Here is a 57,671-nt window from a genome sequence, read left to right as displayed (position 1 = left end):
TTTAGCAACTTTAGCTGGTTTTAAACCTGTTGCAGTGTTATGTGAATTAACCAATGACGATGGCACAATGGCAAGAGCACCAGAAGTGATTACTTTTGCTAAAAAGCACAATATGCCAGTGTTAACTATTGAAGATTTAGTGGCTTATCGTCTTCGTAAGGAGAAAAAAGCTGGCTGAAATTAACATGTTATAACCGACACTGAAAACACACACACACACTTATTTAAGCCACTTAAGGAAACTTAGGTGGCTTTTTTCATATTTTTTGAATAACTATTTCATACTTCTTTGACTATATTTCAAGTAATAAGGCAGTATGCTTATACGATAAGAACACTTGCCATAGAGGTGGTTATGGAAACAAAAATGATGCCAGCACTGTTTATTGGGCATGGTAGTCCAATGAATGTATTAGAAGATAATACATATACTCGCCTCTGGTCAGAATTAGGGGAAACGCTTCCTCAACCTAAAGCGATTTTAGTGATTTCAGCCCATTGGTATACTGATGGAACGTATGTAACGGCAATGTCGCAACCAAAGACAATTCATGATTTTTATGGATTTCCACCAGAATTGTATGCAATAGAGTATCCAGCGCGAGGCTCGATAGGTTTAGCCGCACTAATTGAAGATCTGATTGATCCGATTAAATTAAAACTCGATATGGATCAATGGGGATTAGATCATGGAAGTTGGGGAATACTTGAAAAAATGTATCCCAACGCAAATATTCCAGTTGTTCAATTAAGCATTGATGCACGTCAATCGGCACAATGGCATTATGAATTAGGGCAAAAGCTGGTTGAATTGCGTAAAGAAGGTGTCTTAATTATTGGTAGCGGTAATATCGTTCATAATTTAAGAATGATGGATTGGCAAAACAGCGACGCAACGCCTTATCCTTGGGCATTGGCTTTTAATGAGGCAGTCGAAAATAGTTTACAAAGCGATAAGGTACCAGAAGCGTTATTTACGATTTTATCAACAGAAGAAGGGCGATTGTCACATCCTACTCCCGATCATTTTTTGCCTGCTTTGTATCTATTAGGTTTAAAACAAGCGGGTGAAAAGGTAACAGTGTTGAATAATGATATTGTGAATAAATCATTAAGTATGATGACGTTTCAAATTGGATAAAACCATCCAATAAAACCTATTGATATAAGTAAAAGGCTAAATTCATTTTATGGGATTTAGCCTTTTTTACTAATAACGAAACCTATTTTGAATAAAAAACACCTTACTGCTTATCAGCAATAAGGTGCTCAATATAATTTTAAGATTTCTATTAATCTAAAATAATATGTGGATAGAAGCGTGAAAGATCTTGCGTGATAAGCTCTCTATCTTCTCTGATGCAAATACCTGCAGATTGGTCGTTAACCAGCCAGCTACCAATTAATGTATAGCTATCGCCAAATTTTGGCAGTGGGTGGAAATCCTGAACAATAAAGCCTTCTTCACCGTAAGGACCATCTGCGACAGCAATATCTTTGCCGTTTTCAACAATGCGAATATTTGCACCTTCACGTGAAAACAGTGGCTTGATAACATAACGTGATAATGAATCAGGCGCTTTACCCTCATAAAAATAAGCAGGTAGCAGATTGGGATGATTAGGGAACATTTCCCAAAGCATTGGTAATAATGCTTTATTTGAGATAATGCTCTTCCAAGAAGGCTCTAACCAACGAATACCCGCATCAGCCAGTTTAGTTGAGAAGTCTTCGCGGAACATAAATTCCCAAGGGTAAAGCTTAAACATGTTGCTGATTATCTGATCTTGCAGATCAGTTAATTCACCACGTTCACCTAAACCGAGATCTTCAATAAAGACAAAGTCAGTTGTGACTTCTGCTTCTTCAGCACAATCTTGTAAGTATTGAACGGTACCACGATCTTCTTGCGTATCTTGGCAACAAGACATATGCAGATAACGCATTCCGTATTGATCACGAAGCTCTGCAAAACGATCAATCAACTTTTCTTGTATGCTATTAAATTGATCGGCATTTTGCGGTAAACGACCTGCATTGACTTGATCTTCAAGCCAGATCCATTGAAAAAAAGCAGATTCATACAATGAAGTTGGTGTGTCTGCATTATTTTCTAACAGTTTTGCCGGACTTTTACCGTCATACGCTAAATCAAGACGTGAATAGAGCGAAGGTTGAGACGATTTCCATGAATCACGTACAAAATCCCAACAGTGACGAGGGATTTGAAAACGAGTCAGCAACTCTTCGCTATTAGCCACTTTATCAGCGACTTGTAAACACATCTGATGCAGCTCTTCTGTTGTTTCTTCTAACGTTTCAACCTCTTCCATTGAGAATTGATAATAAGCATCTTCAGACCAATAAGGCTCGCCATACATTGTATGAAAGTTAAAGCCAAATTCAGTTGCTTTTTCACGCCAATCCGGGCGTTCAATGATATTTTCGCGTTTCATGGTTTTAATTAACCACCTGAACGATAAGAAGATGAACCGGTTGAACTACGGTTATTATTCGTAGCATTGGCACGTTGAGCTGCAGCTTGTCTTGAAACCGTATTACCAAAGCCACCACGTGTTATTGTTGAGGTTGTTGATGGTTTTGGTGTCATGGCTGTTTTTGGTACGTTCATTTGACGCCCACCAACCGCAGGACCATAGTTACGGCCTGTCGCATCCACAAATTTCCCGTTTGCAGGGCTTGTTGGATTACGCGAACTAAACAGTGGTTGTGCTGGTGCGCCACCCCCCATTAAGCGACCCATCATATAACCCGCCATTAATGGCATAAAGAAGCTACCACCGGAGTTAGCTTGGGCCATTTGTGAGCTGTCTGGGTTTAAATTATTGGCATTTTCAGTACTCACAGCTTGCCCATCAATCGACGCTGTTTGTGTACATTGAGCATCACCGAATTCAGCTACACAGTCTTCTAATGTTGCGTATTTAGGTGCTGTACGTTGTGCCTCTTGTAATGCAGTACGATAAGAGTCTTCACACTGTGCTGCTTGTGAAGGATTCGCTTGAGCACATTCTTGTGCATTCATATACAGTGAAACTGTCTCATCGCTCTCTTCACATCCTGAAAGCGCGAATACAGCAGTGATGGCGATTGCAACAGGCGCCAGACGATAAGGACGGAATGCTTTACGGAAAGCATCTCGATTAATCGATTTGGTACGTTTCATTGGCATATTGGTAAGATCCATAAAAGGTAACACGTTCAAAATAAAAGCTAGGATAGGTTAAATAGTCTAGAAAATAAATAAGAAACGCCTAATCATCAGGGATAACCAGAAATTTGTGATCTTTATAAGGTTAAGAATAATGAAATTAGGTGAATCTTCTCTTTTTAACCTAATTGTGATTAAGCTATTTGTTAATACAAGAATATAGATATTGTTGAGATCTTAATTTAGGCCATAACATGATATTTTAATGTTAAGAATAAACATAAAAAAACCGCTTATCAGTTTATTGCTGAAAGCGGTTTTTTATAAGTGGCTAAATTCTTAATTCATGATCACGGTGCAACGTTAAGAGCAGGGCTTGTTAACGAGCGAATAATGCTATCTGGTGAAGTAGAAACTTCTGCACCCAGTGTATTATTTAACTGAATTAAGTCATTTTCATTTAATGTGCCACGTGCATATTCAATATTTAGTTGGTTAATTAAATAGTCATAACGTGCGTTGGATAATTTTTGTTTTGCATCATAAAGTGTTGTTGTGGCATTTAACACATCAACAATAGTACGAGTACCCACTTGATAACCCGCTTCAGTTGCATCTAATGAACTTTGTGCAGAAACAACAACTTGTTGATACGCTTTGATGCTACTGATTGATGCAGAAATATTGTTATAAGAAGAACGTGCGATTTGGACAATAGAACGATAAACCGATTCTAATTGTTCGCTTGCACTCGTAAAACCATATTGTGCTTGTTCAACTTGTGAGCTTGTTCTGCCACCTGTATACAGAGGAATACTAACAGACAGACCAATACTATTTTGACCACTGTAACTATTGCGACTAGTGTTAGGCGTTACAGGAGGTAATGCGCTACCGTGACTATGGCTATTGGATACGCCAGTTGATGCATTTAAATCTACGGTTGGTAAGTGACCAGATTGCGCTAAACGAATATTTTCGCGCGCTAAATCTTGGCCTAAACGTGCACTTAATAAACTTAAGTTACGTTCTTCAGCATCTTTTAACAGTTTCTCAATAGAGTCTGGTGATGTTGTTGAAAAACGGCTGATATTGAGTGATGCCAGATTAATGTAATAAATACCACTGACTTGGCGTAGTTTCTCTAATGCGTTATCTAATTGGTTACGGCCAACCACTTCTTGTGCCAGTACGCTATCATAATTTGCACGCGCATTTTGTACGTCAGTAATAGCCACTAAACCTACGTTAAAACGTTGAGTTGTTTGATCTAACTGACGGTAAACTTGTTCTTTTTGCGCTTCAATAAATGATAATGAATCAATAGCACGTAAAACATCAAAGTAAGCGGTCGCGGTGTCTAAAATCAGCTTTTGCTGACTTGTTTGATAAGTCACATCGCTCATACCCGCTGTTTTTTCTTGTAGGTTTAACTGGCGCCATAATGACATGTTAAACACACTTTGAGTTAGCGTTAAACTTGCACCAATAGAATTGGATTCGGTGTTGTTATTATCGCGGTAGCCGCTTTTATAATCGGCAGAGGCACCTAATCCTAATTGGGGTAATAATGAGCCACGAGCTTCATTAATTTTTTCAAAAGCTTGATTTCGTTCAGCTAATGACTTGCGTAACTCAGGGTTACTGTCCTTTGCTTTTTGATAAACTTGAAGCAGATCCTCAGCCTGACTTGCAGTGCTGAATCCTGCCAAACTCATCGTGACCAAAAGAGAGAGCAGTTTTTTCATTTTAATTCCTTGTTGCAACAGTTTCGCTGAGTTGCCTCTGTTAATCTTGATTGGGGATAATTCTAGCAGATTGTTTCCCTAAGTAGGGGTAGCCATTTGTGCCATATCCTTTTATTTTAGATTAACTTTACATGAATTGTTGGCAAATTTCTTTAAATCTGTATTAAACATAAGCAATAAAAAGACTCTTAAATATAACTTAAGGAACATTGTATGAAGAAAAGGGAAAATACACCATTTTTATACGGCCGTGAAGACGTGAAATTGCTCAATCAAAAAGATTTATATAAAGGCTTTTTCCGTATGACTGAGTACCGCTTCAAACATCGCCTTTTTGAAGGCGGATGGAGTGAAGAAGTCAAACGTGAAGTCTTTGAGCGAGGCAATGCGGGTGTTTTGTTAGCTTATGATGCTAAACGTGATGAAGTGGTATTAATTGAGCAAATTCGTATTCCTGCGTATGAAACCAGTGAGACACCTTGGTTGCTAGAAGTGATTGCGGGTATGGTTGAACAAGGCGAAAGCCCAGAAGACGTTGTTAGACGCGAAGCCCAAGAAGAAGCGGGCGTTATTGTTGGGCGATGTGAGTCAATTATTAGTTATCTTTCTAGTCCTGGTGGCACTAGCGAAAGAATGCATGTTTATGTCGGTGAAGTTGATGCAACAACAGCAAAAGGTATTCATGGATTAGTGTGTGAAAATGAAGATATTCGTGTTCATGTTGTTAGCAGAGAACAAGCTTATCGTTGGGTTGAAGAGGGCGTGATTGACAATGCTGCATCCGTCATTGCACTTCAATGGTTACAACTTCATCATGTTGAGTTAAGAAAGCGTTGGTCGGTAATTTAATATATTAATCAATCTTTAAAGGGTGTTTTTAGTAATATTATCAAGTAGAGTAACTATCTCTAAGTGTACGATATCAAATGAATTAAATTGTAAAAAGAAGTGAAAAAAACGTGATTGAAAGCGAGAATATTTCTCACTAATCTTTTGAAATGTGTATTGGTTGGCAGATCTTTACTACGAAAATACGTTAACATAACGGCTAATGAGAGTGAAACAAGGAAACCTTTTGGAAAGCCAGCTTGAATTATCGGTGAAACACAAAAACACCGTAAGAATATTACAAATCACAGACACCCACCTCTTTGCTAATGTGGAAGACACTTTGCTGGGCATAAATACTTATCGTAGCTACCATGCGGTATTAAATGCGATTAGAGAGCAGGGTCTTGATGTTGACTTGATTGTAGCAACAGGTGATTTAGTTCAAGATCAAACCTTTGAAGCTTATCAGCATTTTGCGGATGGCATTGCAACGTTAACACCACCTTGTGTTTGGTTGCCAGGTAATCATGACTATCAACCTGCGATGATTGATGCTTTAAATCAGGCAGGCGTTTTGTCAGCTAAACAAGTGTTGATTGGTGATAATTGGCAAATGCTGTTATTAGATAGCCAAATTCAAGGCGTTCCTCATGGTGAATTATCAGATTGTCAATTAGATTGGCTAACACGCTGTCTCGAAAGTCAAAAGCACAGAGATACGATTATCTTGTTGCATCATCATCCTATGCCGTCAGGGTGTACATGGTTAGATCAACACAGCTTAAGAAATTCTCAAGAATTGGCTGAGCGTTTAAGAGAGCACTCTCAAGTAAAAATGATGCTTTGTGGTCACATTCATCAAGAAATGGATGAAATGTGGAATGGTATTCGTTTGTTGGCGACACCTTCTACGTGCATTCAATTTCGCCCTCATTGTACTAATTTTACATTAGATACTGTTTCTCCAGGCTGGCGCTATTTGGAAATGTCACTTTTATCTGATGAGAAGGGCAGAATTGAAACACAAGTTTACCGTTTAGAGGGGACTGAATTTTGTCCTGATCTTGATGCGGATGGCTATTAAGTCATGCCTCGTATTCTCTATTTACATGGCTTTAATAGCTCACCAAAATCAGCAAAGGCACAGGCTTTTCGTCAATGGCTTGAAGTAACACATCCTGAAATTGAATTGTTAGTACCTCAATTGCCACCTTACCCTCAAGAAGCTGCTCAGCTAATTGAATCGTTAGCTAAAGAGAGCGTAGATGACAAGCTTGGATTAATTGGCTCATCATTAGGTGGCTACTTATCGATCTGGCTATCTCAACGTTTTAATTTACCTGCTGTTGTTGTTAATCCTGCGATCCGTCCTTTTGATCTCTTACAAAATTTCTTGGGTGAAAACGAAAATCCCTATACACATCAAAAGTATAGATTAGAACCTCATCATATGGATGAGTTACTTGCCTTGCGTATTCCCGTAATTACATCACCCGAACTTATTTGGTTGCTTCAACAAACTGGAGATGAAATACTTGATTATCGTCAAGCTGTCTCATATCTTGGCGCGTGTAGGCAAACCGTAGAATCGGATGGAAATCACGCATTTGTGGGTTTTGAACGTTTTTTTCCGAAAATTATTCAATTTTTAAAGATAATTTAGTCTTTCGGTTAATTAACCTGTAAAACATAGGTTGATATATCTATCCGAAAATTAATATCATATTGCCGCAAACACCTGTTATTATAAACAGTATTTTCTAACAGCGAACCGCAGATTAAAACAATGACTCAATCAAGTTATAACGCAAAGGATATTGAGGTTCTTAATGGTCTAGAGCCTGTACGTCGCCGTCCAGGGATGTATACAGATACAACAAGACCGAACCATTTGGCACAGGAAGTGATAGATAATAGCGTGGACGAGGCGCTTGCGGGACACGCATCGAAGGTCGATGTCATTTTATATGCAGATCAATCTATCGAAGTTATCGATAATGGGCGAGGAATGCCTGTCGATATTCACCCAGAACTTAAGGTCTCTGCTATCGAGTTAATCCTTGCTCACCTTCACGCCGGAGGAAAATTCTCTAATAAAAACTATCAATTTTCTGGCGGGTTGCATGGTGTGGGGATCTCGGTAGTTAACGCCCTCTCAAAGCGTATTGAAGTAACTGTTCGTCGTGATGGTAAAATTTACCAAATTGCCTTTGAAAATGGCGATAAAGTTGAAGAGTTGCATGAGATTGGCACCTGTGCAAAACGAGATACAGGAACGAGTGTGCATTTTTGGCCTGATGGCGCCTATTTTGATGTTCCTCGTTTTTCTTCTAAAAGCTTATCTCATGTATTAAAAGCTAAAGCGGTATTATGCCCGGGCGTGAATGTTTCTTTTGTCGATAAAGTAAACAATACTCAAGAAAATTGGTGTTACGCTGATGGTTTAACCGATTATTTAAGTGAAGCTGTTGCTGAATTTGTTCGCCTTCCTGAAGAGCCGTTTACAGGCAAATTTGAAGGGGATAATGAAGCCGTTGAATGGTCTATGTTATGGCTACCTGAAGGTGGTGATCTACTCACTGAAAGCTATGTTAACTTAATTCCGACGGTTCAAGGTGGTACACACGTAAATGGTTTACGCCAAGGTGTGTTAGATGCAATGCGTGAATTTTGTGAATTCCGTAATTTGCTACCAAGAGGTCTTAAGTTAACCGCGGATGATACATGGGAGCGTTGCGCTTATGTATTATCAGTGAAAATGCAAGATCCTCAATTTGCAGGGCAAACCAAAGAGCGACTCTCTTCAAGACAAACCAGTGCATTTGTTGCAAATGCGGTAAAAAACGCTTTTAGCTTATGGCTAAATCAAAACGTTCAAGTCGGTGAATTACTTGCTGAAATGGCGATTAGTAGCGCGCAACGTCGTATGCGAGCAGCTAAAAAAGTGGTGAGAAAGAAACTCACTTCAGGGCCAGCATTGCCGGGTAAATTGGCTGATTGTACTTCTCAAGATTTACGTTACACCGAGCTATTTTTGGTCGAAGGGGACTCTGCAGGAGGTTCTGCTAAACAAGCTCGAGATCGTGAATATCAAGCGATTATGCCTTTGCGCGGTAAGATCCTAAATACATGGGAAGTCTCTTCAGATGAAGTGTTAGCGTCACAAGAAGTCCATGATATTTCGGTTGCAATTGGTATGGATCCTGATAGCGATGATTTAAGCCAACTGCGTTACGGTAAAATTTGTATTCTTGCGGATGCGGACTCGGATGGTTTACATATCGCAACTTTATTGTGTGCTTTATTTGTGCGCCATTTCCCAGCTCTTGTTAAGGAAGGGCACGTTTATATGGCGATGCCACCACTTTACCGTATCGACTTAGGTAAAGAAGTTCATTATGCCCTTGATGAATCAGAAAAAAATGCCATTTTACAACGTTTAAGTCGTAAAAAAGGAAAGCCTAACGTACAGCGCTTTAAAGGTTTGGGTGAGATGAACCCGCTTCAACTGCGTGAAACAACGCTTGATCCTAATACGCGTCGTTTAGTGCAATTGGTGATTGATGATGAAAATTATCAAGAAACCCTAGGCATGATGGATATGTTGTTAGCGAAGAAACGCTCTGAAGATCGCCGAAATTGGTTACAAGAGAAGGGCGATGAAGTTGACATCGAAGTGTAATGGATACCACAAGAGTCTGAGGAAAAATTGAATGAGTGAATTGACTCATGATGGTGTAGAGCGCCAACCGCTCCACTTATTTACAGAGAATGCCTATCTCAACTATTCCATGTACGTCATTATGGATCGTGCATTGCCTTTTATTGGAGATGGGCTAAAACCTGTGCAACGTCGTATTGTTTATGCGATGTCAGAGCTAGGTTTAAGTAATACCGCTAAATTTAAAAAATCAGCCCGTACTGTTGGTGACGTGCTAGGTAAATATCACCCGCATGGTGATAGTGCATGTTATGAAGCAATGGTACTGATGGCTCAGCCGTTCTCTTATCGTTATCCGTTAATTGATGGACAAGGTAACTGGGGGGCGCCGGATGATCCAAAATCTTTCGCCGCTATGCGTTATACCGAATCACGCCTTTCCAAATATTCACAAACATTATTGAGTGAATTAGGACATGGTACGGTAGATTGGATCCCTAACTTTGACGGCACGATGCAAGAGCCGAAAATGTTGCCAGCACGCTTACCTAATATCGTGCTTAATGGCACAACGGGGATTGCTGTTGGGATGGCAACGGATATTCCACCGCATAATGCACGTGAAATAGGACAAGCTTTAGTGATGCTTTTAGATAATCCTGATGCGGGATTATCTGACGTGATGCAATATGTTCAAGGCCCTGATTATCCAACTGAAGCTGAAATTATTACGGCTCAAGACGATATCAAAAAAATCTATAAAACGGGTCGTGGTTCGGTCAGAATGCGAGCTGTTTGGCAGAAAGAAGAAGGATGTGCGGTGATCACTGCATTACCTCATCAAGTTTCTGGTGCCAAAGTACTTGAGCAAATTGCAGCCTTGATGCGAGCAAAAAAACTGCCTTTAGTTGAAGATTTGCGTGATGAATCCGATCATGAAAATCCAACCAGACTTGTGATTGTTCCTCGTAGTAATCGTGTTGATTTAGAGCAAGTGATGTACTACTTGTTCGTAAATACCGATTTAGAAAAAAGTTATCGCGTTAACCTAAATATGATTGGGTTAGATAACCGCCCAGCAGTAAAAGGATTACTAACTATTTTAAACGAATGGTTAGTTTATCGTCGCCAAACAGTCACAAATCGTTTAAATCATCGTTTAGAAAAAGTTTTACGTCGCTTAGAGATCCTCAAAGGTTTATTAATTGCTTATCTCAATATTGATGAAGTGATTGAGATCATTCGTCATGAAGATGAGCCAAAAGCAGAATTAATGCGCCGCTTTGAGTTATCTGATATTCAAGCTGAAGCTATTTTAGAGTTACGTTTGCGTCATTTAGCCAAACTTGAAGAGATGAAACTAAAAGGTGAAAGTGATGAGCTTGAAAAAGAACGCGATAGTATTGAGAAATTATTAAGTTCACCACGTCGCTTAAATACTTTACTGAAAAAAGAAATTGAAGCCGACGCAAAAGAATTTGGTGATGACAGACGTTCTCCTATTCGCCCTCAAGAAGAGGCGAAAATGGTTAATGAACAAGATATGTTGCCATCAGAGCCTGTCACCATTGTGCTTTCTGAAATGGGCTGGGTACGTAATGCAAAAGGGCATGATATTGATCCTAGCGGTATGAGTTATCGCGCTGGAGATAGTTATCACAGTGCAGTACGAGGTATGAGTAATCAGCCTGTTCTGTTCCTTGATTCCACTGGCCGAAGCTATACTCTAAGCCCAAATGATATGCCTTCAGGACGTAGCCAAGGCGAACCATTAACCGGTAAGTTAACTTTCCCACCAGAAGCTAGCGTGAAATACATGTTAGCGGGAAGTGCTGGACAAGAATATTTACTGGCAACAACAGAAGGTTATGGCACGGTTCTCTCTTACGATGAGATGGAAACGAAGAATAAGACAGGTAAAGGTCTACTAACTGTTTCTGAAGAGACTGAATTATTAGCACCGCTCTTAGTTGATCCTCAAAAGAAAAATGAGCAACACTGGTTTATTATCATCACTGATAAAACACGTATTTTAGCCATTTCAGCAGAACAACTAAATGAAATGAATAAAAAAGGGCGTGGTACACGTCTTGTTGCTTTAGGGAAAGAGCAAGGTGATGTGATTGAACAAATGTTGTTTGCACCAAAAGATGAAGCATTAATCTTTACTGTTGATGGTCAGCAAGAAGTGCTTAAAGCAGAAGAGATCAACTATTTTAGCGGTAATGCGGGTGATGAACCTATTCCGTTAAAACATCTACATCCTGAAGCAGTTACCGTCATTATGTCTGAAAAAGGGCTTATTCGTTGTCAAAAAGGACATAGTATTGATGCTAAATCGGTTGGTTTTAAATCCGGTGATGATTATTTTGATGCTGTTGAAGGGATGAGTAATCAACCAGTACACTTAATTGATACCACAGGTCAAAGTTATACTGTTGATGTTGATGCATTGCCTTCTGGTCGTAGCAAAGGTGATGCGCTAACTGAACGATTAAAAGTTCAGAAAGGTGCGCAATTGCGTCATGTTGTTATGGGCGAAAATACCGATAAGATCGTCATGGCATCTGATGCTGGTTATGGTTTTATCTGTCAGGTTGATGATTTAACTTCTAAAAATAAAGCAGGAAAATCATTACTGACTTTACCTGAAAATGCATTACCATTACCACCACAGCGCTTGAACAATGAGCTCACTGATCTCATTATGATCATTACTAAAGGCGGTAGAATGCTGATTTTTGAAGCATCGGAATTACCAACTATGGTAAAAGGAAAAGGAAATCAGATGGTTTCTATTCCGGCGTCACAAGCCGCAAGTGGTGAAGATAACGTCGCTTGGTTACGTGTATTACCTGAGAATGCCTCTGTTACATTGCATTTCGGTAAACGTAAGATGACAATGTCGATGAATGAGTTAGTTAGCTTTAAAGCAAAACGTGGACGTCGAGGAACCTCTTTACCTCGTGGTGCTCAAGTTATCGATCATATTGATATTGAAACAAATTAAATCTAATACTTAATTGATATTGAGTGGGTCTGTTGACCCACTTCTATTTAGGACGCTAAAACTTATGTTAGCCATTATTCGAGGCATCATTGTCATTCTTTACACCATTATTGTGGTGACGTTTGGAATGATTTATTGCATGTTTTCACCAAGAAATCCTAAACATGTAATGACTTATGGACGCTTATTCGGCAAGTTATCTACTGTTTTTGGTATCAAACTCGTTGAGCGCTTTCCAAAAGAAGCAAAAAGTTATGGTCCAAGTATTTATATCGGAAACCATCAAAATAATTTCGATATGGTAACGATGTCAAATGCGGTTCAACCTAATACCGTGACAGTAGGTAAAAAAAGCTTAATTTTTATTCCTTTTTTTGGTCAATTGTATTGGATCACAGGGAATATTTTAATTGATAGAGCAAACCGCTCTAAAGCACATGGCACCATTTCACAAGTTGCTGATCAAATTAAATCGAAGAAGATTTCTGTTTGGATGTTCCCAGAAGGAACACGTAGCCGTGGCCGTGGGCTATTACCGTTTAAAACGGGGGCATTCCATGCCGCCATTCAAGCGGGTGTACCGATTATTCCTGTTTGTGTTTCAACAACACAGGGTAAGATTAAGCTAAACCGTTGGAATAATGGGTACGTTATTGTTGAAATGTTACCTCCAATTGACGTTTCAAAATACACCAAAGATCAAGTTCGAGAATTAGCAGAAGATTGTCGTCAAATTATGAAAGCGAAAATCGAAGAGCTAGATAGAGAAGTTGAAGAAATGAATAAACGTGATTTTCCCGGTAAGTTAAATTAATACTTTTTTCGTTGCTTTGTTTGTACGAATATAAGCCTGATCTTCATATACTCGTCATACTTCAAGATGCAACGTTGTTGACTACACTCATTCGCGCTAGTCACATACTTATCTGTGTGACTAGCGACTCATTCATTAGTTGCCCAGTTGCATTTTGAATTATTTAGAGTGCTGGTTATCAACTATTTTTAGGATTTATGTCACATCCGCGCTATTATGCTCCCGTAATTTCATTTAAGTCCTTTTGTTTTTAAATCACAGCAGCTTTTTTCCTGTCACAGCATTTTGATTATGCAATAGGAATATTTGTATTTTGTTGCGGAGAAAGTATGTCATTTAGTCGTCGCCAGTTTATTCAGGCTACAGGCTTAGCGGTATGTCTGGGCTCTATATCTTCTGTTCGTGCTGAATCAGTTAATGATAAAAAATTACCTATACCGCCTTTGTTGGAATCGCGTCGTGGTCAGCCACTGTTCTTAACTTTGCAAAACGTGCATTGGGCGTTTAATGGTACTCAAAAAGCACAGGTTTGGGGGATCAATGGCTCAACTCCGGGACCGACAATCAAAGTCAAAAGTGGCGATGATATAAAACTGATTTATAGTAACCGCCTTAATGAAGCGGTATCAATGACGGTAAGTGGCTTATTAGTTCCGGGCACTCAAGTTGGTGGAGCCGCAAGACTAATGTCACCCGGAGCTTATTGGTCGCCGGTATTGCCTATTCGTCAGAAAGCAACAACATGTTGGTATCACGCCAATACGCCGTTTAAAATGGCACCTCATGTTTATAATGGATTGGTAGGAATGTGGATTGTGGAAGATGAAGAGAGCAAATCCCTACCGCTACCAAAACATTATGGAGTGAATGATTTTCCGATCATCATTCAAGATAAACGGATTGATAACTTTGGTACGCCACAATACGACAAAGAGGCTGCTAGTGATGGCTTCTATGGTGATACATTGTTAGTCAATGGACGTGAAGATCCTTATATTGAAGTCTCTAGAGGTTGGATCCGCTTACGTTTAGTGAATGCATCTAATGCTCGTCGTTATGAATTAACTGCAAATGATGGTCGATCGCTTTACCTTATCGCTTCTGATCAGGGGTTATTAACATCTCCTGTAGAATTGAAATCAATTCCAATGGCTCCAGGGGAGCGACGTGAAATATTGGTTGATATGTCTGAAGGTGGTGACGTCACCATTACCGCAGGGCAAAGTGCCGGCTTTATGGATAGGCTCCGTGGTATTTTTGAATCTTCAGATTTATTACGTAATACCAATATAATAACGATTAAACCAACCGGATTAATGTCATTAATGACAGACGCAGTCCCTGCGCAATTAGCGGTAGATGACACACAAATCACTACCTCTATTCAGCCTAGAACTATTCAACTGCATAACAGTCCTCCGGGAATAAATAATGCTCGTTGGGAACTTTCAAGAATTGATTTAGTCGGTAAGCAAAATGGCTGGGAGCGTTGGCTTGTAACAGTACCGACACCGCAACCATTCCATATTGAAGGTGCTCGTTTTAAAGTGATTAATCATAATGGTCAGAAACCTGCCCCCGCCGATTTTGGTTGGAAAGATACTGTTTGGATTGAGGATCAAAGTGAATTGCTGGTGGAATTAAAACAGCCTTCTTATTCTCATTTCCCTTTCTTATATTACAGCCAAGTATTAGAAAATGCAGATAAAGGTATGGTAGGACAAATGGAAGTCACGCCTTCGGAATAAAAATTCAGTAGTAATACTAAATTAAAATAAAAACAGTATTTTTCAAATAAAAATACTGTTTTTTTTCATGTTAAAAATAATGTGAATTATATTTTTTAGACTAAAGTTTAAATAGAGAAAATATTTCCAAAAAAAAATTGTTAATTAATTTAATATTTTTGTTTGTTTATTTAAGTTCTCTTTATTAAGTTGATTTAAATATTGTCATTAATGAGATTAATATTGAAATAGGTTAATTTTGGTTATTTTTAATATAATAACAAACGATCTAATTTTGTTTAATTGCTCTATTTATTTGTGATTGGGTGGTCATTTTATCTATTTTGGTGGTTTTAAGTCATATTTTTGGGATGTTCTTCAAGTAATTATTTTTCTAGAAACTAGAGAATCTCTGCGTCTTTTATTTTTGATCCTTAATTAATGTTATTAAATTTTAATATAATTGAAGGTACAGAATGAACAAAGAAATAGCTTTAAGTCATCATCATAAAATGAATAAAATAAACAAAAATATATTTCAACTTTCCCTTGTTGCATCTGCATTGCTTTTTCTGGATATTCAGTGGCATATTTAGAAACTGGGCAATTAGGTGATACAAAAAGTTGGGAGAGCCAAGAATATCAAAAAGACTGGGGACTAGCTGCAATGAATGCCTCTAGTGCTTATGCACTTGGTTTTCATGGGCAAGGTGCCAAAATAGGTGTGATGGATTCAGGTGCATTATTATCACATCCTGAATTAAATGATGCGCGTTTCCATGCCGTTAAAGCCAAAGGTCAATACGGTTCAACAGGCATGCGTTACCCCCAAGAAATGGGGGGACATTATGAAAAAGTCAAGACTTTGATGTTGATGGAGGCTGGATCAAAGATGTGAATGATACACACGGAACACACATTACAGGCACGGTAGGCGCAAGCCGTGACGGTAATGGCATGCATGGGGTTGCATGGGGTGCTGATGTTTATTTAGGAAATACGGGGGCAACAGATAGCAATAACTACGGTCCTTACCAAGATTACACCTACTTCTACACTGGCTGGAAAGCCATGGTCGATGCAGGCGCTCAGGTGATTAATAATAGCTGGGGAACCAACCCACGAATTATTAATACAGTTCCGACGAAAGGTCCTGATGGTGGTAAGACAACCGGTTGATACCACAGCACAAACTGAATACGAATATTTTTATTTCAAAAAAGTCTATGGTGATAAACCTTCTTTTGTTGATGCCGCTTATGATGCAGTAAAAGGCACGAATGTTGTGCAAGTCTTTACAACCGGTAACCGCGATTTTGCCCAGCCTTATTATCGCCCCCTTTATCCTTACTTTAATCCAGAAGCAGAAAAACATTGGATTGCAGTTGCAGGTCTTAAACAGAATGCAGACAAGTCGGGTTATGAATTAGAAAAAATCTTTAATGAAGCAGGGAATGCGAAATGGTGGACGGTGGTTGCTCCGGGTCGTTACATTTATTCGTCAGTTGTTGATGAAGAGGGAAATGCAGGTTGGGATACCTTTAGTGGTACATCTATGGCTGCACCTCATGTTACAGGTGCTATGGGCGTCTTAATGTCGCGTTATCAATCAATGAATGCGATGCAAGTACGTGACGTGATGTTCACAACTGCCAATCACCATAATCCAGATGGCTCTTTATATGATAGTTGGACGGCAGCTGAAGGTACGCCTGATGTTCGTTATGGTTGGGGGACTCCTGATTTAGATAAAGGAATGTATGGCCCTGGTCAATTCTTAGGTAAGTTTGAATATAACTTAAGCATGACACCGCTTGATGTTTGGACAAATGATATTTCACAAACTGCGTTAGATCTGCGAGAACAAGAAGATTTAGCATGGCTGAAAGAGTACCAAGAGAAAGGCATTTCGGCGGGTGGTGATTACAATCTAGGAACGGATTTTGTTATCAACGACGGTAACCCAGATCCAACTTCACACATTGTCAGCAAAGAAGATGCTGAAAAATGGCGTAAAGCGTATTACCAAAAACGTGCTGATGCTATTCAAGCGAAAATTGACGCTGGGTTATATGATGGCGCTTTAGTCAAGAAAGGTGAAGGTACGTTGGTGATGACTGGCGATAATACTTATCGTGGTGCTACAACAGTCGAACAAGGTACTTTATATGGCTTTACAGAATCGTTTGGTACAGAAGCGGTTAATGTGAATGGTGGTAAATTAAGTGTTATTGATCGCTATAACGATACTTTCACACAACAAGGTCAATTAGCATCAAATGAGAGTCATAAAGCCAATATTAATATCAATGATAAAGGGACATATTTAGTGACCGTCGGGCACGATGTGAATGTCGGCGATATGTCCTTAAATAAAGGGGCAAATTTAGATATCGGTGCAGATAATGAAGGTCAGTTAAAAAATATTTATCTGAACAATACTGTTGCGGTAGGCACTGTAAATGCAGACAATTTAGTTGATAATCGCACCAAAACAAAAATGTTAGCGAATAACAACGTGGCTTCAAATAGTGATTATGCATTATTTGATAAAAATGTTTCTGTAAAAGATAACACCATTACAGGCACATTAAGTAAGAAAGAAAATACCTCTTTAGCCACTTTTGCAAATAATGAAAATGGCCGTTCTATTGCTAATTCATTAGATATCACTGGCAGTGGCGATTTATTTAATGCTGTACTTCCTATGAATGAAAGAGATCTGAATAAGACCTATGGATCATTAGGGAGTGATATGTATTTAAATGCTAACAGTGCGAGTGTCGTAAATGTTTTAGGGTTAACTCGTACAGTGAAAGATCAAGCTATGGGTATTGGTCAAGGCCGCTATGCTACATTAGATAATAGTAACGCCCGTATTTGGATGACCGGCATTGGTCAATGGGGTAATGCTGATTATGGTCATAGCAATATGGATGTTGATTTCTATGCGGGGTTATTAGGTGCAGAAATTGATGTGACTGAAAATACGAAAGCGGGTCTCTTCTTTGGTGCCGGCTCAACCAAATATAAAGGTAATGAACACGGTAAAATAGACAGCAACGATATCCATATTGGTGCTTATGGTGTGTCTAATTTGTATGATGTGGCTTCATTAAACTATGGTTTAACCCATACTAACCAAGATAGAGATGCAAAAAGAACACTTTGGGTGGGACAAAATGCAGGTTATAACTCAACCAGTTATGATGCAAAAATTACTCAAATTTTCTTAGAAGGTGCTTATACTCAATTTAATACTAATCAATACTCGATTGAGCCATACGCAGGATTTAGCTGGTTACGCGTATCAACAGATGATATCAATGAAAATGTCGGTAATATGAAATTTACCACTAAGACTGATTCACAAGATATTCAAGTCGGTACTATCGGTTTACGTGGTGGTTATCCATTTATGGCTGGCAATATAAATATGGCATTAAAAGGCGATATTTCTGCAAGCCATCTGTTTGGTGACAATCGTCCTGAATCACGTCTGTTCTTATCAAATTCCGGTGATGCAACATTACGAGGTGGCAAACTAGATAATCTATTTGGTGTTGGCTTAGGTGTTGATGCGCAATTAAGTAAATCAACTACCTTCGGGCTGTCTTACCAAGGTCAATATAATAGTGATGTCAGCTCAAGTGGTATCAATGCAACATTGAAAATTAATTTCTAATTATATTTAGTTTTTTTCTATAAAAGGCCCTTAGTAATAAGGGCTTTTTTTTGTATTAAAATTAATGTTGTTATTTTATTTTTAAGTGACAATAAGGAGATGTTATGATTGCTATTAATGATGCTACTTTAAGAGATGTAAAATATATTATTCATTATAAAGGGGGGGGGAGTAATGGTGATTATGGAGTAAAAGATTTAATTGATAAAATTGATAATATAAATAGGGATTTCATTTTATCATATAAGAAGAGTGGTTTTTTTCAAAGGATTTTTGATTTTATAAAAGAAATAGCAAATATCAAAGTAAAATGTGATTTAATTTTAGAACATAATAAATATGAAGAAGTAAATAATTTCTTTTTTTTAAGTTCGTTGGATAAGAAAGTTATTAATTCTGATAGAGTTACGATAAATTATTGTAATCTTAATAATGAAATTTCCTCATTTTTACAACGAAGGATGAAAAGCGATATAGATGAAAATAAATTTATTAATAGCTATTTGAAAAATAATATAAAAACAAAGGGTGATTTCTTATTGTTATATTCAATTTTAAATAACTTTATGTATTCAATAGAAAATAAAAATAATGAAAATATATTAAAGCAAACTGGTAATGAGAGAAATTTTAAATTTATATCAAGAAATGATATCTTTTATAAAGAGAGGATTTTTAAATTACTAGATTCTATTTATGGTGATGGGAGAAGTGAAGAGAATAAAATTAGAAAAATAAAAAATATCGGTGATTTGAAAAAAATTAATAAAATAAATAAAAAAGATTCGATTATCAATTTAATTAAATTTATACATAATTTAAAAGAAAAAGAAATGAGAAGCGAAATTTTTTTATTAAAATTAGAAAATATATTAAGAAATATAAAAACACATCTTAGTAGCTTTGAGAATAACCCAAAGATACAGACGATTGGTAATAATTTGAAAGTGTTGTTACCATCCTATATGCAAGAAGTTATGATGAACGATAATAAATCGATTAATTTTAATTTTGAGGTGTATGAAACCTTTGATAATAGTAATGATATATATAAAGATAAAATAAAATTAATTTTTGACGAATATAAAGAGAAGAATAGAAATAAAGCATCATATATTAAAAATATTATCAGCGAGATTAACGAGTTAGAGCTTAATGAAGCTAATGTTAATAGCTATTTACAGTTTAATCAAAATACATTAAATGATTTATTATCTTATTTGAAATAAAAAACATCATATAGCTTATGGCTATATGATGTTCTATTGCTTAACTCAGTGCGACTTTAATCCCCAAACCGATCAGTACTACACCCAGTACTTTATCAATACTTTTTTGGATTTTATTGAGTACTTTTCTCACAGGTGCACTTTGAATTAATAAGACGAGCAAAGGCCAATAAACGACAGCTAATCCCCAAATAATAAAGGCATACCATAATTTTTCACCGATGCTTGAATTGATACTTAATACCTGAGTGAAAACGGCAAGAAAGAACAAAGTGGCTTTAGGGTTGAGTAAATTACAGAGAAAACCTTGCATAAAAGCTTTCTTAAAGCTGATTTGTGAATGTTGTGTTGCTTTATCATCAATCGAATGATTAGATTTTGAGAGTAAGCTATGAAAACCAATCCAGAGTAAATACGCGGCTCCGGCATATTTTAAAATGGAAAAGAGCCAAGGTGTTGTGGTGATAAGTACAGCAATACCGGCAACACAATATGACATATGCACAAGTAATGCTACCACAATTCCCATTGCAGTCATCATTGCTGCAGATCGTTGATAACGCGCCGCATTTTTTACAACGAGAAAAAAGTCAGGGCCTGGTGAGATCATACCGAGTAAAGCAATTGTAAAAACAACTAAAGAAGTTTCAAGCATAATAGCGCCTTGTATATAACAATATTATAATGATTGAATCTTATATGATTAGGTTAACACTTCGAGTATAAAGCAATTATTTATTATCAAGGAAGCATAATTTGTATCGACTCAAGTTTTAGCTTTACGTATAGTGTGAGCAGTTTTTTTCCCCATCTTTACCCGTAGGTGTGTAAATGAATATTAGTTTAATCGCAGCATTAGCGATGGATCGCATTATTGGTATGGAAAAGGCAATGCCTTGGACATTACCAGGTGACCTCGCATGGTTTAAAAAGAATACGCTAAATAAACCCGTTATTATGGGTCGGGTGACTTATGAATCTATTGGTCGTCCTTTACCGAATCGTCTCAATATTGTGTTAAGTAGTCAACCAGGAACAGATAGTGAAGTTGTTTGGGTGAAGTCTGTAGAAGAAGCTTTGCAAGCTGCTGAAAATCATGAGGAAATCATGGTTATAGGAGGCGGTAAAGTGTATGAGCAATTTCTGCCTATGGCAAATACACTTTATCTAACTCACATCGATGCTGAAGTCATCGGTGATACAACATTCCCAGATTATGAGCCTGATGAGTGGGATTCTACTTTTATGGAATATCATGAAGCAGATGAAAATAACTCTCATAACTACTGCTTCGAAATATTAAAAAGAAGAAAATAACAAGAATTAAATAAAAAGGGAGATTAAATATCTCCCTTTTTATTATTCCTATTTTATTCATATAAAAATAATAAGAAGCAAGATTTATTATTCTACTTAAATATTTTTTATAAACAGAGATTTATTTTAAGCTAATCATTATTTATATTTTAATAAATTCATTTTATAAGAATAATATATGAGATATTAATCAATATAGAGGTTTTTTATTCCTAATATCGTATTTTTTGATACTTATTTTACTGTGAAAAAAAATAACGTATTGATTATTAATGATTAAATTTATGGGTATTTTAAGGTGTTCGTTTTTGTGTATAAAACGTTCTCTTTAGAATAAAAAAGAGTCATTAAGTCATATGTGAGGGTAAAATCGATATAGCGCAAAAGGCAATGTCGCCATTTTGCGCAAGAAGAAGTAAAGGGATAATAAGTGCGTTATTTGGGAGCAGATAGGCTTGATTGAGTGAAATATTGTTTGTCTTCCCAACGTAAACAAGTGAGATTACCACCCCAACAACATCCCGTATCTAACGCATAAACATTATCAGGAGTGCCTTTTCCTTCAAGAGAGGCCCAATGCCCAAATACAATGCTATAACTTTCAGGTAATTGGCTTGGTAAATCGAACCAAGGCTTTAATGGTGCTGGTGCGTCTTGTGGTTTATCTTTACAAATCATATCGAGCTGACCATTGGGAAAGCAGTAACGCATACGAGTGAGTGCATTAGTACTGAAGCGTAATCGTGCTAGCCCCGAAAGTTCTGGTGACCAATTGTTTGGTAAATCGCCATACATTGAGTTAATAAATAAAGGATAGCTATCACTACTTAAAATAGCTTCAACTTCACGCGCACACATTTTAGCTGTTTCTAAATCCCATTGTGGCGTGATCCCAGCATGAGCCATGATGATTTTCTTGTCTTCATCAACTTGCAATACAGGTTGACGTCTTAACCAATTAATTAATTCATCTGCATCAGACGCATTAAGTAAGTCATTCAGCTTATCTCTTGGTTTATTGCGACTAATTTTTGCAAATACACCTAAAAGATGAAGATCATGATTGCCCAAGACGAGCTTTAGTGAATTGCCTAAACTTTTTACAAAGCGCAGTACTTCAAGTGAGTCAGGGCCTCGTGCAACAAGATCTCCTGTTAACCATAATGTATCTTGTGCTGGCTCGAAACTGACTTTATCAAGAAGGTGGCGCAATTCACGGTAACAACCATGAATGTCACCAATTAAATAAGTTGCCATAGTTAGTTTATCAATGTTGGGAGTGCAAGGCGGAAAACAGGGATCTCGATTTGAAATAATCGACCATCAGTGTCAATCATTTCATAATGACCTTCCATTGTTCCCATTGGTGTTTCAAGAACGGCTCCACTGGTATAGCGGTATTGTGTGCCTGGCTCGATAAGGGGCTGTTCGCCGACAACACCTTCACCTCGGACTTCAGTGGTATTACCTTGTGCATTGGTGATTAACCAATAGCGGCGCAGGAGGCGAATTGCACATTTATTCAAATTATGAATTGATATGGTATAAGCAAAAACATATCGTTCATCTTCAGGAGATGATTGGCTTTCAATGTAAACGCTTTGTACCTGTATCGCCACTTTTGATGAGGTGAACATAGTGCCTCCTGTCTCTGGCTTTATCTTATGCTAGTGAGTCTTGCTTTTGCGATAACCAGTTTGCCACTTTGCAATATTGCTCAACAGAGATATTTTCAGCTCTTGCTGTTGGATCGATATCAAGTGCTATCATATCTTCTGCTGTGAGTAACCCACCTAAGCTATTGCGTAGTGTTTTACGGCGTTGATTGAATGCTTGAGCGGTAATACGGCTAAGCATTGCAATATCCGTTACTGGGTATGGTTTTTCTTTGTAAGGGATCAAACGAACAACCGCTGAATCAACTTTAGGTGCAGGTTTAAATGAAGTTGGTGGAACTTCAAGTACAGGGATGATTTGGCAATAATATTGCGCCATCACACTTAAGCGACCATAAGTTTTGCTACCGTGACCCGCAACAAGGCGATTAACCACCTCTTTTTGCAACATAAATGTCATATCAGAAATTGCGTCGGCAAAACTGAATAAGTGGAACATGAGTGGTGTAGAAATGTTATAAGGTAAGTTACCAAAAACACGCAGAGGCTGCTGACGCTCTTTTGCTAATTGTGCAAAATCGATCGTCATTGCATCTTGCTGAATAATGGTCAGCTTGTCTTTTAATGTAGGATGAACTTCTAAACGAGCGGCTAAATCACGGTCAATTTCTACAACCGTCATTTTATCCATTCTTGCGCCTACTGGTTCTGTAATTGCTCCTAAACCAGGGCCAATTTCAACAATGGCTTGACCAGGTTGAGGGTAAATGGATTCAACAATACTTTCAATAATATAGCTGTCTGTTAAAAAGTTCTGCCCGAAGCGTTTGCGGGCAAAGTGCCCCTGATGGACTCTATTATTCATTACAATTTTGTATCATATTAATGGCTAAATTTAATGCGGTGCAAAAACTGCCAGCATCTGCGCTTTTCGTACCTGCAAGCTCAAGGGCGGTGCCATGATCAACAGAAGTACGGATAAAAGGAAGACCGAGAGTGATATTCACGGCACGACCGAAACCTTCATATTTTAGCACAGGTAATCCCTGATCGTGATACATCGCAAGTACCGCATCAGCATGTGTTAAATATTTTGGTTGAAATAAAGTATCAGCAGGATAAGGTCCATGAAGATGAACGCCTTGCTGACGTAATTGTGCTAATGCAGGCTCAATAATATCAATTTCTTCACGTCCCATATGACCGCTTTCTCCCGCATGAGGATTAAGGCCACAAACGTAAATTTGAGGTTCTGCTATGCCAAATTTGGTTTTTAAATCGTGGTTTAAAATAGTGATAATTTCATGCAGAAGCTCGCCTGTAATTGCATCAGCGACATCTCGCAGAGGCAAATGTGTGGTTGCTAATGCAACTCTTAATGTATCTGTTGCTAGCATCATGACAACACGTTCACAGTGGCTACGATCAGCAAAAAACTCGGTGTGTCCAGTAAAATGCACACCTGCATCATTGATTATGCCTTTATGAACCGGCCCCGTCACGAGTGCTGCAAATTCACCGTTTAGGCAACCATCACAAGCACGAGCTAATGTTTCTACAACGTATAATCCATTGCGCGCATCTAATGTACTTGGAATGACATTGGTGTGAAGTGTGATTGGGAGTACACAAATTTGGCTTGGTGTGTGTGTTTGAGGTGGTGTGGCAGGATCGTATTCAACTAATGAAAGAGGCAGGTTTAATAATTCTGCTCTTGTTTTAAGTAACTGAGGATCAGCACAAACAACCCAAGGTAAATCCCAACTCATTTGTGCTAATGAGATAATTAGGTCAGGACCAACCCCGGCTGGTTCGCCGGGGGTGATAACAAGTGGTTTTATTTGCTTAGTTTGCATTATTCTCGTTCATTATTTTCACATAAGCCCCTACTCGTAGCTCTTGCATCCAGTTTTGTACTTCTTCATTAAATTTACGGTTGAAGAGTAAACGGTATGCTTGTTCTTTATTAGCGGCATCTGTTTTATCAACACTACGAGTGTCTTCTAATTCAATTAAATGCCAGCCAAAATTTGAGCGAACAGGTTGGCTTAATTCGTTTTTATTTAAGCGCATTAACGCATCACGGAATGCCGGATCGTAAACATCAGGCATTGACCATCCTAACTCACCGCCACGCAATGCTGAACCTGGATCTTCAGAGTACTCTCTTGCAGCATCAGCAAAAGTTATTTTACCACTGCGAATATCGGCAGAGATTTGCTGTAACTTGGCATAGGCTTGCTCATCACTCATGATTGGTGAGCTTTTTAGCAGAATATGACGGCTTTTAACTTCCGTAACAGAGAGGGTATTAGAGCCACCACGAATATCGTTTACTTTGATAATGTGTAAGCCAACACCAGAGTGAATAGGCCCTACGATTTGGCCTTTTTGCGCATCTATCAACTCTTTCGCAAATAGCGTTGGTAATTCATCAATAGATGCCCAGCCCATATTACCGCCATTTAAAGCTTGTGGATCAGCAGAATAAGTTGCAGCTAATTTACCAAAATCTGTACCATTTTTTAGCTGATTCATAATGCGAGTAATGACTTGCTGGGCTTTTTCTATTTCAGCTGGTGCAGGATTTTCTGATAATGGAATTAAGATGTGGCTCAGGTTGAGATCAACACGTTGGCTTGCTTGGCCTTCAATTTGCTTAGCAAGAGAATCAACTTCTTGAGGTAAAATAGTAATACGGCGACGCACTTCATTGTTACGAACTTCGGCTAGCATCATCTCTTTACGAATATCTTGGCGATAATCGTTGTAAGAAATACCATCCGCTGCGAGACGTTTTTTCAATTGATCTAGTGAAAGTTTATTTTCAGCAGCAATACCCTGAATTGTCGATTCTACTGCGGCATCAGGAATATCAATTTGCATTTGTTGTGCCATTTGCAAAATGATGTTATCCATCACTAAACGCTCTAGAATTTGTTGGCGAAGAACTTGCTCATCTGGCATTTCTTGACCTGCATTTTTTGCGTTCATTTTGACAGTCTGTAGCATTCTATTGACGTCACTTTCTAGAACGACACCGTTATTGACGATAGCCGATACACGGTTTAATTCTTGTGCAGCAAACGTTGTTGAGCTGGTAGCTGCACCGACCGTGATCATTAAGCCGATAAACAGCGTTTTCCAATTTTTCATAAGTTTCCCATTATGTGTTTTCCGCATCTTGTTGCGGGATGACATATTTATTCAGCCAATTCCGTAGTCTGATTAAATCAGAATGCTCTTTGATAAGGTAAGATACCGCGTTCAAGCATTTTCTGGCTACCCAAACTATGATTGTTACTTAGGCCTCTGAGTTCCACATTGACAGACCATTTATTATCAATATCGCTGTGGTCAACTTTCCAGCCAACAATTTTTCGTTCATAACCCACATTCACAGCCCAGCAACAAGTGTTGTATTGTAGACCAACCATTTGGCTAACAGGCTCTGATTCTTTGGTATCAAAGTAATACGATCCCACAAGGCCCCAACGTTCGGCTAATGGCCAACTACCGACCACGCCGACTTGAGAAATACCTTTTTGGTATTCAGGTAGTGGTTGCATTTTTCCATCATAAGGGCGAACGCGTGTTGCTTGAATATAATCGCGATCCACATAGCGATAGCTCAACTGTAAAAGATGATCACTATCGGCACGATATTCCATTATAGCATCACCCATTGAGACGCTACCTAAACGACGGTCATACTGTAAACCTCCGCGCATACCTACGGTATCAGTGATACGCCAATAAGCATCACCCGCCCAGACCATAGAGCCACTTTCATCTTTACTGTTAATTATTTCACCAATAGATGATGGACCGGTTCTTGGACGCTCAAAGAAGTAGATTTGACCTATAGAAACGTTAAAACGTTCAACTAATTCGCTATCATAAAAACGCGAAGTTACCCCTGTGGTGAATTGGTTTGCAGAGGCAACACGGTCTAGACCACCGTACATTCTGTCGCGGAATAATCCGCCATAGTTTGACTGTAATAATGCAGAGTCAAAGTTGTTGATATTAGATTGGTCTTTATAAGGGACATAAAGATATTGCACACGAGGTTCGAGGGTCTGTGTAATATTATTGGTTTGATATTGGCGTTCGAAAACCACTTTCATATCAGATTTAAACTGTGGTAGTACACGGTTTACATTATCTTCTAATTGATTAGGGTTCTTTTGCTTATACGCATCAGGAATATCTTGATCGTAATGAGTTGCCATTACTTTCAATTCATTATTAAAGCTAGCCCAACCAGTTGATAAAGGTAAGGATATTGTTGGCTCAATATGGAAACGATTTGCTTCAGGCGTGTTATCACCCACGCTGGTGAAACGCGCAAATTGAGCATAAGTTCGGAAATCAAATGGCCCGATATCATTCTTATAATAATTCAGATCAAGTTGTGGCTCTGCTCGATAAGCTTTTGCATCTTTATTATCAGAGAAAATTTGGAACTGTTTAGTGGTTAATGTGGCATTCCAGTTCTGTTGTGCATAACCCGTACTAAATTTCTGAGTCGCATAACCATCAGTCGTATTACCGTATTGAGAGGTGAAATCAGTGAAGTATTTATTATCACTTACTTTTGTATAATCGATATTAAATCGCCACACATTGTTCATAACACCACTGTGGCCCCAGTAGAATAACCAACGTGTAGCGGTGTCACGAGGAAGATAGCCTGCTTTATTTTCTTCTTTGTCTTTATTGTATTGGCTATCGTGATTAATCCAATCTACCGCGATGGTACCGCGTCCTGGGGTTGTTAAATAACGGAATTCGTTATCTAATTTTAAACCACGACGACTGATATAGTTGGTTGTAATGGTGGCATCATAATTAGGGGCAATATTCCAATAATAAGGTAATTGGAAATCAAAGCCTGAGCTACGAGAATAGCTTCCGTTAGGAATTAAGAAGCCAGAGCGACGTTTGTCGCCAATCGGTAATTGAAGGTAAGGACTATAAAAGATAGGCACATTAGCGACGCGAAAACGTGCATTCCAGATTTCAGCAACTTGCTCTTCACGGTCTAAAATAACCTCTGAGCCGACAACGCTCCAGCTATCATCTCCCGGTAAACAAGAAGTGAACATACCTTTATCCATAATGGTATAGCGATTTTCGCCACGCATTTGCATTTTATTTGCGTAACCACGGCCTTGGCGGCCAACCATTTGATAATTACCTTGTTCGATATCCGTATCTTTATTATTAAGATTAGACCAAGCGCGAGGCCCTTTTAAGATGATTTGAGGATCATCATAAGAGACATTTCCCGTTGCTGTGACCATTCTTAATGGTGTTTCTCCCTCAGTTTGTGTTAGTTCAACACTGTCTGCACTTAAGGTTTGGTTGCCCTGTTTAATATCAACATCACCTTTATATTTGATCATGCGAGGATATTCACCTTGCATATCATTTGCAGTGATAGTGACTGGCAAGCTGTTGGGATCGCCTTGTACTAACGGTTTATTATAAACAGGAACTCCCAGTAAACATTGGGAGGCAAGATCAGCATAAGCAGGCTGACCATATATTGTGGCCCAAACTAGGGTGGCCAGCAGTGTGGGATAACTTTTTTTCATAAGTATTTATGTGCTTCCGTCATCAGTGGCTTCGTGCTGATAAACAGCTAGAAACTAACGCAGGGAGTTATGCGACACCAGCCCAACGTTCTGAACATTGTTCTAACGGTAACCGAAAAATAGGTCTAATTCCCATTTTTTCGATGTTTCTGTGTTGAAATAGTGTTATAGCCTTATTAGAAACAAAAAAACACCGCGCTGATGCGGTATTTCGTGCTGTATAACAACGCTAAAATTATTTGTTTGGTCACTCATTTTACTTTAACACAATTTAAACGAAAACAGCATTACCTCTGTCCAAAGAGACACAGCAAATCTCTTTATTTTAAGAAAAAGTTTATTTAGAGGTTGCTTGGTGTTAGGTGTGCAAGCAAATGAATAGTATGATAATGCAAAATTGCAGGCAGAGCATCGAAGATTTGAGGAGTCTATGCGCTATTGGGGAAAATTATTAGGCCTTACCATCGGTAGTTTTGCTGGAATAGGCTTTTGGGGCATTGTTATTGGTGTTTTTCTTGGGCATCTCTATGACATGCAACGAAGTAAATTAGGAAGTGGTGGTCGCTATACGCGTGATAGACAAGCTTTTTTCTTTGCTGCAACCTTCCAAGTTTTAGGGCATTTAACAAAATCAAAAGGGCGAGTGACTCAAACTGATATCTCACTTGCTAGTGAATTGATGGATCGCATGAATCTGCATGGTGTCGGTCGCCAAGCTGCACAACAAGCTTTTAGAGAAGGTAAATCACCTGATTTTCCATTAAGAGCCACATTGCAACGTGTTAGACAAATTTGTGTTGGGCGCCGTGACTTACTTCAGATGTTTCTGGAAATCCAATTACAAGCTGCTTTTGCGGATGGCCAACTGCATCCAAATGAAAGAAAAATGCTGTTTATTATCATTGATGAGCTCGGTTTTTCTCGTGCGCATTTTGAGCATATATTAGCAATGATGCAGGCTGGTCAGAATTTTCATTATCAAAATGGACAGGGCTATCAGCCTCACCCTCAAGGCCCTACGCTCTCCGATGCATGTAAGGTACTCGGCGTCGATGAAAATGATGATGTTAAAACTATAAAGAGAGCTTATAGAAAATTAATGGGAGAACATCATCCAGATAAACTTGTAGCGAAAGGTTTGCCACCAGAAATGATGGAAATAGCAAAACAAAAAGCACAGTCTATACAAGTTGCTTACGATTTGATAAAAAAAGAAAAAGGATTTCGTTAACATCTTGTAAAAGAAGATGAGAAAAGAGAGAATTATTTCGTGATAGAGATAACTTAGACTGAGTTGAGTTTATTATTTATCACGGTAAAATATAAGTGAAATTTAATTATTTCATTCTCTCTTCTCTTAAAAAAGGAACTATATCCATGTCAAACGTCCGTGTTCTTGTTGGGGTTATGGGATTAGCGCTTTGCTTGCTCCTTGCTTCATTGAGTTCAGTGACTGTTTTAGTGTCATAAGACATTAAAAATCGGCAAGGCATTCAAAATGTATCGGGGATCGAAAAGCAGGATGCGTAATAAATAATTCCTGAGCATGTAATTGCAGGCGAGGTGCCATCGCTCTTGCCTGCGGATGTGCATAAAAGCGATCCCCTAAAATAGGATGCCCCAACGCTAACATATGTACCCGCAATTGATGTGAACGCCCAGTAATTGGTGAGAGTTTCACTCTTGTTGCATTCTCTTCATATTCCAGCACTTCATAAAAAGTTTGCGCCGCTTTTCCTGTTTCATGACAGACTTTTTGTTTTGGTCGATTAGGCCAATCGCAAATCAAAGGTAAATCAACCAACCCTTCTTCTTTTTCGATATGTCCCCAAACGCGTGCAATATAGGTTTTTTTGGGTTCACGTTCACGAAACTGACGCTTTAGCTCACGCTCTGCTTCTTTATTTAGTGCCACAACGATAACGCCACTGGTTGCCATATCAAGGCGATGTACACATTCAGCATTAGGAAACTCTGCTTTAATGCGCGACATAATACTGTCGTGATGCTCGGGCGCTTTGCCCGGCACTGACAGTAATCCGCTGGGTTTATTGACGGCAATAATATGCTCATCTTGATATAAAACATGTAACCAAGGATCTGTCGGCGGGTTATACACTTCCATCATGGTGGATATCTCATCAAAACAACGGGGAGTAGAATACTCCCCGCTTTAACGGTGATTATTGGTGGGTAACAACAATGAGGCGAATTGAATCTAAACGCCACGTTGCTTCATCTAAATGGTTAAGAATATGAGCTCGTTCATTTTCAATGGCTTCGACTTCATCATCACGAATATTTGGGTTTACCGCACGTAAAGCTTCTAAGCGTGATAATTCATGAGTCAGTACGCGATCAGCTTCTTCTTTCGCTTTTTGAATCAGTCCTTTCGCTTCGATTTCCATTAACGGTTCAGAAGCCTTGAGTACATGGTGTACTTCGCTCTGTACCGCATTGACCAGTTTGCTAGAAGTATGGCGGTTAACTGCATTTAATTGGCGGTTAAAACTTTCAAACTCAACTTGAGAGGCTAGGTTATTACCTTTTAGATCAAGTAATAAGCGAACGGGTGTTGCCGGTAAGAAACGACTTAAGTGAAGATGTTTAGGTGCTTGTGCTTCTACGACATAGATCAGTTCAACTAACAGCGTTCCCACTGGTAAGGCTTTATTTTTTAATAAAGAAACGGCACAACTTCCTGTATCACCCGATAAAATTAAATCTAAGCCATTACGGATAATGGGGTGTTCCCAACTGATAAATTGGGTATCTTCACGAGATAGCGCTTGCTCTCTATCAAATGTGATAGTGCAACCATCTTGTGGTAAGCCAGGGAAATCAGGTACTAACATATGATCGGATGGCGTTAAAATAATTAAGCTATCACTGCGATCTTCTTGATTAATACCGACGATATCAAACAAATTCAGTGCAAAGTTCACTAACTCAGGATCGTTATCTTGAGCTGCTATTTCACCAGCTAATTCAACACCCACTTCACCACCGTTAGAATGCATCTCTAATAGGCGGTCGCGACCTTGTTCAAGTTTGAGTTTCATTTCATCATGTTGTTTACGACAAGCCGCAATAAACTCATCAAAATCAGCTAATTCATTAGGTTGTGCAAGATAAGAGATGAGAGCATCGTATTTACTGTCGTAAATAGTACGACCTGTTGGGCAAGTATGTTCAAAGGCATCTAAGCCTTCGTGATACCAACGCAACAATACAGATTGAGCTGTACCTTCCAGATAAGGAATGCTGATATCAATGTCACGATTTTGGCCAATACGATCAAGACGACCAATACGTTGTTCTAATAAATCAGGGTTAAACGGCAGATCAAACATAACCAGTTGATTAGCAAACTGGAAGTTACGCCCTTCAGAGCCAATTTCTGAACATAGCAGAACTTGTGCGCCTTCTTCTTCGGACGCGAAATAGGCTGCAGCGCGATCGCGTTCAAGTAAAGACATACCTTCATGGAAGACGGCAGCACGAATACCTTCACGCTCGCGTAAAACTTGCTCTAACTGCAATGCAGTTGCTGCTTGCGCACAAATAACTAGAACTTTTTCATTGCGATTTGCCGTTAAGAAACCCAGTAGCCATTCAACACGGGGGTCAAAGTTCCACCATGTTGCGTTTTCACCTTCGAATTCTTGGTAAATACGTTCAGGATAGAGCATCTCTTTCGCACGAACTTCGAGGCTCTTTTTCGCTGCCATAATTTCAGCAACTTTAATCGCTGTTTGATATTGTGTTGGCAGTGGCATTTTAATCGCATGAAGTAAGCGATTAGGGAAACCTTTCACACCAGAGCGTGTATTACGGAATAACAGACGGCCCGTTCCGTGTCTGTCCATTAACATATGGATAAGTTCTTGGCGAGACTTGGTGCGTTCTTCGCCTTGGGTATTTGTCGCTTTCAGTAATGGTTCAACATCTTGCTCGCTGATCATTTCACTGATGATATTTTGTTGGTCGGTATTTAAATCATCTCCTGATAGCAAAATAGTAACAGCATCGGCAACAGGGCGATATTTTTGTTGCTCATTAATAAATTCGTTGTAGTCATGGAAACGGTTTGGATCAAGCAGACGTAAACGAGCGAAGTGGCTTTCTTGGCCTAACTGCTCAGGCGTTGCGGTTAATAACAATACTGAAGGAATAGATTCAGCTAACTCTTCAATTACTTGATATTCACGGCTTGGTGCATCTTCACTCCAAACAAGGTGATGGGCTTCATCGACAACCAGCATATCCCATGTTGCTTCAACCAAGTGTTCAAAACGTTGCTTATTTTTACGCACAAAATCTAAAGAGCAGATGATCATCTGTTCTGTTTCAAATGGGTTATCGCTATCTAATAAAGATTCACTATAACGGCTATCATCAAACAGAGAGAAACGTAGGTTGAAACGGCGTAACATTTCAACTAACCACTGATGTTGTAAGCTTTCAGGCACAATAATCAACACTCGCTCTGCACGACCATCCATTAATTGCTGGTGGATAATCATACCGGCTTCAATTGTTTTACCTAAACCCACTTCATCAGCTAATAATACGCGAGGGTTATGACGTTTACCCACTTCATTGGCGATATAAAGCTGATGAGGAATAAGGCTTGCACGAATGCCACGTAAACCACTTTGAGCTTGCTTAAACTGCTCGCTCATAAATTTACGAGCGCGGTAGCGTAAGGCAAAGCGATCCATACGGTCGATTTGGCCTGCAAAAAGGCGATCTTGAGGTTTATTAAAAGTGAGTTTGTTATCTAAGAACACTTCACGTAATTGAGCAGGCTCTTCGGTGTCTAAACGTACACCTTGATAGATAAGAAGGCCATTATCTTCTACAACGTTATCGATGGCGAGTTTCCAGCCTTCGTGACTGGTGACGGTATCCCCTGCATTGAACATCACCCGCGTTATTGGTGCATCATGACGGGAGTAAAGGCGGTTTTCGCCACAGGCGGGGAAAAGTAAGGTAACCATGCGGGCATCAACTGCCACAACAGTACCCAGTCCAAGCTCGCTTTCAGTATCGCTAATCCAACGTTGACCAAGAGTAAAAGGCATATATATAAACTCAGCTCTCAAATATATAATTTAGGAATTATTAATGAATGCAGTATTGCGGTGTTGTCATTAAAATCTGTGGGATAAAAAGTGCATTCCTAGAACAAAGAAAAGCTAATTATCACCAAAGGGGCGTTATGTTAATAGATGCAAAGCAAACCGTCACCTGCAAAATGACACAACTTAAAATGAGAGTGTCATTTGCCCATTTAACAAGGTTGAAAAATCATCTTGTATAAAAGGCAGGATAGCATCTGCAATCGGCATTAACTGCTTATTGATATAGTGCTCATAATCAGGTGCTGTGGTAATGTGTTCTAACGGTTCTGGCCCCAAGGGGGTAATTATATAACTAATCCAACCGCCTTGCTGATATTGTTGAGGTCTATTTTTGGATAAATTATATTCATCAGCTTTACGTGCCGCTTTGACATGAGGGGGAACGTGATGCTGATATTCTGATAATTTTCGACGTAACCGTTTACGATACACTAATCTATCATCATATTTTCCCGCAAGCGTATCCGCGACATAATCACGAATAAACTGCTGATAAGGTTGCTGATGAAAAATGCGTGTATAAAGCTCTTGTTGAAATTTTTGAGCGAGTGGGGTCCAATCCGTTCTGACAGTTTCTAATCCTTTAAATACCATTTTATCATTGCTTAATCCCGCATAACGCTTTTTACTACCTGTTTCCATCCCTCGAATAGTGGGCATTAAAAAACGGCGATAGTGTGTTTCATACTCCAGCTCTAATTTGCAATCAAGTTGATAGGTTTCAAAAAGGTGTGTTTTCCACCATTGGTTAACCTCTTGCACTAACTGATGCCCTATTTGTTGGGCTTGTTGCTCAGTATGTGGCGATTTAAGCCAAACAAAAGTAGAGTCTGTATCACCATAAATAACTTGATAACCTTTAGCTTCAATTAATTCTCGCGTTTTTTTCATAATTTCATGACCTCGTAGTGTAATGGATGACGCTAAACGAGGATCAAAAAAACGACAGCCCACAGAGCCTAAAACACCATAAAAAGCGTTCATAATAATTTTGAGAGCTTGAGAGAGCGGGGCATTTTTATGTAATTTTGCGTTATCTCTTTCATGCCAAATTTGCGACACAATAGTGGGTAAACAATGCTTCTCCCGCGAAAACCACGCTTGGCGAAAACCTGGAATAGCCAGTTTTTCATCGGGTTGATGTGTTCCTTCAATCATTCCGACAGGGTCGATTAAAAAAGTACGAATAATAGAGGGATAAAGGCTTTTGTAATCAAGCACAACGACTGAATCATATAAACCGGGAGTAGAGTCCATCACAAAGCCACCGGGACTATGCTCTTCAGGTTTTTCACCTTGGTTAGGCGCAACATATCCAATGCGATGCATTGAGGGGAGATAGAGATGCGTAAATGCAGCCACAGATCCTCCGCTTCTATCAACGGAAAGCCCTGTAACACAAGCTCTCTCTAATAAGAATGCCATAAGAGAGGTTGCATCAAAGATGCGGTTTACTAAGACACAATCTTGCCAATTATAATAAGCTAGTGCGGGCTTATCTTCTTTAAAGCGTCGATTAATTTCATCCATTCTGGCGTAAGGGGTATCGATGGCTTTACCTTCGCCTAACAGTGTTTGAGCAACGGATTCAAGACTAAAAGAGGGAAAATTCCATGTGGCCATTTTCAAAGCCTCGATTCCATCGATAATTAAACGACCTTGAGCCGAAGCAAAAAAATGACCTTTTTTAAATCCATGCTCTCGCCATTCTAACGGGCTATTTTGGCGGCCTAATAATAAACTGACACCATACCGTTGGGCATGTGTGTACAAAATACGCAGATCGAATTGAATTAAATTCCAACCGATAATCGCATCAGGATCGTAATGTTGTATCCACTCATTCAGTTTTTCAATTAAACGCAATCGGCTACTGACATAACATAAGCGATAACCTTTGGATTGCTGACTCTCATTCTCTGTAGATAAATTATCTGTCAACATAAACACAACATTATCGCCACAACCTGCAAGCCCAATAGAGTAAAGTTCACCAAATTCACTGGTTTCAATATCTAAAGAGACAGTTCGCAGTGTAGGGCGATAATCAGGTGCGGGTTTTAATGTCGTAATATTATTTTGTTGGTAACGAAACCAGACAGGTGCGGTAATAAAGCGCTCCATCATGTAACGTTCATGTGGGCGAATATCCGCTTCATAAAGACGAATGTGATGCTCTTTGAGTTGCTGTTCTAGTTGGACGAGTTGGCGGTATTGTTTGCAGTAGACGCCAAAAACAGGCTGCCTTTCAAAGTCTTTTAAATCGAGAGGGCGAATTTCTATATCAGGGTTTTTATTAACGAGTGAACGTAAAACCGCTTCATGTTGGCGGGCAACAAAACCGATAGCGCGTTGCATAGGAACTGTAACTTTACGTGGGCCATTATCTGTCGCCAGCCAATAAGAGACGACAATACCTTTTGGCGTGTCGCTCCAGTGGCGGGTAAGAATAAAGCCTTGTTCCGTATGACCAATCATGAGCACCTAATAAACACAAATTATTCACTAAAGATGAGTTTATTATAGTCAATATAGTGGTTATTTATACAGTTAATTTAAGCTAAGATTAATTAAATGGAATACCTAAAATAAGTGATTGATCCACTTCACCATTTATTAGTGATTGTGTATTTCCATCGTAAACAATTATACCGTTATCTATCACAATCGCTCTTGAGGCAATTTTTGCTGCATCTTCTAAGCTATGAGACACCATCAATAAGGTTAACGCTTTTTCACGGCAAAGCTGCTCAAGTAGTGCCAACATCTCAATGCGTAAAGCGGGATCGAGTGCAGAAAAAGGCTCATCGAGCAATAAGATAGGCTGTTCACGTACAAGGCAACGAGCAATGGCAACACGTTGGCGTTGACCGCCTGATAATTGGGAAGGTAAACGTTCAAGATATTCACTGAGCGCTACTTGTTTTGCTCGACTCTCTAATAGTGCTTTTTGCTCTCTAGTCAGTTTTAAACTTGGATTTAACCCCAAGCCAATATTTTGCCTTACAGTTAAATGTGGGAATAGATTATTATCTTGAAATAACATGGAAATAGGGCGTTTGGCCGGTACTGTTTTGGTATGATCTTGGCCATTAAGAAACAGGCTTCCCTTTTCTGATGGTAAAAAACCAGCAATTAAACTGAGCAATGTACTTTTACCTGCACCACTTGGCCCTAATACAGCAATGCGTTCTCCGGCATTGACCGTTAGATTAAATAAGAGGTGTTGGTGTTCATAAGTATAAGTTAGGTGCTCTAATTTAATCATAAGATTTTCCAGCGAATCGTTCTATTAGGCTAAAAAGAGAGAAGCAAAGTAGTAATAAAATCATGGCTGTTACAGCCCCATCTTGTGTGTGATAAGCACCAATTTGCTGATAAAGATAGAAAGGCAATGTTCTAAATGTTTCATTACCAAATAGGGCAACAATACCAAAATCACCAATAGAAATAACACAAGCAAAAGCAAGTGCTTGTGAAATCGGTTTTCTTAATGCTCGTAATTCGATCCAACGAAGTCGGTTGATACCCTGAATGTTAAGCGATTGACATAAAAGACCATAACGTGAAGCAATATCATTCATTGGATTTTCGAGCACTTTTAAAGCATAAGGAATGGCAATTAAAGCGTTGGTCAAAATCACTAAAATATAAGGCGATTCAGGTAATCCAATCGTATTGTTTAATAACAAAAAAAAGCCTGTCGCTAACACAATACCCGGCATCGCTAGAATGATCAAACCACTCATTTCCATAGCCTGTCCCGCTTTTTTAAAGTGGCGTAGGCGAAGTTCCCGGCTACTCCATAGCAACATCATCGTTAATACAACGCAAACAATACCCGCACCAACAGCAATAATCAGTGAGGTTGTAAAAGCTTGCCAAAGTACAGGTTGTTGTATGACACGTAGAAATTGGCTATTAAGACCATCAGTGAGTACGGCCAAAATGGGGGGCACTAAAAAGAGGAGTGCAAGTGTGATAATGAGACCATCTGCTATTTTACTAAAGATAGGATCATCGGGATCGCGCCAATGCTGTTTTTGGCTATCTCCGATAAAGAGTGTACCTTTGAGTTTTTGGCTGATAAGTACTAAGCCTAAACAGCAAAAGAGCTGGATTAGTGCTAAAAGTGCAGCACGATGTAAATCGTAGTCATAACTTAATGCTTGATAAATTGCTAGCTCAACGGTTGTTGCCGCAGGGCCTCCACCTAACGCCAGTACAGTAGCAAAACTGGCAAAACAGAGCATAAAAATCAGTGACGCAGTGGGAAGTATTTGTCGCCATAAATAAGGAAATTCCAGAAAGCGAAAACGCTGCCAACCATTCATGCCTAATTGTGAGGCTAACTGGCGTTGTTCTGGCGAGATACTTTCGAGAGCTTGTAACAGCATTCGGGTTGCTAATGGCATATTGAAAAAAACGTGAGCCAATAAAATGCCTTGTAAGCCATAAGGGGTAAATTGGTAATTAATCCCCAGCCATTCACAGATTTGAGCAATCCAACCGACTCTTCCATAAACCGTTAAAATACCAAAAAGTGCCACTAAAACGGGTAACACAAGGCTCATGGCACATAAACGTAAGAAAAGTGTTCTACCTTTAAATTGGCGTCGATAAAGTGCTTTAGCGAGCCAAATGGCAGGTAATATTGAAAATAAGGCAGATAAAAAGGCTTGCCAGAAAGTAAAACGCACGACATGCCATAAATAGTCATCAGCAAAAATAGAGGATAATTCGCCACTTGGCGCATTAATCCATAATGCACCAAATGACAATAATGCCACAATAAGCAGTAAACCCGAGGCACATAGCCCCGGGATAAGCCATTTTCCCATTAGCGACTCACCGCAGATTGCCAATTACGCGTCCACGTTTGGCGCTCTTTGGCGACAATATCTGCATCGAATTGCAATGATTTTTCGGGTTTAGGCATCACGGAATAGACATCCGGTAATGGCATATCTATAACAGGATACATCCAATTGGTTGTAGGTATCGTTTCTTGGAAAGCAGGGGTGAGCATAAATTGCATAAATTGCTGCGCTAATTCAGGTTGTTTACTTGATTTGAGTTTTGCAGCAACTTCGACTTGCAAGTAATGCCCTTCATCAAAAATCGCAGCAGCATAGTTATCTTTTTTATCCGCTAAAATATGATAACCGGGGGATGATGTGTAGCTAAGCACAAAATCACCTTCACCTTTTAAGAATAAGCCGTAAGACTCACTCCAACCTTTAGTGACTGTCAGCGTTTTCTCTGACAATTTTTTCCATTCAGTAGCCGTGTTTTCAGGATAAAGTGACTGCATCCATAGCATTAAACCTAAACCCGGTGTGCTGGTGCGAGGATCTTGATACAAAATCTTCCACTTTTCTTTGCTATTTAACAGTTCAGCCATGCTTTTGGGCGGATTCTGGACGCGGTTTTTATCATAAATAAAAGCAAAGTAACCGTAGTCATAAGGCACAAAGGTATCGTCAGTCCATTTTTCAGGTAAGGCAAGTTTGGATGTATCGATATTGCTTGGTGCGAAAAGTCCAGTTTCTTTTGCTGCATGGATCAGATTGTTATCTAACCCTAAAATAATATCAGCTTTGCTTTTATCACCTTCCATGCGTAAGCGATTAAGGAGTGATACACCATCAGACAGAGCAACCAGTTTTAGCTCACAATCACATTGTTGTTCAAACGCTTTTTTTATTGCAGGCCCAGGGCCCCAATCTGCGGTAAATGAATCATAAGTGTAAACAGTGAGTGTGGGCTTTTGTGCTAAGGCTTGAGTTGAAAAAGTGCCCATAATGCCCAGTGCGCCCAGAAGGAAAGTAAAGCGAAGTGATTTATTTAACACGTTTAGTTCCTCAGTAAAAGTCAGGTAGGATCTGAGGAGTAAGGATAGCAAACCAATGAATATTGCAACATCCTGACTCAAATCCCTACGCCAGTATTAGCTGGATCAGGTTCCACGAGTTTTTCTCAGCCTAAAAAGGCACCCCGTTGAGACTTTCCCATTGTAGATAAATACACGCGCCATGCAAAGTCTGTTGATAGAGGTTTACCGTTTGTGGGTAGTATGAAACAATGAGTTATCTTTCAAATTTGGTTATTGAGGTAGTCTAGTGATTGATGATGATGGCTACCGCCCGAATGTAGGGATTGTAATTTGTAATCGGCAAGGGCAAGTGCTTTGGGCTCGTCGCTATGGGCAACATTCATGGCAGTTTCCTCAAGGGGGAATTAATCCTGGAGAATCGCCAGAGCAGGCAATGTACCGAGAGTTGTTCGAAGAAGTTGGGTTAAGTCGCAAGGATGTCAAAATTCTTGCCTCCACACGTAACTGGTTACGTTACAAGTTACCTAAGCGTTTGGTGCGTTGGGACACAAAACCTGTTTGTATTGGGCAAAAACAGCGTTGGTTCCTTTTGCAGTTAACAAGTAATGATAAAGACATTAATGTTCAACAAAGCAAAACGCCAGAATTTGATGGCTGGCGTTGGGTGAGTTATTGGTACCCCGTTCGACAAGTCGTCTCTTTTAAACGCGATGTTTATCGACGTGTAATGAAAGAGTTCGCACCAGTAGTCATGCCATTGCAAGAACAAGTGTCTTTACCGCGTCCATCGTATGGATATCGGCGTAAAAGGTATTAGATAACACTATGCTGACACGTTTGCGAGAAATTGTAGAAAAAGTGGCTATGGCAGCTGGGCTTCCAGAAGCGCTTGAACTCTTAGTCAAGGAAACGTGTCAGGCAATGCACACGGATGTGTGTTCTATTTATCTTGCCGATAAACAACGTAGTTGTTTTTATCTTATGGCGACCAAAGGGTTAAAAAAACCTAGAGGGAGAGCGGTTAGTCTTTCATTTAATGAAGGCGTGGTTGGTGAAGTGGGGCGTCTTTCAGAGCTTATCAACCTCGCTGATATTCGCGAACATCCTAGTTTTAAGTACCTTCCTCAAGTTAAAGAAGACGATCTCCGTGCTTTTCTTGGCGTTCCTATTGTCTACCGTCGCCAACTCCTTGGTGTATTAGTTGTTCAGCAAAAAGAGCGTCGCTTATTCAATGAAAGCGAAGAGTCTTTTATGGTGACGCTGGCGACACAGCTCGGGGCTACATTATCGCAAGTACAAACTAAAGGGCTTTTTGGGCAATATCGCCAAAGTCGGATTAAAGCACTTTCAGTTTCGACTGGCGTTGTTATGGCTTATGGTTGGCAAGAAATTTCCCAGCCAGTTCTGGAAAATGTATTTAAAGCCAGCGCACTTGATATAAAAGCAGAATTAAATCGACTTACGGTAGCGTTAGAAGATGCCACTGCAGAATGTCGTCGCTTTAGTAAACGCTTTATGGCGAATGCACAAAAAGAGAGTGCCGCTATTTTTGATCTCTACTCTCATTTACTTAATGATCCCCAGCTTAAACATAAAATGACAGCGATTATTACTCAAGGATATGTCGCAGAATGGGCTGTAAAAGTGGTTGTTGAGAAAGTTTCGTCACAATTTTCTAGCCTGAAAGATGGCTACATGAGAGAAAGAGCCTCTGATCTTAAAGCATTAGGGCGCCGTTTATTATTTCATTTAGATGATGATCTAAGTTCAACTAATATTTGGCCAGAGCGTTTTATTTTGGTTGCTGATGAATTAAGCGCAAGTTTATTGGCGGAGTTACCAGAGCAACAGCTTGCAGGTGTGATTGTGCGAGATGGTGCAACACACTCACATTCTGCGATCCTTGTTAGAGCAATGGGAATTCCCGCGATCATGGGCGCGGATATTCAACCGGAGCTTTTACACAATCGTATGCTTATTCTTGATGGTTATCGTGGTGAGATTTTTATTGAACCAGAGCCTTTTATTACTCAAGAATATAAACAGATTATTGATGAAGAAAGTGTATTAAGCCAAATTGCAGAAGATCAGCTTGAACAGCAAGCTGTTCTCAAAAATGGTGAATCGGTTAGCGTTCAATTGAATGCGGGATTAAATATTAAATACGAGCAACGCATTAGCGTGGGAATAGATGGCGTTGGTTTATATCGGACAGAAATCCCTTTTATGCTACAAAGCGGTTTCCCTTCTGAAGATGAACAGAAAAATCGCTACCGCGAAATACTCTCTTTTTTCCCTGATAAGCCTGTTGTATTGCGTGCTTTAGATATTGGTGCAGATAAACAACTTCCTTATATGCCCATTAATGAGGAAAATCCTTGCTTAGGTTGGAGAGGCATAAGAATATTGCTTGATCAACCTGAAATCTTTCTTATTCAGCTACGAGCAATGCTAAAAGCAAACCTCGAATTTAAAAATTTGAAAATTTTGTTGCCGATGGTGACAAGTATTGATGAAATTGACGAAGCAAGAACATTGCTGCTACGCGCATGTAATGAAGTGAGTCGAGAGCTAAAATGTGAATGTGTTCCACCTCCATTGGGTATTATGCTTGAAGTGCCTTCATTGGTATTTATGTTGTCACAATTAGCGAATCGGGTTGATTTTATCTCTGTTGGAACAAACGATTTAACTCAATACTTGCTTGCAGTCGATCGTAATAATACCCATGTAGCATCACTCTATGATAATTTGCATCCTGCGTTATTGCGTTCACTGAATTTGATTGCAACACAATGCCAATATTATCAGTTGCCAGTTAGTGTTTGTGGCGAAATGGCAGGAACCCCTATCGGGGCATTGCTGTTAATAGGGCTCGGTTTTAGGCAGTTAAGCATGAGTGGTCGTAGTTTACCTAGGGTAAAATACTTATTACGCCATCTTGATCCTGTGGTGTTACAGTCTTTTATGCAACAAGTGTTGCAAGCTGAAACAGCAACAGAAATCAAAAAATTGTCTTCTGAATTTATGGAACGGCAAGGATTAGGTGGATTAATTCGCGGAGGTATTTAGTCTGCCTTCGTATAAGCCTTTTCTATGTTGGTATTAAATAGCCAATACAGAAATTATTGATTAAGTGAAGTAGGGAATAATGAGTATAAGCTACCTTAAATTTCCAGAGATTGATCCTGTAATGTTCTCTATCGGGCCTGTTTCATTACACTGGTACGGTATGATGTATTTAGTTGGATTTGTCTTTGCCTTATGGCTTGCAAATCGTCGAGCTGCAAAACCGAATAGTGGCTGGAATAAAAATGAAGTTGAAACATTACTTTATGTTGGTTTTGTCGGTGTGTTTATCGGTGGTCGTTTAGGTTATGTTTTATTCTATAACTTACCTGTCTTTTTAAATGATCCTCTTTACCTCTTTAAAGTGTGGGATGGCGGTATGTCGTTCCATGGTGGTTTAATTGGGGTCATTTGTGCCATGATTTGGTTTGCTAAACGTACTAAACGTAAATTTTTCCAAGTGGCTGATTTTGTAGCACCTTTAATTCCATTTGGTTTAGGTTTAGGTCGTATTGGTAATTTTATTAATGGTGAATTGTGGGGACGCGTCACATTAGATACGCCTTGGGCTTTCTTATTCCCAAGCTCTCGTTCTGAAGATCTCCAGCTTGTTGCTCAAGATCCAACAACACTACTGCCGATTATTCAAGAATATGGCGTTTTACCTCGTCATCCCTCACAACTTTATGAAATGCTGTTAGAAGGTGTGGTGCTATTTATTATCCTGAATATCTTTGTACGCAAAAGTCGTCCTGTAGGTAGTGTGTCAGGTCTGTTCCTGATTGGTTATGGTGCATTCCGTATTATTGTTGAGTTCTTCCGTCAACCAGACGCACAACTAGGATTATTTGGTGGTGTGAGTATGGGGCAAATACTTTCAATTCCAATGATTTTATTGGGTATTATTTTTATGGTATGGGCTTATCGCCAAGATAAAAAGACACCACAAAACCCAACACCAACTCACAAATAGTGTGAGATAAATTTCTTATTATTAGTTAATTACAAGAGAGACAACATGAAGCAGTATCTGGCATTGTGTCAACGCATTATCGATGAAGGGCAATGGATTGATAATAAACGAACAGGAACCCGTTGTTTAACGGTGATTAATGCCGATCTGGAATATGATGTTGCGAATAACCAATTTCCGCTGATAACGACACGTAAAAGCTTTTATAAAGCAGCAATTGCAGAGCTGTTAGGGTATTTACGTGGTTACGACAATGCAGGTCAATTTCGTGAAATTGGTTGTAATACATGGAATGCAAACGCCAATGAAAATGGAGCATGGTTAAACAACCCTCATCGTAAAGGTGAAGATGATATGGGGCGTGTTTATGGTGTTCAAGGACGTCAATGGCAACGCCCTGATGGCTCCCATTTTGATCAACTACGCAAAGTGATAGATAACCTGACTAAGGGGATAGATGATCGTGGGGAGATCGTAACATTTTATAACCCAGGTGAAACTGAGTTAGGTTGTTTGCGTCCTTGTATGCATACACACACATTTTCATTGGTGGGTGATACGCTTTACTTAACCTCTTATCAACGTAGCTGTGATGTACCATTAGGGTTAAATTTCAACCAAATACAGTGTTTTGTTTTATTAGCGCTGGTGGCTCAAATTACAGGACATAAGCCGGGTAAAGCATTTCATAAGATAATCAATGCACATATCTATGAAAATCAATTACCTCTAATGCGTGATGTACAGCTAAAAAGAGAGCCTTTACCATTACCAACGTTGCATATCAATCCAAAAATTAAAACATTGGAAGATATCGAAACATGGGTAACAACGGATGATTTTACTGTTGAAGGTTATCAATGCCATGAAGCAATAAAATACCCATTTACGGTTTGATTTTTCCTTTATGTTTTAAAGCCTCTGTTTAGTGATAAACAGGGGCTTTTTATTCCTATCATTAAATTTAAATTCAATAATCTAAGATTAGCCCCAGCCTTGTTGATGACTATTTTTTTGTGTTTGTTCTGAAAATATAGTTACTGCGTCATCGTTCGAAAAAAACACTCTCTTTTATTTACCTTACAAAGGTTTAGCTGCATTCTCATCGCAGGCTCTAGAGGAGAACAAAATGAACAGTAATATGGAAATAAGCCTAAATAGTAAACTTGAACAAGAGAGTGAATGGGGGATAAGCCTGCTTGAAATGCTTATTGTCATGATGATTGCCTCGATTTTAAGTTATTTATCAATTACGACCTATCAGCAATTTACTCACCAACGTCAATTGATACATAGTGTACGAGAAACCATTGCATTTCTTTCATATCAACGACAACAAGCGCTACTGTTTAATATAAAAATTAAAATATCACTTCATTTATCACCCAGCAATAAAGTCGTCGCTACACCTTTTTCTCAACGGCATTTAACTGAAAAACAAACAATTTTTCAATTAACCACGGGTATTCAACTTAAACAATCAACGGTCTCAAATTTTACGTTTGGGGATATTCGTCAAACTTTAAGACCAATGAGCTTTGTACTTCAAAGCCCAGAGGGTGAAGTAAAAATTGTTATTTCATCTTTAGGGAGAATAAGAGCATGTAGCCAGAAAATTAAGGTATTTTCGCCATGTTAAAGCGATCAATATTTTCATTTTCATCTGGCATGATGCTGATGGAATGCCTTTTTGCCATGGCAATTAGTGGCGTTCTATTTCTGTGCATTAGTCGGGCATATCCGCAAGTAATGAACACACTGCTCCATTCTTACCAAAAATATCAGTTAGATATTTTTTTAAGGGAAAGGTTATTAGTGCTAGAAACACAATTAAGGCGCACTGGATATTGTCAGGGTGAGTGTGCTTATGTATCGCAGTCAAAGGGGTTACACTTTTCACCATTAAAAATAGGGCAGTATTCTTATCAAGAAAAAAACTCCTGCGTTATTTTCGCTTATGACGTAAATGGCAATGGTCGATGGGATGCGCCTTCCTCAAAAGAGAGTGATTATTTTGGTTATCGGCTTAGAAATGGGCAACTAGAACAATTAAGAGGAGTACAAGATTGTACTTCTTCAGGATGGCAACGATTCTTTGAAAGTCATGAAATAGAAGTGACGGAGTTTATTTTACGTCCTTACTCAAAGCAACATCTTATCAAAAAGAAACCCTTTTTTTATCTCTCTGTTTCCTTAAAATTTCATTTAAAACAATCGCCTACTGTGAAACTGCATTATAAGAATAACATTCGGTTAAGGAATGTGGCCACGTTATGAGTATTGATTTAATTAATAATAAAAATGATCAAGGATTTGCAAGTTTACTTGTCGTAATTGGGTTTATTGTTATGAGCTTATCAGCGCTAGGAAATTTTGCTTATCATTACAGGCAATCTCAACAAATAGTAATGCAAGAGTTGCAAGCACGACAGGCTTTTTTATTTGCTGAATCTGCATTAGCGTGGGGAATAAACCGGAATTGGGAAATTCTATCGTCACAGTTAAATAAATGGCAGTGTCGTCATTTTCATGTAAACCCTAAAATAAAGAGTTGTTTATTTTTGATTTCTTTAGAAAAAGGATTATTACAAGGACAAGCAGAAAGCTTAAATGGTTATAAAATATATCATTATCAATGGGTTGATTTTTTGAAGGACAAAAATAAATCCATGGTGGCGCATCCAAATGGATGGTTAGATTATTGCCCATTAGTGCATAAGGAGTGTGTGTTATAGATAACATTCAAAATAAATCAGAAAGTGGCTCTATTTTACTTAATACAATGTTTATATTACTGTTTTTTAATATTAGTTTTGTCGCTATTATAGGGTATAGTCAATCATTAAAAGCTGACTTTCAGCGGTTAATTCAAATGCAGCAGGCAGGGCAGGAACTTTTTGTTTTATTTGAACAAATGACTGATAAATTACCTGACTATTTCGTAGCCAATTCCAAAATAATGACACGCTCACTATTACAGTCTGAAGGTTGTCAGGAAATAGAAGGTTATGTTGCCAATAATGTATTACCCGAAATAAAGCTGTATTACTGGTCATGCTATTAATAAGATGAGGATCTGATGTTTCATATATATCACTCAAATCAGTTGTCATTACTAAAGTCACTTATGGTGCACTTTATGCAGACCAGACCACTCTCTTCTCCCTTTGAACAAGAAGTGATCCTTGTACAAAGCCCCGGAATGTCTCAGTGGTTGCAAATCCAGCTTGCCGAAAGCTTGGGTATTGCTGCTAATATCCGTTACCCATTACCAGCAACCTTTATTTGGGAAATGTTTACGCGGGTGCTATCAGGTATACCTAAAGAAAGTGCTTTTTCTAAAGATGCCATGACATGGAAATTAATGGCATTATTACCTGAATATTTATCTCATGAAGAATTTAAACCGCTACTTCATTATCTTGATGATGATGAGGATAAACGTAAATTACACCAATTAGCAGGGCGTGTTGCTGACTTATTTGACCAATATTTGGTATATCGTTCAGATTGGTTAGCTTCGTGGGAAAAAGATGAATTGATAGAAGGGCTGAGTGAAAATCAGCGTTGGCAGAAAATATTGTGGGTAGCGTTACAGCAATACACAAAAGATCTCAATCAGCCCCAATGGCATCGTTCTAATCTTTATCAGCAATTTATTTCGACATTAAATGGTGCAAAAGAAGGAGAACTTCAACACTGTTTTCCACCCCGTATTTTTATTTGTGGTATTTCGGCATTACCGCAAGTTTATTTGCAGGCTCTGCAAGCTATCGGTCGTCATACAGAGATCTATTTACTCTTTACCAATCCTTGCCGTTACTATTGGGGCGATATTCAAGATCCTAAATTTCTTGCTCGGCTGAATAGTAGAAAACCTCGTCATTATCAGCAATTACATGAATTATCGTGGTTTAAAGATGAAAAAAATGCCTCATCATTATTTAATGAAGAGGGGGAGCAAAATATCGGTAATCCGCTATTAGCCTCATGGGGAAAATTGGGTAAAGATAATCTCTATTTTCTTTCTGAACTTGAGTATACCGATGTATTGGATGCTTTTGTTGATATTCCAAGAGATAATTTACTTCATCAATTGCAAGCTGACATTCTTGATTTAGAAGATTTTTCGCAATTAGGTACAACACTTGAAACTTATGAATGTAGTGAAAATAAACGTGTAATTTTACCAGATGATAACTCATTGACTTTTCATGCCAGCCATAGCCCACAGCGTGAAGTAGAAGTACTACAAGATCAATTACTGCATTTATTAGAGCAAGATCCCGAATTATTACCACGTGATATTATTGTGATGGTTGCGGATATCGATAGCTATACACCTTATATTCAAGCGGTGTTTGGTAATGCACCTTCAGAACGTTATCTTCCTTTTGCAATTTCAGATAGAAAAGCTCGTCAAGCACACCCTGTATTACAAGCTTTTATTACGTTGTTAGAGCTTCCTCAAAGTCGTTTCACTGCAGAACAAGTATTAGCTTTACTTGAAGTTCCAGCTTTAGCTGGGCATTTCTCTATTTTTGAAAATGAACTAAAACTACTACGTCGTTGGGTCGATGAATCAGGCATACGTTGGGGATTGGATGATGAGAATGTGGCTTCATTCTTATTACCCATCACGGGTAAAAATACGTGGGAGTTTGGTTTACTGCGCATGTTGCTTGGTTATGCGATGGAAAGTGAAAATGGCCCTTGGAAAGGGGTCCTTCCTTATGATGAGTCAAGTGGCTTAGTTGCTGAGCTTGCAGGGTATCTCGCTGATTTTATTTATACATTAAGTGAGTGGCGTACACGTTTGAGTGAAACTCGCTCATTAGAAGCATGGCTAGAAATTGGACAACAATTAGTTGATGCTTTCTTTGAATCTGATGAGGAAACGGAATTAGTTTTAGCGCTTATTATCCAGCAATGGCAAAAGGTGATTGAAAATGGACTGAAAGCGCAATATCAAAATGAAATCCCGCTAGTCCTTATTCGTGATGAATTAACCGTACGGTTTGATGATGAAAAAATCAGTCAGCGTTTTTTAGCGGGTAGCATTAATTTCTGTACGTTAATGCCTATGCGCTCTATTCCCTTTAAAGCGGTGTGTTTATTAGGCATGAACGACGGTATTTATCCTCGTAATATTCAGCCGTTAGGGTTTGATTTAATGGCGGAAAAACGCCGTCGTGGTGATAGAAAACGTCGTGATGATGACCGCTATTTATTCCTTGAAGCGCTTAGTTCAGCTGAAAAATACCTTTATATTAGTTATATCGGGAAATCGATACGAGATGATCGAGAATGTAACCCATCCGTATTAATCAAAGAGTTACAAGATTATATTGGGCAAAACTTCCGTTTGCCGGAAGATGGTGAACGCAATGTCGATGAAAGCGCGATTCGTATAAATCAGCATTTATTAACACAACATAGCCGTGTTCCTTTTGCTCAAGAAAATTTCCGAATCGGTGCTTCTTTTCGCTCTTATGCTTCTGAATGGCTACCTGCTGCCAGTGGGCAGGGGGAAGTTCATCAATGTTTTACGGAAGCACTTAGTGATGATGACACAATAGATAAAGTCTCAATTGACGAGCTTGCACGTTTTTATCGCCATCCTATTCGTGCTTTTTTCCAACAAAGATTAAAAACAAACTTTGTTATTGAAGAAACAGAATTACCTGAAGAAGAGCCATTTGTGATAAATGCGCTTCAACGTTATCTATTGAATCAATGGTTATTAAAAGCATTGATTGATCAAAGTTCAACAGAAGCTTTGTTTGAGCGTATCAAAGCAGCGGGACAACTTCCGGCGAGCGCATTTGGTCAAATTTATTGGGAGCAACAAATAGAAGAGTTACTTCCTTTAGCGGAAAAGATAAGAAGTGAACGATCAGCCACACATTCTGTCACATTAGAGCAAAGCTTTAGTGCAATGCCACTGATTGGCCGTTTAAATGAGGTACAAACTGATGGTTTATTACGCTGGCGACCTGCCAGCTTAACAGCTAATGATTTATTACAGCTTTGGATTGAGCACTTAGTTTATTGTTTAAAAGAGGGGACGGGCGAGAGCCGGTTTTACGGCAGAAAAGAGACTCAATGGTGTTTATTACCTGTTGATCCTGAATTTGCCTATTCAACATTAGACAATTTAATTAGTGATTATAAACAAGGGTTAAACAGCCCATTAGCGCTATTTGCGAAAAGTGGCTGGGCTTGGTTACAAGCTTGCTATGATAAAAAATCACAAGCGTTTTTATTTGATGATGAAGAGACACTAGAAAAAGCAGAATTAGTTCTAATGCAACATTTAACGGATGGTTATAATCGAGATGGTGAAATGAATGACATGTATGTTCAGCGTGCTTTCTCTCAATTAGACGAGCCTTTTTTACAAACAGTCAAACAGACGGCATTAACAATATTTAAACCAATAATTCCATTTCTGAAAAAATAAGGGAGCTCATATCAGATGAGAAAATACTGCTCGCAACTAGGGATCATGTTGCTATTGATGCTACTGAGTATCAACAGTTTTGCTGCTGATCCACTCTGGCAAGTATTGCCTGATAGTATTGAAAAAAGTGAGAGTGATCCACGGCAATATCAAGCGATTAAACTACCTAATGAAATGACCGTATTACTGGTTTCTGATGAAAAGGCAGTTAAATCATTAACGGCAGTTGCATTACCTGTTGGAGCATTAGAAGATCCGGATAGCCAGCAAGGTCTTGCGCACTATTTAGAACATATGGTGCTAATGGGATCGGCGAAATATCCCCAATCAGGCAGTATGTCTGAATTCTTACAAAAGAATGGGGGCTCTCATAATGCGAGTACAACGACCTATCGTACTGCATTCTATTTAGAAGTGGAAAATAGTGCTATTAATGAAGCAGTTGATCGCCTTGCTGATGCTTTAGCTGAACCCTTACTTGATCCTAAAAATGCCGATCGTGAGCGTAATGCGGTTAATGCTGAATTAACAATGGCGCGTGCGCGTGATGGTATGCGTTTTTGGCAAGTCAGGGCTGAAACTTTAAATCCATTACATCCAAGTTCTCGCTTTATGGGGGGGAATCTAGAGACATTAAGTGATAAACCAAATAGTAAGCTTCAAGATGAATTGATTAAATTCTATCAAAAACACTATTCTGGTAATTTAATGAATGGTGTTATTTATAGTAATAAATCACTTGATGAATTATCTAAATTAGCCGCAAACACTTTCGCTCGTATCCCGAATAAAAAGGCAGATGTGCCAGTCACCACAGTACCTGCTATGACGGATAAAGAAAAAGGGTTAATGATCCATTTAGTACCCGCTCAACCGCAAAAGACTTTACAAATTGAGTTTGGTATAGATAACAATATTGCTGATTTTCGTAGTAAATCTGATGAATATATTGGTTATTTAATCGGTAATCTTAGTGCAGGCACATTGGCAACATGGCTACAAGATCAAGGTTTAGCTGAAAGTATTAGTGCATCTTCAGAGCCTTATATCGATCGCAATCAAGGATCATTTACGATTTATGTTGCGTTGACAGATAAAGGTTTAGCGCAAAAAGACAAAGTGATTTCCGCTATCTTTTCATACATTCGTTTAATTAAGACGGAAGGTATCAGCCAACGTTATTTTGATGAAATTGCGAATGTATTAGATCTTTCATTCCGTTATGGCTCTATTGTAAGAGATATGAATTACATAGAAGGTATTTCGGATATGATGTTGCGTTATCCAATCAAAAATATCCTCAATGCGGGTTATATTGCTGATAAGTATGAGCCTTCAGCTATTCTTTCTCGTCTTGATTCTCTTACACCAGAGAAAGCGCGTATTTGGGTAATAAGCCCTAATGAGCCGTCTAACAAACAAGCTTACTTTGTTAATGCCCCTTATCAGGTTGATAAAATCACAGATAAGCAATTAAAAACATGGCAGACATTATCGGATGATATTTCATTATCACTGCCAGCACTTAATCCTTATATCCCTGATAACCTTTCTCTGATTGATGCGGATAGCAAAATCATCAAACCAGAATTGTTGTGGCAGGATAAAAGCGCTCGCTTGTTTTATATGCCATCACACTATTTCTCTGATGAGCCTAAAGCCAGTGTGACATTAAGTTTAGTGAATAAGGGATCTGACATTACCGTTAAGCAACAAGTGACACAAACTTTAACGGATTATCTTGCTGGTTTAGCGTTAAGTGAATTATCTTACCAAGCTTCTGTTGCTGGAATGAATATCTCATCCTCATCAGGACAAGGCATTGATTTTTCAATGAATGGTTATACACAACATTTACCAGAACTCGTTAATGCTACACTGAAAAGCTATATGAGTTTCGAATCAACTCAAGAAGAGCTAGATCAAGCTAAATCTTGGTATCGTGAACAACTTGATGTGACTCATAACTTAAAAGCATTTGAAGAAGCTATGTTGCCAGCTCGTCGATTAAATATGATCCCGTATTATGAAGAAGCTGACAAACTCAAAGCATTAGAGTCAATTACACTGCAAGATATTATTGATAATCGCCGTGAAGTAATTAAAAACGCAGCACTTCAAGCACTAATTATTGGTAACTTAACGCCAGAGCAAAGCCGCGATATAGCTAAATCTGCACACGAATTATTAGGTAATCAAGGTACAGAATACTGGATCGGTGAAACATTAGTATTCAATAAATTAAATGCGGTTGATTTTCAAAGTAAATCGAAGAGTACAGATAACGCATTAGGTGAGCTTTATATCCCAATAGGTTATAGCCGTCTTGAAGGTCAGGCAATTTCTTCAGTATTAGCGTCTGTTATCAAACCTTGGTTTTATGATCAATTAAGAACAGAAGAACAGCTAGGTTATGCAGTATTTGCTTATCAAGGCACTATGGGTGAACAGTTTGGTCTAGGTTTCTTATTACAAAGTAATGCTAAACCGCCAGTTTACTTAAATGAACGTTATAACGCATTTTATCAGCAAGCCTATGAACGTTTGAAAAAAATGAGTGAAGCAGATTTTAATCAGTATAAGCAAGCCATTATTACTGAAGTTAAACAACCACCTCAAACGTTCTATGAAGAAGTTTCTCTTTATCGAAATGACTTCCATCGTAACAACTTAAAATATGATGGACGTGAAAAATTCTTAGCTGAGCTTAATAAAGTGACTTTAAAACAAGCTATTGAATTTTATGAAAAAGCAATTATAAAACCGAACGGATTTATTTTTGTCTCTCAAGTTATTGGTAAAGATGGCAAAGATGCTGATTACGCCGAAAATAAACAGTGGAAACGTTACGCCACAGTAAGCGAATTACAAAAAACTTTACCTATTGAGGAAATTAAAGAGTGAGTGAAGTGATACAGGCACAGCCACTAAACCCGTATACACTTCCGCTGTACCAAAGACGCCTCATTGAGGCGTCAGCAGGAACAGGGAAAACTTATACAATAGGGTTGTTGTATTTACGGTTGCTTCTTGGATTAGGCGGGGAGTCTGCATTTTACCGCCCTCTCAGTGTTGAAGAGATTTTAGTTGTGACATTCACGGATGCGGCGACAGATGAATTACGAGCACGTATTCGCAAAAATATTCATGAACTAAGACTTGCCTGTATTCGCCATGATGTTGAAAGTTGCAATGATACTTATCACGGGTTACTTAAACAGATCCCTAATAAAGATCTGGCTGCATTATGGTTGCTCGAAGCAGAGCGCCAAATGGATGAGGCGGCTATTTATACGATTCATGGTTTTTGTCAGCGTATGTTGGCAAACAATGCATTTGAATCAGGCGTCTTGTTTGAACAAGTCTTGATCCAAGATGAATATGAACTCAAAAGGCGGGTATGTGCTGACTTCTGGCGCCGCCATTGTTATCCACTTTCTTATGATGTTGCTAATGCAGTAAGCCAGATTTGGTCTGGCCCTGAACAACTGCTTTATGAAATACAGCCTTATTTACAAGGTGAAATGCCTGAAATCGAAGGTGTGGCATTAGACAGTGAAAATGAATCAGTTAAAGAGCGTCATCAAGCGGTTATTGAAGCAATTAACAAGGTGAAAACGCGTTGGCATGCACATCAACATGAAATTGAAGCATGGATAACAGCTTCGGGTGTTGATAAACGTAGTTATAGCAGTCGTTTTTTACCAAAATGGATTGAAGAAATAACGTTGTGGGCGTCAACAGCAGAAACGAAAAGCTATCAATTACCAGATTGTTTGGTTCGTTTTTCGCAAGAAACGCTGAATGAGAAGAGCACAAAAGGCCCAGCACCAGAACATATTCTTTTTGTTGAAATTGAACGATTAACAAAGCAGAGCTTGACTCTGCGTGATGTTATTCTGGTCAATGCGATCCCTGAAATACGTCGAGGCATTGAAAATGAAAAGATGCGTCGCGGTGAAATGGGGTTTGATGATTTATTAACACGTTTAGATAGAGCATTGAAACGGGAAAGTGGTGAAGCTTTAGCGCAAGCTATTCGTGAACGCTATCCAGTTGCAATGATTGATGAATTCCAAGATACAGATCCCCAACAATATCGTATTTTTGATGCGATTTATGGTGAGTATGAAAACAGTGGGTTGTTGTTTATCGGTGATCCTAAACAGGCAATTTATGCTTTCCGTGGTGCGGATATTTTTACTTATATTCAAGCCCGAAAGCAGACATCTCATCACTATACATTAAATACTAACTGGCGCTCTGCGCCGGGTATGGTGAATGCAGTTAACAAGCTTTTTATGCGTTCCAATGCTCCATTTCTATTTGAGCATATCCCTTTTATTGAAGTAAGCTCGGCTGAAAAAAACCAAGACATGGCCTTTGTTTACCATGACAAACCGATTTCACCTTTTAATTTTTGGCTTGCTGAAGGTGAAAGTGTTTCTACGGGAAATTATGAGCAAATTATGGCAGCACAATGTGCTGCACAAATTCGTGATTGGTTATCAGCAGGGGATCAGCAACAGGCTTGGCTGATCGAACAAGGTACAAAAAAAGCGGTTACATCTGCTGATATTATGGTATTGGTGCGTAGCCGCAGAGAAGCGATACTGATCCGTGATGCATTGAATTTACTTTCAATACAGTCAGTATTCTTATCCAATCGTGAAAGTGTTTTTGAAACCAACGAAGCCAAAGATCTACTTTGGCTATTACAAGCGGTTGTAACACCTGAAAAAGAGCGAGTTTTAAGGGCTTCTTTAGCCAGCCGATTATTTGGGTTTAGCGCAAAGCAAATTGATGATTTGAACCGCAGTGAGGCACACTGGAATAGTTACGTGGAGAAGTTTGCTGATTATTATGTATTGTGGCAAAAGCGTGGTGTTTTACCAATGTTGCGCAAGATCATGATGGATAATCAAATTGCAGAAAATTTACTCGCAAGTATTGGTGGTGAACGCCGGCTTACAGATATCATGCATATTGGTGAACTATTACAAGAAACATCATTACAACTCGATAGTGAACATGCTCTTATTCGTTGGTTAGCGCAACAGATTTCTCATCCTGATGCACAATCTGAAAACCAACAAATGCGTTTGGAAAGTGACCGAAATCTTGTACGAATTTGTACTATCCATAAATCTAAAGGTCTTGAATATCCGATTGTTTGTTTACCTTTTGCTTGTAATTACCAAGAGCAAAAAGGAGCGCTTTATCATGATAGAGAGAAATTTCACGCAAAATTAGATATTTTTAGCCGACCTGAAAGTTTACGCTTAGCGGATGAAGAGCGCTTAGCTGAAGATTTACGCTTACTTTATGTGGCATTAACGCGATCTAAATTTTGTTGTTATGTTGGTGTGGCTCCTCTTGTCAAAGGGAATAAACGTAAGTCAGGGCTGACTGATTTGCATAAAAATGCGTTAGGGTATTTATTACAGCAAGGCGAAGAAGGTAATAGTGAATTATTACATCAAGCAATTCATTCCTTATTAGATGATAATATCAGTGTTACAACGCTTGATAATATATCAGCGCATCGCTACCAGTCTCAATTAGTCCCTGAAACCAAACTTGAAGCTGCTATATTTAAACGTCAGATCCATGATAATTGGCGTATAACAAGTTATTCAGGATTAACCTATCAGCATTCAAATCGTCATTATCATTTTGATTTAGGTGATATTGAGTCTTTGGTGCAATCTATCGCACCGGGACTTGATACAGATGCTAAAGGTGAGAAACGACAAGGAGAGGTTGATGAAAATTCTATTCATCATTTCCCTCGTGGTGCAGTCGCAGGAACGTTCTTACATAGTTTGCTGGAAGTATTAGATTTTTCGCAACCTATTGATGAACAGTGGATGCAAGGACAATTGAGCGTTCAAGGTTTTGATGAAAAGTGGGCTCCCCTTTTAGTTACTTGGATGGAAACACTGTTCCATACACCTCTTAATTCTCAAGGATTGTGTCTTGCTGATATCCCAAAATCACAACAACTTGATGAATTACAATTCTATTTACCTATTGAAAAAGAACTATCATCAACCCAATTGACCCAGTTAATTAGTCAGTTTGATCCTCTATCAAGACATTGTCCGGCTCTGCAATTTCAACAAGTAGAAGGGATGCTTAAAGGATTTATTGACTTAGTCTTTTCTTGGGAAGGTAAATACTATGTTGTGGATTATAAATCGAATTGGTTAGGTGAATCGAGTGAGGATTACACACAAGAAGCGATGATGAATGCAATGATGGATCATCGCTACGATTTACAATATCAACTCTATACCTTAGCGTTACATCGTTTTTTACAACAGCGCATCCCTGATTATGATTACAAAAGCCACTTTGGTGGAATTTATTACCTCTTTTTACGTGGAATAGACAAAGCGCACCCTGGAAATGGTGTTTATGCCTATTTACCTGATGAAGCTTTTGTTTTGGCATTAGATTCACTATTTACAGGGCAAAGTAGCAAACCCGATGTAGTCGGTGAGAAATAAAAATGATCAAACTCTTAGAACATGCGATTACACAAAATTTATTACGACCTTTAGATCTTCGATTTGCACAAATGCTGGTTGAAGATGAAAACCCTATTTTACTGTTTGTATTTGCTTATTTGAGTGCTCAAACTGGAGCGGGTCATGTTTGTTTACCATTGAATATTATTCAAAAAGATCAATTATTCGATGGTAGACAAAAAGAGTTTGCACAAGAGATTTGGCAAAAAATGGGTAAGCCTTCTGCTAAAAAGATAGTAGAAGAGTTGACTCATTGTCATTGTGTTAATCAAAGTCGCGATTATTCCTCTTTTCCCATTATTTTAGATAATGAATATCTTTATCTACAAAGAATGTGGAGCTATGAAGAGAAAGTTGCTCAGTTTTTTAGGCGAGAGCAGGCTATTGTTGATATTGATGAAAATGAATTAATTAAAGTGCTCAACCAACTTTTTCCAGTAACGAAAGAAAATCAAGAAACAAATTGGCAAAAAGTGGCTGCCAGCGTTGCTATCACTAGCCCCATTTCCATTATTTCTGGCGGTCCAGGAACGGGAAAAACGACAACAGTTGCTAAAATTTTAGCCGCTTTTGTGATGCTCACATCGAATGAAAAGCCGATTATTCAATTAGCGGCTCCTACAGGTAAAGCGGCAGCGAGATTAACGGAATCTTTAGGTAACGCCTTAGCACAACTTAATTTAAGTGAAGAGGAAAATAAATGGATGCCAAAGCAGGCGCAAACTATTCATCGCTTATTAGGTGCCCAGCCTGAAAGTCAGCAAGTGCGCTACCATAAAGATAACCCATTACAGCTTGATATTTTAGTTGTTGATGAAGCCTCAATGGTTGATTTACCTATGATGGCGCGTTTGATTGATGCACTTCCCTTAAAATGTCACGTTATTTTCTTAGGAGATAAAGACCAACTTGCTTCTGTTGAGGCGGGGGCGGTATTAGGTGATATTTGTCGTTTTTCTGAAGATGGTTTCAGTCAAAAAAGATTTGATCAGATTAATCACTTAACCCAAGGTGAATTGGTTAAATCTACGGATACTATTCCAGTTTCTCAAACCCCAGTATCTGTCGTCAGTGATTCTCTGTGTCTATTACGTAAAAGCTATCGTTTTGGTGAAGATTCAGGCATAGGGCAACTGGCTTTTGCGGTTAATAAAGGGCAGACCAAAACAGCGATTACATTGCTAAAAAAAGCAGAGATTAGCCCACAACAGCTTGAAATAGTATTAGAGCCTCAAGA

General features: G+C 38.8%; 40 protein-coding genes, 1 pseudogene and 1 riboswitch (2 of these 42 cut by a window edge). Of the genes and pseudogenes, 25 read left to right on the top strand and 16 right to left on the bottom strand.

The window, feature by feature from the left end:
* Positions 1-178, top strand: partial view of a 3,4-dihydroxy-2-butanone-4-phosphate synthase gene (ribB, locus tag DK861_RS09915; RefSeq protein ID WP_006536009.1) — the final stretch only. The gene continues 476 nt to the left of window position 1, outside the view; the window shows 178 of its 654 coding nt (coding positions 477-654); the start codon falls outside the window, past its left edge; it ends in the stop codon at positions 176-178.
* A 177-nt stretch (positions 179-355) separates the two neighbouring features.
* Entirely contained in the window at positions 356-1,141 is a 786-nt protein-coding gene (gene ygiD / locus DK861_RS09910) for a 4,5-DOPA dioxygenase extradiol (RefSeq protein WP_072064307.1), read from the top strand.
* A 151-nt stretch (positions 1,142-1,292) separates the two neighbouring features.
* Here ygiD and DK861_RS09905 read toward each other — a convergent pair whose 3' ends face one another.
* The 3 genes from DK861_RS09905 to tolC all read right to left on the bottom strand — a co-directional run bounded on the left by DK861_RS09905 (position 1,293) and on the right by tolC (position 4,920).
* Complete coding sequence (locus tag DK861_RS09905) at positions 1,293-2,456, bottom strand: glutathionylspermidine synthase family protein (RefSeq protein WP_072064306.1); 1,164 nt, start codon at positions 2,454-2,456, stop codon at positions 1,293-1,295.
* 8 nt (positions 2,457-2,464) lie between these two features.
* Entirely contained in the window at positions 2,465-3,193 is a 729-nt protein-coding gene (locus DK861_RS09900; RefSeq protein ID WP_109399980.1) for a DUF1190 family protein, read from the bottom strand.
* A gap of 329 nt (positions 3,194-3,522) precedes the next feature.
* Positions 3,523-4,920 carry an outer membrane channel protein TolC gene (gene tolC, locus DK861_RS09895; RefSeq protein ID WP_109399979.1) on the bottom strand — a complete coding sequence of 466 codons (1,398 nt, stop codon included), beginning with the start codon at positions 4,918-4,920 and terminating at the stop codon, positions 3,523-3,525.
* Between the two features lie 213 nt (positions 4,921-5,133).
* On the opposite strand from tolC, the gene nudF reads away from it, so the two are divergent.
* From nudF to DK861_RS09850, 9 genes and pseudogenes are all read left to right on the top strand, one after another.
* Positions 5,134-5,769 carry an ADP-ribose diphosphatase gene (gene nudF, locus DK861_RS09890; RefSeq protein WP_109399978.1) on the top strand — a complete coding sequence of 212 codons (636 nt, stop codon included), beginning with the start codon at positions 5,134-5,136 and terminating at the stop codon, positions 5,767-5,769.
* A 226-nt stretch (positions 5,770-5,995) separates the two neighbouring features.
* Entirely contained in the window at positions 5,996-6,835 is an 840-nt protein-coding gene (cpdA, locus tag DK861_RS09885; RefSeq protein ID WP_109399977.1) for a 3',5'-cyclic-AMP phosphodiesterase, read from the top strand.
* 3 nt (positions 6,836-6,838) lie between these two features.
* Positions 6,839-7,414 (top strand): esterase YqiA, encoded by a 576-nt coding sequence (gene yqiA, locus DK861_RS09880; protein WP_109399976.1) that lies wholly within the window; start codon positions 6,839-6,841, stop codon positions 7,412-7,414.
* A gap of 123 nt (positions 7,415-7,537) precedes the next feature.
* Entirely contained in the window at positions 7,538-9,433 is a 1,896-nt protein-coding gene (gene parE, locus DK861_RS09875; protein ID WP_072064300.1) for a DNA topoisomerase IV subunit B, read from the top strand.
* Positions 9,434-9,464: 31 nt separating this feature from the next.
* Entirely contained in the window at positions 9,465-12,422 is a 2,958-nt protein-coding gene (parC, locus tag DK861_RS09870; protein WP_109399975.1) for a DNA topoisomerase IV subunit A, read from the top strand.
* 64 nt (positions 12,423-12,486) lie between these two features.
* Positions 12,487-13,236, top strand: coding sequence for a 1-acylglycerol-3-phosphate O-acyltransferase (locus tag DK861_RS09865; protein ID WP_072064298.1), 750 nt, complete (start codon positions 12,487-12,489; stop codon positions 13,234-13,236).
* A gap of 329 nt (positions 13,237-13,565) precedes the next feature.
* Positions 13,566-14,984, top strand: a complete 1,419-nt coding sequence (gene ftsP, locus DK861_RS09860) for a cell division protein FtsP (protein WP_109399974.1) — start codon at positions 13,566-13,568, stop codon at positions 14,982-14,984.
* A 455-nt stretch (positions 14,985-15,439) separates the two neighbouring features.
* A pseudogene (gene pta, locus DK861_RS09855) lies at positions 15,440-18,648 on the top strand (autotransporter Pta).
* 104 nt (positions 18,649-18,752) lie between these two features.
* Positions 18,753-19,877, top strand: coding sequence for a hypothetical protein (locus tag DK861_RS09850; RefSeq protein ID WP_109399973.1), 1,125 nt, complete (start codon positions 18,753-18,755; stop codon positions 19,875-19,877).
* A gap of 40 nt (positions 19,878-19,917) precedes the next feature.
* Here the strand turns inward: DK861_RS09850 and DK861_RS09845 are convergent, their stop codons facing one another.
* A complete protein-coding gene (locus DK861_RS09845; RefSeq protein WP_109399972.1) occupies positions 19,918-20,532 on the bottom strand; it encodes a LysE family translocator in 615 nt (204 codons plus the stop codon).
* Between the two features lie 176 nt (positions 20,533-20,708).
* On the opposite strand from DK861_RS09845, the gene folA reads away from it, so the two are divergent.
* Entirely contained in the window at positions 20,709-21,194 is a 486-nt protein-coding gene (folA, locus tag DK861_RS09840) for a type 3 dihydrofolate reductase (RefSeq protein WP_109399971.1), read from the top strand.
* Between the two features lie 435 nt (positions 21,195-21,629).
* Here folA and apaH read toward each other — a convergent pair whose 3' ends face one another.
* Genes apaH through lptD form a run of 6 tightly spaced genes read right to left on the bottom strand, consistent with a single transcriptional unit; the run spans position 21,630 to position 28,413 of the window.
* Positions 21,630-22,451, bottom strand: a complete 822-nt coding sequence (gene apaH / locus DK861_RS09835) for a bis(5'-nucleosyl)-tetraphosphatase (symmetrical) ApaH (RefSeq protein ID WP_109399970.1) — start codon at positions 22,449-22,451, stop codon at positions 21,630-21,632.
* Between the two features lie 2 nt (positions 22,452-22,453).
* A complete protein-coding gene (gene apaG / locus DK861_RS09830; protein WP_006535978.1) occupies positions 22,454-22,831 on the bottom strand; it encodes a Co2+/Mg2+ efflux protein ApaG in 378 nt (125 codons plus the stop codon).
* 25 nt (positions 22,832-22,856) lie between these two features.
* Positions 22,857-23,675, bottom strand: a complete 819-nt coding sequence (gene rsmA, locus DK861_RS09825; protein ID WP_109399969.1) for a 16S rRNA (adenine(1518)-N(6)/adenine(1519)-N(6))-dimethyltransferase RsmA — start codon at positions 23,673-23,675, stop codon at positions 22,857-22,859.
* A complete protein-coding gene (gene pdxA, locus DK861_RS09820; RefSeq protein WP_006535976.1) occupies positions 23,668-24,666 on the bottom strand; it encodes a 4-hydroxythreonine-4-phosphate dehydrogenase PdxA in 999 nt (332 codons plus the stop codon). The genes rsmA and pdxA overlap by 8 nt, the downstream gene beginning before the upstream one ends.
* On the bottom strand, positions 24,656-25,993 hold the full coding sequence (surA, locus tag DK861_RS09815; RefSeq protein WP_109399968.1) for a peptidylprolyl isomerase SurA: 1,338 nt from the start codon (positions 25,991-25,993) through the stop codon (positions 24,656-24,658). The genes pdxA and surA overlap by 11 nt, the downstream gene beginning before the upstream one ends.
* A gap of 50 nt (positions 25,994-26,043) precedes the next feature.
* A complete protein-coding gene (lptD, locus tag DK861_RS09810; RefSeq protein ID WP_109399967.1) occupies positions 26,044-28,413 on the bottom strand; it encodes an LPS assembly protein LptD in 2,370 nt (789 codons plus the stop codon).
* A 430-nt stretch (positions 28,414-28,843) separates the two neighbouring features.
* Here lptD and djlA point away from each other — a divergent pair, with 430 nt between their 5' ends.
* Complete coding sequence (gene djlA, locus DK861_RS09805) at positions 28,844-29,644, top strand: co-chaperone DjlA (protein WP_072064291.1); 801 nt, start codon at positions 28,844-28,846, stop codon at positions 29,642-29,644.
* A gap of 243 nt (positions 29,645-29,887) precedes the next feature.
* Here the strand turns inward: djlA and rluA are convergent, their stop codons facing one another.
* From rluA to thiB, 6 genes are all read right to left on the bottom strand, one after another.
* Entirely contained in the window at positions 29,888-30,541 is a 654-nt protein-coding gene (gene rluA / locus DK861_RS09800; RefSeq protein WP_109399966.1) for a bifunctional tRNA pseudouridine(32) synthase/23S rRNA pseudouridine(746) synthase RluA, read from the bottom strand.
* Positions 30,542-30,596: 55 nt separating this feature from the next.
* Positions 30,597-33,500, bottom strand: coding sequence for an RNA polymerase-associated protein RapA (rapA, locus tag DK861_RS09795; protein WP_109399965.1), 2,904 nt, complete (start codon positions 33,498-33,500; stop codon positions 30,597-30,599).
* 183 nt (positions 33,501-33,683) lie between these two features.
* Positions 33,684-36,038, bottom strand: a complete 2,355-nt coding sequence (locus DK861_RS09790) for a DNA polymerase II (protein WP_109399964.1) — start codon at positions 36,036-36,038, stop codon at positions 33,684-33,686.
* An 88-nt stretch (positions 36,039-36,126) separates the two neighbouring features.
* Positions 36,127-36,828, bottom strand: coding sequence for a thiamine ABC transporter ATP-binding protein ThiQ (gene thiQ, locus DK861_RS09785; RefSeq protein ID WP_109399963.1), 702 nt, complete (start codon positions 36,826-36,828; stop codon positions 36,127-36,129).
* Positions 36,821-38,425: a thiamine/thiamine pyrophosphate ABC transporter permease ThiP gene (thiP, locus tag DK861_RS09780; RefSeq protein ID WP_109399962.1), complete on the bottom strand. Its 1,605-nt coding sequence runs from the start codon at positions 38,423-38,425 to the stop codon at positions 36,821-36,823. The genes thiQ and thiP overlap by 8 nt, the downstream gene beginning before the upstream one ends.
* Positions 38,401-39,414, bottom strand: coding sequence for a thiamine ABC transporter substrate binding subunit (thiB, locus tag DK861_RS09775; RefSeq protein ID WP_232240014.1), 1,014 nt, complete (start codon positions 39,412-39,414; stop codon positions 38,401-38,403). The genes thiP and thiB overlap by 25 nt, the downstream gene beginning before the upstream one ends.
* 64 nt (positions 39,415-39,478) lie before the next feature.
* A riboswitch (TPP riboswitch) is annotated at positions 39,479-39,570 on the bottom strand.
* Between the two features lie 112 nt (positions 39,571-39,682).
* Here thiB and rppH point away from each other — a divergent pair.
* The 12 genes from rppH to recD form a co-directional block, all read left to right on the top strand.
* On the top strand, positions 39,683-40,213 hold the full coding sequence (gene rppH, locus DK861_RS09770; RefSeq protein ID WP_036934096.1) for an RNA pyrophosphohydrolase: 531 nt from the start codon (positions 39,683-39,685) through the stop codon (positions 40,211-40,213).
* A gap of 8 nt (positions 40,214-40,221) precedes the next feature.
* Positions 40,222-42,468 (top strand): phosphoenolpyruvate--protein phosphotransferase, encoded by a 2,247-nt coding sequence (gene ptsP / locus DK861_RS09765; RefSeq protein ID WP_072064285.1) that lies wholly within the window; start codon positions 40,222-40,224, stop codon positions 42,466-42,468.
* A 79-nt stretch (positions 42,469-42,547) separates the two neighbouring features.
* Positions 42,548-43,438 (top strand): prolipoprotein diacylglyceryl transferase, encoded by an 891-nt coding sequence (gene lgt, locus DK861_RS09760; RefSeq protein ID WP_006535954.1) that lies wholly within the window; start codon positions 42,548-42,550, stop codon positions 43,436-43,438.
* A 45-nt stretch (positions 43,439-43,483) separates the two neighbouring features.
* The gene (locus tag DK861_RS09755; protein WP_006535953.1) at positions 43,484-44,335 is read left to right on the top strand and encodes a thymidylate synthase; all 852 of its coding nucleotides are present in this window, start codon (positions 43,484-43,486) and stop codon (positions 44,333-44,335) included.
* 232 nt (positions 44,336-44,567) lie between these two features.
* A complete protein-coding gene (locus DK861_RS09750) occupies positions 44,568-45,077 on the top strand; it encodes a potassium:proton antiporter (RefSeq protein WP_239452162.1) in 510 nt (169 codons plus the stop codon).
* Complete coding sequence (locus tag DK861_RS09745) at positions 45,071-45,715, top strand: prepilin peptidase-dependent protein (RefSeq protein WP_239452161.1); 645 nt, start codon at positions 45,071-45,073, stop codon at positions 45,713-45,715. Before DK861_RS09750 ends, DK861_RS09745 begins: the two co-directional genes overlap by 7 nt.
* Positions 45,712-46,173: a DUF2509 family protein gene (locus DK861_RS09740; RefSeq protein WP_109399961.1), complete on the top strand. Its 462-nt coding sequence runs from the start codon at positions 45,712-45,714 to the stop codon at positions 46,171-46,173. The genes DK861_RS09745 and DK861_RS09740 overlap by 4 nt, the downstream gene beginning before the upstream one ends.
* Positions 46,161-46,502 (top strand): hypothetical protein, encoded by a 342-nt coding sequence (locus DK861_RS09735; protein ID WP_232240015.1) that lies wholly within the window; start codon positions 46,161-46,163, stop codon positions 46,500-46,502. Before DK861_RS09740 ends, DK861_RS09735 begins: the two co-directional genes overlap by 13 nt.
* 15 nt (positions 46,503-46,517) lie before the next feature.
* A complete protein-coding gene (recC, locus tag DK861_RS09730; protein WP_109399960.1) occupies positions 46,518-49,901 on the top strand; it encodes an exodeoxyribonuclease V subunit gamma in 3,384 nt (1,127 codons plus the stop codon).
* 15 nt (positions 49,902-49,916) lie between these two features.
* Positions 49,917-52,805: a pitrilysin gene (gene ptrA / locus DK861_RS09725; protein WP_109399959.1), complete on the top strand. Its 2,889-nt coding sequence runs from the start codon at positions 49,917-49,919 to the stop codon at positions 52,803-52,805.
* Positions 52,802-56,413 carry an exodeoxyribonuclease V subunit beta gene (recB, locus tag DK861_RS09720; RefSeq protein WP_109399958.1) on the top strand — a complete coding sequence of 1,204 codons (3,612 nt, stop codon included), beginning with the start codon at positions 52,802-52,804 and terminating at the stop codon, positions 56,411-56,413. Before ptrA ends, recB begins: the two co-directional genes overlap by 4 nt.
* Positions 56,414-56,415: 2 nt before the next feature.
* Positions 56,416-57,671, top strand: the 5' portion of a protein-coding gene (gene recD, locus DK861_RS09715) for an exodeoxyribonuclease V subunit alpha (protein WP_109399957.1). 655 nt of this gene lie beyond the right edge of the window; only the first 1,256 of its 1,911 coding nucleotides appear in the window; its start codon is at positions 56,416-56,418; its stop codon lies off the right edge, out of view.

This window comes from Proteus sp. TJ1640, assembly GCF_003144445.1.
Lineage (GTDB): Bacteria > Pseudomonadota > Gammaproteobacteria > Enterobacterales > Enterobacteriaceae > Proteus > Proteus penneri.
The sequence above is the reverse complement of the archived record's forward strand: the minus strand, read 5'-3'. Positions and strand labels throughout refer to the sequence as shown.

Coding starts and splice junctions, on each gene's coding strand:
- ptrA (WP_109399959.1), top strand. CDS start 49,917: ATGAGAAAATACTGCTCGCAACTAGGGATCATGTTGCTATTGATGCTA.
- lptD (WP_109399967.1), bottom strand. CDS start 28,413: ATGAAAAAAAGTTATCCCACACTGCTGGCCACCCTAGTTTGGGCCACA.
- DK861_RS09905 (WP_072064306.1), bottom strand. CDS start 2,456: ATGAAACGCGAAAATATCATTGAACGCCCGGATTGGCGTGAAAAAGCA.
- DK861_RS09900 (WP_109399980.1), bottom strand. CDS start 3,193: ATGCCAATGAAACGTACCAAATCGATTAATCGAGATGCTTTCCGTAAA.
- djlA (WP_072064291.1), top strand. CDS start 28,844: ATGCGCTATTGGGGAAAATTATTAGGCCTTACCATCGGTAGTTTTGCT.
- DK861_RS09845 (WP_109399972.1), bottom strand. CDS start 20,532: ATGCTTGAAACTTCTTTAGTTGTTTTTACAATTGCTTTACTCGGTATG.
- yqiA (WP_109399976.1), top strand. CDS start 6,839: ATGCCTCGTATTCTCTATTTACATGGCTTTAATAGCTCACCAAAATCA.
- DK861_RS09745 (WP_239452161.1), top strand. CDS start 45,071: ATGTTAAAGCGATCAATATTTTCATTTTCATCTGGCATGATGCTGATG.
- folA (WP_109399971.1), top strand. CDS start 20,709: ATGAATATTAGTTTAATCGCAGCATTAGCGATGGATCGCATTATTGGT.
- DK861_RS09790 (WP_109399964.1), bottom strand. CDS start 36,038: ATGATTGGTCATACGGAACAAGGCTTTATTCTTACCCGCCACTGGAGC.
- lgt (WP_006535954.1), top strand. CDS start 42,548: ATGAGTATAAGCTACCTTAAATTTCCAGAGATTGATCCTGTAATGTTC.
- parC (WP_109399975.1), top strand. CDS start 9,465: ATGAGTGAATTGACTCATGATGGTGTAGAGCGCCAACCGCTCCACTTA.
- ftsP (WP_109399974.1), top strand. CDS start 13,566: ATGTCATTTAGTCGTCGCCAGTTTATTCAGGCTACAGGCTTAGCGGTA.
- thiQ (WP_109399963.1), bottom strand. CDS start 36,828: ATGATTAAATTAGAGCACCTAACTTATACTTATGAACACCAACACCTC.
- pdxA (WP_006535976.1), bottom strand. CDS start 24,666: ATGCAAACTAAGCAAATAAAACCACTTGTTATCACCCCCGGCGAACCA.
- DK861_RS09865 (WP_072064298.1), top strand. CDS start 12,487: ATGTTAGCCATTATTCGAGGCATCATTGTCATTCTTTACACCATTATT.
- rluA (WP_109399966.1), bottom strand. CDS start 30,541: ATGATGGAAGTGTATAACCCGCCGACAGATCCTTGGTTACATGTTTTA.
- recC (WP_109399960.1), top strand. CDS start 46,518: ATGTTTCATATATATCACTCAAATCAGTTGTCATTACTAAAGTCACTT.
- DK861_RS09750 (WP_239452162.1), top strand. CDS start 44,568: ATGAACAGTAATATGGAAATAAGCCTAAATAGTAAACTTGAACAAGAG.
- rsmA (WP_109399969.1), bottom strand. CDS start 23,675: ATGAATAATAGAGTCCATCAGGGGCACTTTGCCCGCAAACGCTTCGGG.
- parE (WP_072064300.1), top strand. CDS start 7,538: ATGACTCAATCAAGTTATAACGCAAAGGATATTGAGGTTCTTAATGGT.
- ygiD (WP_072064307.1), top strand. CDS start 356: ATGGAAACAAAAATGATGCCAGCACTGTTTATTGGGCATGGTAGTCCA.
- apaG (WP_006535978.1), bottom strand. CDS start 22,831: ATGTTCACCTCATCAAAAGTGGCGATACAGGTACAAAGCGTTTACATT.
- nudF (WP_109399978.1), top strand. CDS start 5,134: ATGAAGAAAAGGGAAAATACACCATTTTTATACGGCCGTGAAGACGTG.
- DK861_RS09755 (WP_006535953.1), top strand. CDS start 43,484: ATGAAGCAGTATCTGGCATTGTGTCAACGCATTATCGATGAAGGGCAA.
- apaH (WP_109399970.1), bottom strand. CDS start 22,451: ATGGCAACTTATTTAATTGGTGACATTCATGGTTGTTACCGTGAATTG.
- ptsP (WP_072064285.1), top strand. CDS start 40,222: ATGCTGACACGTTTGCGAGAAATTGTAGAAAAAGTGGCTATGGCAGCT.
- surA (WP_109399968.1), bottom strand. CDS start 25,993: ATGCGGAAAACACATAATGGGAAACTTATGAAAAATTGGAAAACGCTG.
- DK861_RS09850 (WP_109399973.1), top strand. CDS start 18,753: ATGATTGCTATTAATGATGCTACTTTAAGAGATGTAAAATATATTATT.
- tolC (WP_109399979.1), bottom strand. CDS start 4,920: ATGAAAAAACTGCTCTCTCTTTTGGTCACGATGAGTTTGGCAGGATTC.
- rapA (WP_109399965.1), bottom strand. CDS start 33,500: ATGCCTTTTACTCTTGGTCAACGTTGGATTAGCGATACTGAAAGCGAG.
- DK861_RS09740 (WP_109399961.1), top strand. CDS start 45,712: ATGAGTATTGATTTAATTAATAATAAAAATGATCAAGGATTTGCAAGT.